Below are 57,671 nucleotides of genomic sequence, written 5' to 3' on the forward strand. Positions count from 1 at the left end.
TAACCATTGAAGATTATTTTTCAAATTCAAAAGTGATTGATGAGCGTGTTGATAAACTGTTTTCAAAACTGAGTGATGAAGAAAAAGTCGCGCAGTTAATCATGCCGGCCATGGGGCGACTGGGACAAACGGAAGAAGTGATCATGAAGTTGGTAGCGGCAAAAAAGATCGGAGGAGTACTCATGCTCAACGGAACAAAAGAGCAATTTACAAAGTGGATTGCAGATATCAATGCAAAAAATGCTGAATTGGGTGTGCTGCCGTTCTTATACAGTGCAGATGCAGAACCGTCGTTGGTGAATAGAAAAATTACAGGTTCAACGGTAGTGAAGAAAGCAGCTGAACTGACAACAGAAGAAGAAGTTCGTACAGTTGCCCAAACCATTTCCAAAGACCTGAATGAAATCGGCATCAACTACAATTTTGCTCCGGTTTCCGATATGGCATCCAATTCAACAGTCGGGTACCGTGGATTTGGAAAAGATCCGAAAAACATTGTACCATTCTCCTGGGCATTTATTGAAGAGTCGAGTAAAGCAAATATTATTTCAACGGCAAAACACTTCCCGGGACATGGATTAGTATCCGGAGATACGCATAAGGCTTTACAAGTGATTGATGGAGAATTGAAAGAACTTGCTACGTTTAAGGAGTTAGCTGCGAAAAATGTTCCTTCCATTATGATCGGACATCTGGCTGTGAAAAATAACCCGAAGTACAATACCAATGGACTTCCTGCAACGGTTTCCCCGGTCATTGTGACGGATTTATTGCGCAAGGAATTGAATTACAAGGGACTGGTAGTAACCGATGCCATGAACATGGGAGGAGTAACGCAGGTTCCCAATGTAAATACAGCAGTGATTGAAGCAGGATGTGATATTTTATTGATGCCCCTGGATGCGGAAAAAGCACATACCGAGATTTTAAAGAAATACCAGGCTGATACTGCATTCAAAGCAAAAGCAGATGAGGCCGCTAAACGGGTAATCCGCATGAAATTGTGTCTGGGATTAATGTAATTCGCGCTATCTGTAAATCAACACCAAATTAAATAATCGTTTCAAATGAATGTGTCAACAACACTTTCAAGGTTCATTTTATTTTTCGTAATCGCTATCATTAGTTGTCGATTTACAAGTGCGCAAGATGAGACCGGAGAAAAAACACCCGGACCGTATTACATCAAAGATTTAAGTGGTACCATTCACCATTATGATAAAATCAAACTGATCATGAGTCGTTATCATTGCTATGAGGGTGAAGTGGTTGTGAAAATATACCCTTACAAAGAAGTTTTATCTGGTTTTACAGGTTTTGATGGCAGGCAATTTTTATTCGGAAACATAAAAAAAGGTGCATTAGTAAAAGGAAGAAAAAAATATATGATAGAAGTGAATGATCATGGAAAAATGATCCTATCATATACAACAAGTAACGCCACTGTTAGCTATTATGGTTCGTCAACAGCTTATTACGTTTGCATAAATAATAAAGTAACCCGTGTTCCGATCTTAGCAAAAAACATTTCGGGTTGGGAAAATATATTTACAGGTTGCCCTGGTTATGAATCGATTATTAAAGATTTCAACTCCAGGAAAATGGAAGAATATTGGGGAGTTCAAGAAATAATAAGTGCACTTTCTTCAGTTTATTATCGGGATTATTTCGAAGAATATTAAACAGCAAGTAAGTTTTGCTATCTTTAATCTCAAAAATTAAAATGGAAATCATTGTAACAAATAATAAGGGGGTACGGACACTGAAACTCAACCGTCCGGCAGTATTTAATTCATTCAACCAGCAAATGGCGTTTGCTCTGCACAAGGAATTAGATGCTGCGGAACAGGATGCGACGGTGCGTGCAATTGTGCTCATCGGTGAAGGAAAAGCGTTTTGTGCAGGTCAGGATTTAGCAGAAGTAACAGATCCCAACGGACCGGATTTACCCTCCATCGTAAAAGATCATTACAACCCGATTATTGAACGCATCAGAAACATCGAAAAGCCGGTAATCGGCGCTGTAAACGGTGTAGCGGCAGGTGCAGGTGCTAATATTGCGCTGGCATGTGATATGACCATTGCAAAGAAAAGTGCTGCATTCATCCAGGCTTTCTCAAAAATAGGTTTGATTCCGGATTCGGCAGGTACTTTCTTCTTACCCCGGATTATTGGTTTCCAAAAAGCTGCTGCTTTGATGATGACCGGAGACAAAGTTTCTGCTGACGAAGCAGTTTCCCTGAACATGATTTACAAGGCTGTTGAGGATGATATTTTTGAAACAGAAGTATATGCATTAGCAGAAAAATTAGCACAAATGCCGACAAAAGGATTGGGATTGACCAAACGGGCACTCAACGCAAGCCTAACGAATAACTTGACGCAACAACTGGCTGTAGAGGGTGAATTACAAACCATTGCCGGACAAACATACGATTTCAACGAAGGAGTAAACGCATTTTTAGAAAAAAGAGCGCCTGTATTTAAAGGAGAATAACGACCTCCATTCTGAAAGATAACTGCCGTAGCGACACACATGTTACTGCGGCTTTTTTGTTGCAGTGAAATTGTTCATTGTAACAAACGAAATGCATGATCGTTATAAAAAAAACTACATGAGAAACATTCCACTCCTCTTCCACCCTGTTTTTATTATCAGCCTGTGTGCATTACTTTTAAATGATTTTTACCTTAAATCTCATTATGGAAACATTCTTACTGGAAAACTATCCGATTTCTCCGGACTGATTGTATTTCCAATCTTTTTTGCAGTTGTTTTTCCTTCATCAAAAAAATGGATTACTTTAGTTACTGCTAGTTTATTCCTACTCTGGAAGACACCTGTAGTAACCCCCATTATTGATTGGTTCAACACATATGCATTTTTTACAATAAACCGGGTGATTGACTACACAGATTACCTCGCACTGCTGATACTACCCATGGCACATCGGATTATCAACACAGAAGAAAGAAACGAAACCAATCGTCATTTTATGACCACCGTACTACGATTCGGACTATTAGGAACAACCGGATTTGCAATTTGTGCCACATCACAGGTACGCCACTTATGTAAAGACCCCATTCCTTCAGGAACGGTCTTCATCGGTAAGAAATATACAATCAAACAGAGCAAAGAGGCTGCCATTCAACAAATCAAATCAATGGGCTATGATGTAAAGCTGGTGACAAGTGAACATCCATGTTGGTATGACACCACTTTTTATTATCAAACGGATCACATCATTGCAGAATTACCTTATGATTACCCTCCGGGATATTATAGTGAAAGAAAAACGGATACAATTGTCAATGTAAAATATAAACTGATTCCTGTCAATGATAAAAAGGTTAAAATAGAAATCATCAACGTGACCTTAACAAAGAATGATTACATCCAAAACTGGCGTGTATTAAAAAATTTATCCGAGCGCTATGAAACTGCTATCCGGGAAAATTTTGTCGAAAAAATGAAGTAACTATCTACATCCTTTTCCCCTGATAAAGCAAATCTTTTACTAACTTTGTAGCATGCAGGATACGTTCAAGCACAAAGGTATGAGAAGGCAGCTGATCAATGAGCTGCGGGAGAAGGGAATTGAAAACGAACAGATTTTAGAAGCATTTGACGCCATTCCACGTCATTTTTTCCTCGATTTGGTATTCGAACAACAAGCGTATAGTAATCAGGCGTTTCAAATTGGTGCCGGTCAAACCATTTCACATCCGTACACAGTTGCATTTCAGACACATTTACTGGAGTTGAAAAAAGGTGAAAAAGTACTTGAAATCGGGACAGGATCCGGATTTCAGACCTGCATTTTATGCAAGTTGGGGGCAAAAGTATTTTCCATCGAACGGCAACGTGAATTGTTTCTGAAAGCAAAAAAAATCATTGAACATTTCAATTTCAATCCTCGGTTGGTATACGGTGACGGTTATGCCGGACTTCCATTACTGGCTCCTTTCGATAAAGTACTTGTTACCTGTGGCGCTCCTGAAGTACCTGCCGCATTGATTGATCAACTCAAAGAAGGTGGCATCATGGTTATTCCTGTCGGAGAAGGAAAAGACCAGGTCATGTTAAAGATCAAAAAACTTCCGGACGGAGAAGTCGACATTCAGCAATATGGTGTATTCAGTTTTGTACCCATGCTCGAAAATAAAGTAAAATAATAATTTTAATCCAATAGAATGCAAGCAATCATCAAAACAAACAAAGGTGAAATGAAGGTGGATTTATACACCGAAGATGCACCAAATACCGTAGCAAACTTTGCGAAACTGGCAAAAGACGGTTTTTACGACGGTTTGAAATGGCACCGCGTACTTCCGAATTTCGTAATTCAGGGAGGATGCCCGAATTCCCGCGACGGGGCAAGCGGAGTTCCCGGAACAGGAGGTCCTGGTTATAAAATCGATTGTGAATTGAAAGGTGGAAACCAATACCACGACAGAGGAGTGCTTTCCATGGCACACGCAGGAAGAAATACAGGAGGTTCACAATTTTTTGTATGCCATTCCCGTGACAATACTGCTCACCTGGACGGAAACCATACGTGTTTCGGAAAAGTGATTGAAGGAGTGGATGTAGTGGATGATATCCGTCAGGGAGATTCCATTGAAAGCATCACAATCATCGATTAAATAGAATCGCATTGACAATACAATCAGAGCCCTTGGAAACGAGGGCTTTCTCGTTAAAGCAATAACAACATGAAAAACGGTAATATTCGCCCGGCAACAAAAGCTGATGCCCAAGTCATCGTAGAGTTGATCCGGCAACTGGCAGATTATGAAAAACTGTCCCATGAAGCAGTCATGACGCCCGAACTCATTGAGAAAAATGTGTTTGAAAATGGATATGCACATGTGTTGCTGGTTGAAGAAAATGAAGCAATCATCGGATTTGCGCTTTACTTTTTTAATTTTTCTACGTTTCTGGGAAAACCCGGATTATACCTGGAAGATCTTTTCATTGAACCGCAGCACCGAGGAAAAGGATATGGAAAACAACTACTGATCGAACTCGCACGGATTGCTGTTGAAAAAGAGTGCGGACGCATGGAATGGATTGTCCTCGACTGGAATACTCCTTCTATTGAATTTTACAAATCTTTGGGTGCTTTTCCGTTGGATGAATGGGCGGTGTACCGACTTACTGAAGATAAAATGAGAATACTTGCGTCTGCTGACAGAAAATAAATCTTACGAAAGCGTAAAATCCTCGCAACAAATACACTAACTTTGAAATAATCAAGGTGTTAATAAATTCACCCCGGTATTATTATGAAAAAAATCAATGTGACGTTTTTACTACTGCTAGTAAGTTACCTGTCTGCTTTTTCACAACTTCCCGTTATCAATGGATGGACTCAATTCACCGTAAGTCCTGACACCCGAATTATTTATGTAAGTGATGTGGATGGAAATGATGCTACTGCTGAATTTTATGCTCCGGGAGACAGTGAGGTTGGAAGTGATCCGTTTCTTCCATCCGGAACCGTTCAACCTTACAGAACCATCGACGCAGCAAAAGCAGCGCTTCGAGATGGGTTTCCTGACTGGATTTTATTGAAAAAAGGAGACGTATTCATCAATCAACATTTCGGCTTGATGAACATCAACGGAAAAAATGCTTCTGAACCAATGCTGATTGGAAGCTATGGCGTTTCTACTGAACGTCCGCGAATACTGACAGGAAGTGATAATCTGATTTCATTTACCGGAGCAGCTTCACACATTGCTATTTCAGGATTGTACGCAGAACCACATACACGTGCAGGCAGCGACGAACCGAGTGCCATTAACATTCTCAATGCGCCCTTTCACTCATTTCTTGTTGAAGATTGTTATTTTAACCTGTTCTGTATTCACATTGTCGTACAGGATTACAGCGGTTCTTCCTCCTACAGTCACTCCGGATTTACAGTCCGAAGAAACACCATTGTCAACGGATACCAAACCGGTGGCGGAGGCGGAGGTGTTTACATGCACCACATTGACAATATTCTTTTTGAAGAAAACCTGATTGATCACAACGGTTGGAGTACAACGATTTCCGGAGCAGATGCAACAGGATTCAGCCACAACACCTATTTTCAATCCAGTTGCAGTAACCTGACATTTAAAGACAACATTGTTTCCCGTGCTTCGGCGGTAGGAATTGGTGCACGTTGTGGCGGAATTATTGAAAACAACCTGGCACTGTCCAATCCCCGCAACCTGTTTATAGGATCATTTGATCCCTCTCAGATTAACTGGCCCACAGAAGGTGTGTCAGGAGAAGTAAAACACAATGTCATCCTCGGTGCGCGGATAGAGCCTTACGATCCCGGAAACGGAATTACGATTGATCGGGTGCGGAATGTTGAAATCAGTGAAAATGTCGTTGCTCACTTTACGGAAACCGGAGCCTACAACACGGCTATTGGTCTGGATCACATTGAAGATGTAGCGATCCGTCAAAACATTATTTACCGTTGGGGAAACAACCAGACATCAGGATTTGATTTTGCAGCGGGACTTCAATTCGGTACCAATAAACAAGGCGTAATGCTCATTGATTCCAATGACATTCAGTTAGAAAATCCGCTGGCATATTGCGTCAATACCAATGGTTCTTTTTCCAATCTTACCTTTCGCGGTAACCGGTATCACAATGTTGTCAATGCACCTGACTGGTTTGCTGCCGGAAATTATACTTCCTGGGTAACAGCCAGTGGAGAAACGGGATCGTTACAGTTGGATGTCACCTACCCGGATCCTGAACGGGATATTTCTACCTATTTGACAAGTATCGGAGAGACCGGCGGATTGGAAGAATTCATTACGTTGCGCAAACAGCTCAGTAAGAATAACTGGGATTCACGCTTTACCGCAATGACTGTAAACGATTATATCCGGGAAGGTTTTGGAGTAGCTTCGCTCAATACCGTATCATTGGCTGCAATTTCTTCTCCGTCAGACATATTGCTATACCCGAATCCTGTTCAGGGAGGTGTTTTGACAATTGAATCAGCAGCTCCTGCATCCTATCTGATTTGTGATCAGGTTGGTCGAACGGTTCAGTCAGGACAATTGGAAAAAGGAAAACAACACATTGACCTGACTGCACTTAAAAATGGTAGTTACCTCATCCGGATCAACGAGAAAAGCACACAGTTGATGATCAATCACTGAGAACTTCTTTCACAATTATTAAGATTTATCCTGTTGCAATGCATTACAATGTCGGTAGTTTTTTCTATTTTTAAGAAACAAAAGAACAACTTACATTTTTACATTTACAATACATGAAAACAAAAGAAGAAATCGTCAACAATTGGTTACCAAGATACACAGGAGAAGAATTAGAGAATTTTGGTCAGTACATTTTACTGTGTAATTTTCACAATTACGTAGCTATTTTCGCAAAACAATTTGATGTTGAAATCAAAGGCATCGGAAAGCCGATGCAATGTGCAACAGCACACGGAATCACCATCATCAATTTTGGAATGGGTAGCGCCTCTGCGGCAACGTGTATGGATTTACTGTCTGCTATTCACCCGAAAGCAGTTTTATTTCTTGGGAAATGCGGCGGCTTGAAGAAAAAGAGTGAGGTCGGGGATTTAATTTTACCGATTGCAGCAATCAGAGGTGAAGGTGCCAGCTCGGATTACTTTCCACCGGAAGTCCCTGCTCTGCCCGCTTTTGCGTTGCAAAAAGCCATTTCAACAACCATTCGCGATCATGGAAGGGATTATTGGACAGGAACCTGTTACACCACCAACAGACGCGTTTGGGAACACGACGAAGATTTTAAGAATTACCTGAAAAAAATCCGTGCGATGGCAATTGACATGGAGACAGCAACGATTTTCAGCGTTGGCTTCTTCAATGAAATTCCTACAGGAGCATTGTTACTCGTATCCGATCAGCCGATGATCCCCGAAGGAGTGAAAACATCGGAAAGTGACAATAAAGTAACGGCTCATTTTGCAGAAGACCACGTTAAAATCGGAATTGACTCTCTGAAACAGCTGATTAACAACGGACATACGGTCAAACACCTGAAATTCTAGGCAGGTTCTGCGAATCGATTCGTGCCGGGGGAATTAATTTCTATTGCGAATTTCATTCAACGCACCGTCCCACAGGTTAATACGTTGTTGCAGTGCCTGTATCACGGCCTGTTGTGCTTCTTCCCAATTGGAATCTGATTCACCGCACAAATTAGAAGTCATGTCCAGTGCCAAATGACTGTGATGATCACCATCCACTTCGATGTGACGTTCCAGGTAATATTTGTAAATGGAGACACTTTCCGGGAATGTTTGTTCAATATCTTTTACGATGGAAATGAACATTTCAGGAATTAAGTCCTCGCGCCCGAATGTAAATACAGCCGACTGCAAATACGGTTTACCACTGTTTACCACTTCAAAAGTCGTGTTAATGAAATCACGGATCGCCGGAGCTACATTTGCGGCTTCAAATGCTTGTTCAAAATCTCCGGTTTGTTTCATCACTTCCAAAAACGCTGTGATTTTTGTTGTATCAGCACCACACTGTTGCATGGCTTCCAGGTACAACTCAAAATGGCTTTTACGGTTGCCTTCGTGATCCAGATCCGATTCTTCACCTGCAACGATTTCGTTGATCAGATAACGGGTGGTTCCATTACCAACGGGAAACCACGGAACGGTGGTACACGTCAGGTTGATTTGCAAAACTTTCAGTAAAGACATGAAATCCCATACGGCAAATACATGGTATTCCATGAAAATCTTGAGGTCATCCAGACTTTTAACGGATGTATACAATTCGTGGTTAATAATCTGTTGTCGTAGTGGTTCGATTGATTGATAAATCTGTTGTACGCGTTGTTCTGTCATAGTTCAACTAAAATCTGATAAGGGTGCAAAAGTACATAATTACTGTGATACTTTCCTATCAATCAGAGCAACATTCCCTTAAATAATATGCGTCAATAACTGGAAGTACTTCCCCCAATGTTTTCAACCGGATGCCAGGTTGTTTTCAACTCCATGCAATCCGTGATTTGATACAATCCCTGTGCGTCCGCTTTGCTCCAATCGGTCTGCATTTCGATCACGCGTTTCAAATTCAGCGCACTGCTTTTTCGCAGAGAAGCATTCAGTTCTTTCGAATCCGATCCCAATACGATTGCGTTCACATCCATGTGTGTTCCCAAAACACTTGCAGGTTCGTCCGGTTTTCCTGTGAGAATATTCACCACACCTCCGGGAACATCCGAAGAGTTGATCACTTCAGCAAACGTAACTGCACACAAGGGTAAGTTTTCAGCAGCGAGTACAACAACCGTATTTCCGCTCGCAATGACAGGAATTACCTGTGAAATTAAGCCAATCAGAGAAGTTGACTGATCCGCAATGATACCGATCACGCCCATTGGTTGATACACCGAAAAATTAAAATGTGATGATGTCACCGGATTCACGCTACCTGTCACCTGTGAAACTTTATCACACCATCCTGCATAATAAACCACACGATCGATACTTGCTTCCACTTCCTGCTGCGCCGCTTTTTGCGTGGATCCCTGCAATACCAGTTCTTCCACAAATTGTGCTTTTCTGCCTTCCAGCATTTCAGCTATGCGGTATAGGATCTGACTTCTGTTGAAAGCTGCGCGCTCCGACCAGGATCCAAATGCTTTCCGGGCAGCAACCACCGCATTTTTTGCATCTTTTTTCGAACACAAACAGACATTACCCAGTGGCTCCCCTTTTTTATTTAAAGGAACGTAATAACGACCTGATTCCGTTCTCGGAAATGCCCCTCCGATATAAATCTTATATGTTTTTATTATTTCCAAACGACTCATAGTTTTTAATTATCAAGTTTTTTAATTATCAATGCCTTGTAATTATCAATGCCTTGTAATTATCAATTATCAAAGGATTAATTATCAAAGGACGAGCCATACTGAAATTTCATTTCTGACATTTGATAATTGATAATTTAGTAATTGATAATTTAGTAATTGATCATTCAGTACTTATTCATTCAACATTTATAATTTTTACTTCTTTTCACATTTTCTTTCGTACGAATACTAATTGTTTTGATGATTTTAAGTAACTCCTCCGCTTCCTGACATAATGGTTGCAGTGTTTCTTTCTCTTCATCAATATATTCAATCAGTAATTCCATCCAATATATACTTTCATCACATTCTTTCTGGCAAATAGCCAGTTTATGTATAAAATCAGCTTTACTTTCTGCATTTTTCGCTTCTCTCATATTTGCTCCGACAGAAGTTGCAGATCGAAATAATTGATTTGTTATAATAAACTCTCTGTGCCTTTCTTTCAAATACTTACAGGTTCTTATCGTGTTTAATGCAAAATCGAAACTTCTTTCTTTTATATCTTTATTGAATTGACTCATAACGGGTTCCTTTTCCATTCAAGTTAATCAATAGTTTCTAATTATCAATGTCTTATGTTTATATTTTTTTAATTATCAATGGTTGAATTATCAGTTATCAATGGTTAAATTATCAAGTATTAAGACTGGTATCTCACTCCCACCACTTGATAATTGATAATTCAGTAATTGATAATTTAGTAATTGATCACTCAGTCTTTACTTCAAATACGCACTTAGCCCATGCAATCCACCTTCTCTTCCGTATCCGCTTTCCTTGAATCCTCCGAACGGTGATGACGGATCAAAACGATTATAGGTGTTCCCCCAAACGACCCCTGCATTTAACTTAGAAGTCAGGTTAAACAAACGGGAGCCTTTATCTGACCAAACTCCTGCTGCCAGTCCATACGGCGAATTATTTGCCTTTTGAATCACTTCATCAACGGTACGGAATGTCTGAATCGTCAGTACGGGACCAAAAATTTCTTCCTGGGCAATGCGACTCGATTGTGCCACGTTTGTAAACAATGTTGGACGGCAATAAAAACCATTCGCAGGAACCCTACATTCCGGTTGATACAGTTCTGCTCCTTCCTCCACTCCCAGTTGAATGTACTGATGAATTGTTTTTAATTGTTTCTCCGAATTAATTGCACCGATATCGGTGTTTTTGTCTAACGGATTCCCAACGATCAACGATTGCATCCGATCTTTGAGTTTACGCACAACTATATCAGCAACATTTTCCTGAACAAACAAACGGGAGCCTGCACAGCAAACATGTCCCTGATTAAAGAAAATACCATTCACAATTCCTTCTACAGCCTGATCAATCGGTGCGTCATCCAGAATAATGTTGGCGGATTTCCCTCCCAGTTCCAATGTACATTTTTTGCCCATTTCCATTGCAATTTCGTGGATGCGTTTTCCAACAGGTGTTGATCCTGTAAAAGCAACTTTATCGACATCTTCGTGACGAACGATTGCTTCTCCGGTATCTCCATACCCGGTAACAATGTTTACAACCCCGTCAGGTAATCCTGCATCCCGGATCAATTCTGCCAGTTTCAATGCCGTCAACGGGGTGGTCTCAGCAGGTTTCAGTACCACTGTATTTCCACACGCTAACGCCGGTGCTATTTTCCATGCAGCCATCAGCAACGGGAAATTCCACGGAATAATTTGCCCGGCAACTCCCAATGACTCTACTTTTCGGTTGGGAAATGCATATTCGAGTTTATCCGCCCAACCCGCATAGTAGAAAAAGTGATTTGCAACCAGCGGAACATCTACATCACGGGATTCACGGATGGTTTTTCCTGCATCCAATGTTTCAATCACAGCAAATTCACGCGCACGATCCTGAATCAATCGGGCAATACGAAACAGGTATTTTCCCCGTTCCTTACCAGACATATTCTTCCAGATCTCATTGTATGCCTTTCTTGCTGCTTTTACTGCTTTGTCCACATCTGTTTCATCTGCCTGCGCGATGGCAGCCAATACTTCTCCTGTTGCAGGATTAATGGTATCAAAATATTTTCCGGAATGCGGTTTTACAAATTTACCTCCGATGAACAGATCATATTTTTTTTGAAGTTGAATGTGAGAGGTTCCTTCTAAAGAAGAAGAATAATTCCATTCAATACCTTCTGTTTTTTTATTCTTTGCCATATCATTCAAGCATTAATCGATTGAAAAATAATCCGTCGATTGATAGATTCCGGTTTCTTGTTTTACAATTTGCATCAATACATCATTCGCCAGGCTGCTGGCTCCGAAGCGAAACCATTCATTGGTAAGCCACTTTCCACCCAATGTTTCGTTGACCATAACCAGGTTATGTAACGCCAATTTTGCATTGGAAATACCTCCGGCAGGTTTCATACCGATCATGATTCCTGTTTTATCGTAATAATCTTTGATGGCCATTAGCATGGTATAAGTTACCTGCATTGTAGCAGCCGGTTGGATTTTTCCTGTTGATGTTTTAATAAAATCAGCACCTGCATAAATGGCAATATCACTTGCCTTGCGCACATTATCCAACGTGACAAGTTCACCTGTTTCCAAAATTACTTTCAGTCGTGATTTTCCACATGCTTCTTTAATCGCAGCAATTTCATCAAACACGAAATTGTACTCGCCCGACAGAAATTTTCCGCGGGAAATAACCATGTCGATTTCATCCGCTCCGTTATCCAATGCCAGCTTCGTATCTGTCAGTTTGATATTCAAATCCGCCTGACCAGAGGGAAATGCAGTTGACACAGATGCAATTTTAACCTCCGGATTTCGCAGAGATTCTCTTGCTACTTTCACCATTGACGGATACACACAAACAGCGGCAACTGTTGGTAATCCGGGATGTGAATCGTGAAGATGTTCTGCTTTGTAACACATCTGGCGTACTTTATTGGGGGTATCCTTTCCCTCCAATGTTGTGAGATCAATCATATTGAGCGCCAACTTCAATCCTTGTAATTTAGACGCCCCTTTGAGACTGCGTGTCTGGAAACGCGCAACCCGCTCTTCCACTCCTACTTTATCCACTTTGGGTGATTGAGAAAAATCGATGGGTTCAGTTTTATTTACGGTACTTCTCATTCCGTTGATTAATTTTTGATAAAGATATATTTTTTTGGCAGAACCGCAATCATCATAGACGCAGAAAGGAAACAGGGGTATGTATTCGATCAGAATGAACGTTGAAAACAGTTAATTGTACAGGTAGGTATAATCATATCGTAATATCGTAATATCGTAATATCGTAATATCGTAATATCGTAATATCGTAATAAAAGTATTCCTGATTTATGGAATTTTAATGATTATTCATCTTATCAGAATGCAACACTTAAAGACGCAACCATGAAAAAGAACAGAGTTACCTATATTCTTGATGTCCCGAAGCCGTGTCATGAAAACTGGAACACAATGACACCAGATGACAAAGGAAGATTTTGTGCGCAATGCTCCAAAACCGTCATTGACTTTACCCGGATGAATGATCATCAAATTGTTCAGTTACTGGAAAACTCTGATTCAAGAGTTTGTGGTCATGTAACGACAGATCAATTAAACAGAACGATCAGTTCAAACGAGCCGATTTTTCAACGAACATTTTACCCGCTCCCTCAATTATTATCCGGATTGTTGCTTTTAGGGTTACCTTCCTGCGATTTTGCGCAACAACAAATACCAGAACCAAAGCAACCACACCTCCTATTGGGAAAAGTCGTCCAACATCCGGAATACATAGAATCAAACAACAAAATAAAAGGGACAATAATTGATTCATTAACTTCCGAAGTGCTTCCAAACATCAAACTTCGGCTTTTTAATGATACTGTGATCATCGCTTCTACATATACGGACATTGATGGTAACTTTAACCTGGAGCTCCCCTCTGGAACACATGAAGATCTCCGGTTAGTTATTCTTTCTCCTTACAATGAATACCCAGAGAAAATAATTCCCGTCAACAAGGCAATTGATGTGCCATGGGATAAAAAAATATACCTCACCCCCAGACCTGTTACACTGGAAGGTGAGGTAATTTATACAAAGCAGCCGAACGGAAAACGGAAAAAATAAACAGGCAAATAAGTATTGTGTTTATTCGCCAAAACCTAAACCGTAATGGATGTAATAAGTAATTAGTGACGTATCCCCGCCTAATTTTAAGATACATCCTGATGAGGACCCGAAACTCCCACAAGGATTTATACCATAGTATTCCTGATAGATAGCACCAGATGCAGGAATTGTATATGTCAGCACATGACTCCCAACGTTAAATATTAACTTTTTTGCTCCCACAACAACCCCTCGCCCATCTGGAATTGTTACGCTTAAATTTTTAGTTTCATTGTAAGTAATATTATATGTAGGGCTTACAACAGTATATCCGGATCCTCCAGAAGTATAGTCAACTGCTAATGTTACTGTTACACACGTCTCCGTAGGAGATGCACCGTCAATATTTTTGACCGGGTAGCTTATTACCGTTTGTCCGTATGATATGGAAGTCATTGTGAGTAAAAAGAACATCCATCCAAAGGCTTTGTTTTTTAAGAATTGTTTCATAATACAACTATTTTAAAAATGAATATGTCCAAAATTATGGATTGTGTAGCATTTGATCAATCCAGATTGTATAAGCGATTGTGTTTTGTGTATAGGTGTTCCTTTATTTTGTATAAAATGAACATACAGTTGCAAGTCCATCGAATCATCTGATTTCGAAATGCTATTCCCAATAAAAAAAGCCTTCCGATTTCTCAGAAGGCTTTCCGTTTTTTTATATTCTGTTCGTATTTAATTCAACTGTCCGTCAGAATGATAGACACCAGCCTTGAACACACGTACTTTCAGTAAAATTCCGTCGCGGTCGTATTCATATACTTTACCGTCGTGCAAACGTCCGTTCTTGAACTCTCCGTCTTGCCAAATTTCCTGATTGGCATTGTATACTTTGTTGTATCCGTTAGGTAAAAATTTAGCTCCTTTCGTATTCGGAGTTCCAACCGTAGGTGCCTGTTCTTTTGAAGCAGAAGGATCTTTTACTTTCACCGCAGGATTCACCATTTCTCGTTTTTCGGAGTTGACCATTTGTCCGCCATCGCCAAATTGCAGTACTTCCTTTGTATCCCCATTCTCGTAGTACCTCACTGCTTTTCCTCTTGGAGAACCGTTTTCGGCCGTATATTCAAATTCTAACTGACCGTTGGGGTAATAGTACTTGATTTTTCCTTCCTCATTTCCCTGCTCATTGTAAAACCCCTGGTAAGCCAGCGATCCGTCTGCATTATAACGGGTGAGTGAATCGATGAACTTCCCTTTTGTAAAGTTCCCTTTCTCAATTACAACTCCTTTCGGACTCAACTTAACGTATTCTCCTTCAGGCCTGTTGTTTTTGTATTCTCCTTTTAATTTAGGAGTAATACCGTCATTATAGTATTTAATCCAGGTTCCTTCTTTCCGGTCATCTTTATAATTACCTTCCTCGACTTTTCCTTCTACAGGAAACCCTTCATTTGGTCTGTCTTTACCGAAAAATATCCACTTGCCTTGCTTCCGTCCCTCACTATCTTTTTGGTTGGTTTTACCATCCTGCTCATTTAAGACTCCTGAGAAAGACAATCCGCTATACAAGATTCCCGATAAAGTTAGTATAAGTATGCTTCGTAGTTCCATAGACATTTGTTTTTAATATAAAAACGCATTGCTTTCTAATCTAAAGATACGGATTAATTTTATCTCCGGATTTCTTTTCTGACCACTTTTCGATAAAAATGTTATTTTTTTCGATTAAAATCAGTCTATTTTTGTAATATCCACATTTTCAAGCATCACTGTAACCAATTCTTCTACAGCGTATTTTTCGTTCCATCCCCAATCCTGACGCGCCTGTGTGTCGTCGATTGAATCCGGCCAGGTATCTGCGATCGCCTGACGAAAATCGGGTTGATAGGAGATAGAGAAACCGGGCAAATGCTTTTTGATTTCCGTCGTCAGTTCTGCAGGAGTAAATGAGCAACCTGCAATATTGTATGCTGACCGCACTTTAATCTTTTCAGCAGGCGCATCCATCAGTTCAAGTGTTGCACGAATGGCGTCATCCATGTACATCATCGGAAGTCTGGTATCCTCCGAAAGAAAACAATCGTACGTACCACGTTTTTTTGCCTGGTAAAAAATATCAACCGCGTAATCCGTCGTTCCTCCTCCCGGCAGCGAAGTGTAGGAAATCAGTCCCGGATAGCGAATACTTCTCACATCCACTCCGAATTTGTTAAAGTAGTATTCACACCAACGCTCTCCCGTCTGCTTAGAAATTCCATACACTGTAGACGGTTCCATCACGGTGTATTGCGGTGTCATGGACTTGGGAGTTGTCGGCCCGAAAACAGCAATGGAGCTTGGCCAAAAAATCTTCTTCAGGCACCCTTCTTTTCCTAAATCCAAAATGGTAAATAAACTTTCCATGTTCAGCTTCCATGCGAAGTCAGGATTTTTTTCGGCTGTCGCAGACAACAATGCCGCCAGTAAGTATACTTCAGACACTCCGTTCTCTATGATATAATTTCTGACCAACGCCCGATCCAATACATCCATCTGAACATACGGACCATCTGCAAGTGCTTCCGAAGGATGTTCTTTGATATCCGCAGCAACGACAGTGTCGCTTCCTTTCTTTTGACGCAGCGCAAGAACCAATTCCGTTCCTATTTGTCCTCCTGCTCCGATTACAAGTGTTTTAGACATATTTTCGATTTATTAGCTACTTATTACAAGGGGCGAATTTACAATTTTTAAAACAGGAAATCCTACCTTCCGACAGATAAAATTTTATTCCCTCGTTTTCAGTTCAACCCATGATAATTGAGTAATTTTGTACCATCATGTTCAGAGGGTATAGCAGGAATTTTTGGTTGTTGTCGGTGGGGGTACTATTTTTTATGACGAGTTTCAACTTACTCATTCCCGAACTGAACACCATGATGGAACGACTTGGCGCAGGAGATAAAAAAGGACTTGTGTTTATCTTTTTTTCTATCACAGCAGCTATTTCACGACCTATTTCAGGAAAATTATCGGATACCATCGGTAGAAAAAAGGTGATGTACATCGGAATTCTAATCGGAGCAATCACTTGTATTTTATACCCTTATATAGAAAGTATTCTATTGTTTCTTCTCTTGAGACTTGCACACGGTTTCAGTGCAGGGGTTCATCCGACCGGAGCAACAGCAATGGTAACCGATCTGCTGCCTCCCAACAAACGGGGACAAGGGATGGGTATATGGGGAGTATTTGTCTCTGTCGGTTTCGGTTTCGGACAAATGATTTCTGCTGTGGTTATCAATCATCTCGGATATAACGCCTTATTTATTGTCGCATCAAGTTTTGCAGTCGTTTCAGGAATTTTACTGATCAAAGTACGGGAAACCCTACCCGCTCAGCAACTCGTTCGCTTTTCTCCTGGATTACTGAAATTACAGTGGAATGACATTATAGAACCTTCTGTCCGTCCGTCAGCCGTTGTGATGTTTCTTTCTGCAACCTGTTCGGGATATGTATTTGTGATCACTCCCGACATTTCAGGCTACCTCGGGCTGGACAACAAAGGAATTTTCTTTGGTTTTTATACGATGAGTACGTTGGTTGTACGCCTGTTTACGGCTTCTCTTTCGGACATCATCGGGCGAAGAAAAACATTGATTATCGCCATGTCACTTCTTTGTTGTGCTATGATCATGGTCGCTCTTTCGAATTCTGTTTTCATGTTTCTCAGCGCAGCGCTGGTCTACGGCGTTGCCTCAGGGATTTCCAGTCCGACGCTAATGGCGTGGATGGCTGATCTTTCCAATCCTCAACGCAGAGGTGTCGGATCGGGAACACTGTTTATTGCTTTGGAATGCGGATTTATGTTCGGAGCAGGATTGTCCATTCTGACATACGACAGCAGTACTTCTTCTGTATTTGGTTCATTCCTCACAGCCTCGCTGTGTGCAGGGCTTTCAATTGCATACCTCATCTGGCACCTTTCCACCTTCCGGTCTCCGGATCTTCAGCAAAGCCCAGATGTCGTACCTGTCATTTCAAGAAATACAAAACAGGAACGCGAATAATTTTAGCGATTACGATTGGCAGATTCGCCAATCACATACAATCTACGTTCAAAAATGTTTGACACATTATAAGAACCCCAGTTCCAGTTTCGCTTCTTCACTCATCATATCTTTATCCCATGGCGGATCAAACACAATAACGACTTTTGCAGAGTTCACCCCTTCAATGGCACTTACCTTCTCCTCTACTTCTTTCGGAAGTGTTTCCGCAACCGGACAATTCGGGGATGTCAGTGTCATGTCAATTGTTACATCCTGTTCTCCGTCAATGCGTACTTCATAGATCAATCCCAATTCGTAGACATCTACCGGAATTTCGGGATCGTAAATGGTCTTCAGTACCTCCACTATTTTATTTTCCAACTCTACCATAACCTCGTTACTTCAGCACTTCCAGTGCAGCTATTTTTAATCGTTTTACCATGCTCAACAAGCCATTGGCCCGCGTTGGAGATAAATGTTCCTGCAGGCCGATCGCCGGGATGAAATGTAAATCTGTTTTTGCTATATTTTCCGGTGTCTCGCCATCCAGTACACGAATCAATAACGCAATGATTCCTTTTGTAATAATCGCATCTGAATCAGCTGTAAAATGCATTTTACCGTTATTAAATTCAGAAGCAACCCACACACGCGACTGACATCCTTCAATCAGACGGTCATCCGTTTTTTTGCTCTCCTCAATCAATGGCAGGTCTTTCCCCAATTCAATGATGTATTCGTATTTGTCCATCCAATCATCGTAAATGGCAAAATCATCGATTATTTCCTGTTGTTTTTCTTCTATTGTCATAAATTAATTATCAAGTGACTGATTATGAATAATCAAAGTAAAAAACTAATTGATCATTCATAATTGATAACTCATAACTCTTACTTCCGTAATTACCTCAACATCCCAATACTTCTGTTCAGTGCTTTCAAAAAAACTTCAACTTCTGCTTTCGTATTGTAAAATGCGAAGCTTGTCCGTACCGTTCCAGGAATGCCAAATCGGTCCATCAATGGTTGCGTACAATGATGTCCTGTACGAACTGCAATGCCTTGTTTGTCTAATAATGTTCCGATATCAAACGGATGGATTCCGTCAACAATGAAGGAGACCACACTTGTCTTTTCACGTGCTGTTCCAATGATCCGTACTCCTTCGGTTTCTAATAATCGTTCCTGCGTAAAATTCAACAGATCCGTCTCATGCCCGTGGATTGCTTCCTGATCCAATGAAGACAAGTAATGCAATGCCGTTCCCGTTGCAATTCCCCCGATGATATGCGGTGTTCCTGCCTCAAACTTAAACGGCAATTCATTATAAGTCGTCTTTTCAAAAGTCACTTTCGCAATCATATCTCCTCCTCCCTGGTAAGGTGGCATTTCATTCAGAATCGCTTCTTTCCCGTACAGCACACCTGTCCCTGTCGGTCCGAACACTTTGTGGCTAGAAAAGACATAAAAGTCGCAATCCAGTTCTTGTACATTGATCGGCATGTGTTGAATCGACTGCGCTCCGTCAATCAGAACCTTTGCTCCCGCAGTATGTGCTTTGTCAATGATCCATTTTACAGGATTGATGGTTCCCAATGTATTACTGATATGTGTTACCGCCACCAGTTTTGTTGCTTCGGAAAGCAATTGTTCAAATGCTTCCAGGTCCAGTTCTCCGTTATCCAATACCGGAATTACCTTCAATTTCAGTTTTTTTCGTTCGCACAGCATCTGCCAGGGAACGATATTGGAATGGTGCTCCATCCCACTAATAATGACCTCATCTCCGGCAGTCAATAATTCACCGAAACAAGACGCAACCAGGTTAATCCCATCCGTAGTTCCTTTTGTGAAAATGACTTCGTGTTCGTGTTGTGCATGAATAAATCGCTGGACAATTCTGCGGGCTTCTTCGTACGCATCTGTTGCCTGCTGACTCAAAAAGTGAACTCCTCTGTGAATGTTTGCATTTTCAGAAGTATAATACCGATTGATTGTATCAATTACAATTTGAGGTTTTTGTGACGTCGCGCCATTGTCAAAATAAATAAGTGGTTTTCCATATACTTCACGGTGAAGTGCGGGAAATTGCTTGCGGATCTCCTCAACGTTGAATGTTATTTTTTCCTGTGTTGTCATAATTCCCTGCAAAGGTACAAAATCCCTTTGTTTCGATTCGTTCTAAATAAGAGAAATTTACACTTCAAACACTCCAATGATGCTTTTCCATCTTTTTTCCGTTCGTTTCAACATAAATTAACCAACTCAAAAACAATATATTATTTTATTTTAACAATTTTTTATAGTACTATGCATTGCAAAATACCTTTCTTTATATATATCTTTGCATAAAACATTAATAGGTATGAACGTTGAGAATACACAAGCACAGATGCGGAAAGGAATTCTGGAGTATTGTATCCTGGCGATTCTGAACAAGCGGGAAGCTTACCCCTCTGAAATTTTGGATGAGATGAAAGTTGCAAAACTAATTGTCGTGGAAGGCACACTTTATCCATTGCTCACACGATTAAAAAATGTGGAGCTTCTGAATTACCGTTGGGAAGAATCTCCGTCAGGGCCACCGAGAAAATACTATTCTATTACCGAATCAGGAAAGGAATTTCTTGAAAAATTAAACCAAACCTGGAGTGAATTGAACTCCGCAGTTGAAAAAATAACGAAATAAAGAGACTATGAAAAAAACGATTTCTATACACATAAAAGGGTTTCCGTTCATCATTGAGGAAATTGCTTATACTCGTCTGGAAAATTACCTCAAGCGCTTAAAAAGCGCATTAGAAAAAGAAGAAGGGGCCGACGAAATTATTGAGGACATCGAAATTCGTATCGCTGAATTGCTCAATGAGAAAAAAACAACAGCCAAGCAGGTCATCGAGGATCAGGATGTACTCGACGTGCTGAATACATTGGGCGACCCTTCCGATTATACCGAACAGGAAGAAACTTCAGGTCATTCTGATTACCACAGTGAATACCAATCACACACACACAATGAGCGTCGGCTGTACCGGGATACAGAAACAGGATACATCGGAGGTGTGTGCTCCGGATTGTCCGGGTACTTCAATATTGATCCGACAATTATCCGACTGATCTGGGCCGCCGCATTTTTTATCGGCGGAGTCGGATTGTTTCTGTACATTCTTCTCTGGATCATCATTCCAAAAGCAAATACATCAATCGAACGGTTGAAAATGAAAGGGCGGCCAATCAATGTGGACACCGTAAAAGAAGAGGTAGAGCGTGCAGCGAACAGTGTGTCTGAAAAGTCAAAACAGTTTGCCAACCAACTTAAAAATGACAACCGGATCAAAGATGGTGTTTCGGCCTTTAAAAAAGTAATACGAATTGTTGTCGGGTGTTTCCTGTTATTCATCGGTTTCATTGCTCTGATATCATTGATTACATTCGTCTTCGGTACTGCGCAATTCTTCCCGGCGACTACTGATGACGGATTCTTATCCATTCCTTCCATGGCAGCGCTCATTTTCAACGACTCATTTGACAATCGACTGGCGTGGATCAGCTTCTATCTTTGCTCCGTATCCTTTGTTGTTTTCTTCCTGCTGGGTGGTTTCGCAACCTTATTCAACCTGAAAAACAAGTGGTACAGGTATACCAATCTTTTATTGGTACTGACTGGTATCATCGGTTTTTCAATAGGGATTATCGTATTCTCAAGAACAGGTAGAGACTATACTATTTCGGGAGAAATTGAAAAGGAAATTGCGACGGTAAGCAGTAATCAACTGGTGATCATGCCACGGGCAAAAACACAATTGAAAAATACCGATTACATGGTAAAAGAAAACAGTTTATGGCACATCTACATTGGAAACAACACCATTACAGAATCAGGAATTGATTTGAAATACCATCCGTCAAAAGATAGTTTGTATCATGTATTGATCGAAAAACAAGCGCATGCACATACACTTGAAAAGGCGGTCGAGAGGGCTCAGAACATTAGCTATAAATACGATCTGAACAACGATACAATTACACTGCCTGTTTCCTACAGCTATCCGAAATCTGATAAAATCAGGAACCAGGATGTAACGATACATATTTACATTCCGAAAGGAAAAACCGTTTCAATTGCCGATGCGGTGATCGGACTGGAAAAGCCGGCGCTGGACGAAGATGACTTTGACGAAGTCTATGAACAGCGCGGAAAAATCAGAAGTGATGGTACCTACCGCCATCGCGATTAGATTAACTTTAGATTTGCCAATGAAGAAAAATCCCTCGTCAAATGACCGGGGATTTTTTATTTTTCCGGGCAGGAGAAATTCCCTACCTTTGTGACTCCTTAATTTCAAAGCAATATGAGAACATTCATTCTGTTATTGATCTGCATTGGTTGTTCGTTTGGTTCATTCGGACAAAAGATAGAGCGTCATTTAAAAGAAGCAGCTTACCCGTATTACCTGTATTTACCTCACGACAGCATTCTAAACAGTCATCCGCCTGTGATGGTTTTCCTACACGGAAAAAGCCTATCGGGATCGAATCTGGAAAATCTGAAAAAATACGGTGTGATGAGTGAAATCATTAAAGGAAGACACTTTCCTGCAATTGTCATCGCTCCACAGACAAACAACGGATGGAAACCGGAATCGATCAAGGAAGTACTGGACCAGGTGCGGGCAAAATATCCTTCCGACAGTACCCGGCTGTATGTAATCGGCATGAGTATGGGCGGATACGGAACCATTAATTTCACAGGAACTTACCCGGATATTGTTGCCGGGGCAGTGGCGATGTGCGGTGGAGGCGATGTACGCCTGGCAGAAGGATTATCAAAAGTTCCGTTGTGGATTCGCCACGGAAACAAAGATTATGTTGTACCGGTAAGCGAATCGCAGAAAGTCGTGAATGCCATCAAAAAATACACAACTGATAACCTGACGTTCACCATCGACAAAGGACTGGACCACGGAGATATGGAACGCTTTTTCCGCGGAACGGAAGTTTACGACTGGCTATTCGGAAAAAAGAAGTAATAACCGGAAGGAAGAAATTACACGTTCATCTTCAGCTGAAACTTCGCTTTTGCTTTAATTCCAAGGTATGCATCCGCAGGAATACTGACCATCTGATTCGAGGACGTCATTGGATCCGGTGTGTCAAAAACAGCTTCTACAATGATTTTCTTGATGGTATTCAGTTTATCTACCACATTTGCATTCAATGGAATTTCTACTGAACTTTTATTGTGTTTCAGCCCCTGAGCATTCGGTTGACCGTACAACGAAGAGGCAATCGGCTGCGTTCCGTTGACCATTTCTACAACAGCACCGTTCTCATCTAAGAACAAAATCTTTAACTGACCTGCAAAAGGAAATGCATTGTCTAAGTCCAATTGCAATACTCCGCTTTCAACATGCGATTTATCTTTATTTTGCTCCAGTTTCAGGTCAAACGTATCGCGGATTGTCAGGGCATCCATTTTGATGGATAGTGGCATTTGAGCCTCCACTGCCAGTCGAAGGCGGCTTTGCGGATAAACCTCATTCCATCCTCCGGATGTATTTCCCCACGGATTAATGTCAATTTTATAGCCTATTTCATTCACCGCTCCCAGATTTTCAATAAATTGCTCGACATTGCTGTTTCCCGAATTAAACAAGAACTCACGCACAGATGGCTGCAACGTAGAGAAACTTCCCGTTGGCTGATTAATGGTAAACGCTGTTCCTACCCCCGGTCCGGAAAGACTAACAGTAGTTCCCTGGCTGTTTGTATTTTTCAGAAAATGAATGATTCCCGATCCGTCAATCTTTATTCCATTTTCCAGGATTAACTTTACAGACGTATTCTGGATGTCAATCGCACCACCTACAACACTGTTCAGCGCTGCCAGGTTAAATGTTGTCGTATCCTGTAACGTCCGGTTACCAAAATACCCGCGGGCATAGTACAATTTTACATCTCTGAATGTTGCCTTTATATTAAAAATATGATTGTTGGTGACGGTAACCGGTATTCCATTCGGATCTGATTTAATCTTCACCCGTGACTGCAACAGATTGTATGAAGTTCCGTTTTGACCGGTAAGGTCGATCTGGTAATCAACCAACTGGATGGTTTCACTAATTCTCCCCGGATTGCTTTGAGAGCCGGCCTGGATAAAAAATGTTTTTGAGAGCATTACTCCGTTCTTGGTCACCCCCGGTAATTCGATGGTGATGTAAATCCCCGTTCCGACAGGATTTGTTAACTCAAAATCAATGGCTCCGCCGTTCAATTGAATCAATTTTAACTGCAAATCCTGAAGATTTAGTGTATGCTCTTCAATTGTATTATAAAACTGTAATCCGGGATTCACATTCAACGACTGCACCGCCAGGGAAGTTGTCCGGTCAATGGTCGTATCGGGAATGGCAACAATATCCGTCAGACTGAAATTGTAGAGGTTCCGTTTTAAATTCAGGTAATAATAACCATTATTCACCTCAATGGTTGAGTCGTTTACAAACTTACGTATATCCAGCGTATCATTTACCAGCGGCACCACCCATGCCGAATTCCAGGATGTATCCTTCCGACAGGAGCTGAAGAGCAGCAGAAAGAACGTAATGGTTACAAAATACAGAAGAAAACCCCGTTTCTTATATGCTACCGCAAGGAAGTAGCCTGATCCGCCGTTAGTACTCATTTCGTTTCTTTCATAATAAATTAGATACCCTTAAAACGTATACAACCTCCGATTGGTTGGCTACACACGCTCAATAATTGCAGCATACCCCTGTCCTACCCCGATACACATTGTTACCAATGCATACCGTTTGTTGCTGCGTTGCAGTTGTTTCGCAGCAGCCAACAAAATACGGGAACCACTCATTCCCAGCGGATGCCCCAATGCGATTGCCCCGCCATTCGGATTGATTCGCGGATCGTTGTCGGCCAACCCCATTTTACGGGTGCACGCCAGTACTTGCGCTGCAAATGCTTCGTTCAACTCCAATACATCCATCTGATCCAATGTTAATCCTGTTCGTTTCAACACTTTCTCAGTAGCATAAACAGGTCCGATCCCCATAATTCGCGGTTCTACACCGGCTACAGCACCTGCAATGATCCGTGCCATCGGTTGTAAATATTGTTCTTTCACCGCTTTTTCAGAAGCCAGCAACAAGGCCGCTGCTCCGTCATTCAACCCGGAAGCATTTCCTGCCGTTACACTACCCGTTTTCAAAAACGCGGGGCGCAGACCTGCCAATCCCTCCAATGTTGTGGATGAACGGATAAACTCATCCTGGTTGAAAATCACCGGATCTTTTTTGCGCTGCGGAATCGCCACATCAACAATTTCTTCTGCTAAAATCCCTTTATCGCGGGCTGCTGCAGCTTTTTGTTGTGACCACAGGGCAAACTGATCCTGATCCTCACGACTGATTGCATATAATTCTGCTAAATTTTCCGCGGTATTTCCCATGGAATCCGTTCCGTACAATATATCCAGTTTGGGATTAATAAAACGCCATCCGAATGAGCTGTCATGCATTTCAGAATCCCTTCCAAACGGAGTTGATGCTTTTGAAATCACCCATGGACCTCTTGTCATGTTTTCTACCCCTCCGGCAATATAAATATCTCCCGATCCGTCTTTGATCGCACGTGAAGCATTTATCACGGCTGCCAATCCTGAAGCACACAACCGGTTGACTGTTTCACCCGCCACCTGATACGGAAGGTCGGCCAGTAATCCTGACATACGTGCGACATTCCTGTTATCTTCACCGGCCTGGTTGGCACATCCGAGGATCACATCTTCGATCAATAACGGATCAAGATGCGGGTGTTTTTCCAATAATCCTTTAATGGCAATAGCAGCCAGATCATCTGTTCTGACAGGTGCGAGCGACCCTCCAAAATTACCGATTGCGGTACGAACGCCGTCTATTAAATATACTTCCTGGGGCATTTTTCTGTTATTTTCTGATTAAACTTCCGCTAAAGTAACATTTTTCATTTTGTTGATAACTTAAAAACCGTTTTAGTTTGTTTATATATATATTTAGGACGCTAAATGAAAACAATATGAAGAATCGGAAATTACTACTTTGCGGGCTGCTGACTCTGTCAACGTTATCAGTTACCGCACAAGTTGAGGAATTGACACCTCAGGAAAAACGTTACAGGGACTCCATTACGGCTTTAAATCTCGAAAATGCTGCCATTGCAAACAGCCAGACAGCATACAATGAAGGAATCCAGTTTTTTTCAGAAGGAAATTATGCAAAAGCACTGGAAAGTTTCAAAAAATCGGTTGGTTTTGATCCGAATTTCACAGCAGCATATTACAATCAGGGAATTGCAGAAAACGAGTTGGGAAAATTTTCCGATGCCACCGTCACATTGACCAAATTGATTGAAAAAAATCCGGCGTATTCAAAAGCTTATTTTCAGCGCGGAAAAGCATATCAGGGACAAAATGAATACCTGAAAGCAGAACAGGATTATGACAAATCCATTGCACTGGACCCCGCCAATCCGAAGGCGTATTACAATTACGGTACATTGCGGTTTCTGCAACAAGATTACAAAACGGCAATTACCTATTTTACAAAAGCAATTGAGTTGGATAAAAACTTTGCTTTTGCATACAATGACAGAGGTAGCTGTTACAGAATGCTGGGAGATTACCCGAAAGCACTGACGGATTACCAGGAAGCAGAACGAAAAAATCCAAACCTGGCATTTGTCCTGAACAACATTGGTACCACTAAGAAAAAAATGAAGGATTTTGCAGGGTCAATGGCTGCTTTTAACAGAGCTATTTCCATTGATGCCAATTTTCACCTGGCCTACAACAACAGAGGAGTTGCACAACTGGAAAATAATAAACTGGAGGATGCAAAAAAAGACTTTGAAAAAGTCCTTTCCATTAACCCGAAGTATGCACCCGCAGCCTCTAATCTGAGCGCGCTGTATTTCAAACAAAAAGATTATGAAAAAGCACTCGAATATGCAAAAAAAGCCATTGAACTGGATAAAAATTACGCCGGGGCTTATGTAAACAGCGCGAACGCAAAAGAAATGCTGCGCGATCTGGAAGGCGCATGCAATGACTGGCACAAAGCAGGTGAACTGGGTGCTGAAAACGGACAAACGTATTACTCGGCAAACTGCCAATAACACAACGACTATGAAAACATTATTAGTAATCATTACCCTATTGACTGGCTTTGTCGTGTCTGCTCAAAGTGTAGACTTCAAAGCCGCAAACTTCAAAGATGATAAAGACGGACTGAAAAAAGCAACCGATGCCATCAAAGCGGGAGAAACATCCTTTCAGCTTGCCAATGATGCGGTATTTGCCACGCAAAGTCCCGGATTGAACTACAAAAAAGCATTGCAACAATTTGAAATTGCTCAAAAATTCAATCCCAATAATGCATTGAATAATTTCCGAATCGGGGTGTGTCACATGTACACAACCGATCCGGGAAATGGAATTCCGTTCATCAAAAAAGCCTATGAACTGGACAAGACCTGTGATCCGTTTATGGAATATTATTATGGATTGGCATTGCAACTGGAAGGAAAATACGACGAAGCATTAAAGGCATACACCACATTCGAAACCGGCTATAAAAAAGCAGATGAGTTCGGAAAATTCGTTTCCCTGCACATCAATGAATGTAAAAATGCCAAAACAGCAATTGCAGCTCCCGTACGAGCATGGGTGGATAATGTAAAGGAACTGAACAGTGCGTTTGACGATTATGCACCCTCCATTTCCACAGACGGAGGAGAAATCATCTATACATCCAACCGCCCGAACGGAAAACAGGCAAATGAAGTAGGTGAATACGATAAAGACATTTACACCTCCTCTTCTTCCGGACTCAAATGGGCGGTTCCTGTTGCAATCAAAGGAGGAGTAAATACAACCGCTGACGATGTTTCCAACAACATCAGTTTTGATGGGACGAAAATGTTGTTACACAGAGACGATAACGGGCAAATTGACATTTATGAAAGTACATTGAAGGGTGCCAGTTGGTCGGATCCGGTAAAATTACATTTCCAGATTTCATCCAACAGAGCGAATGAAATCTACGGGGCGTACTCGAATGACGGATGGAGTATTTATTTTTCCCGCGATAATTCAACAAGAAGCACGGGATATGATATCATGTATTCCTCCATGCAGAGTAAAATGGAAAAAGACTTTAAAGCTGCGACGATGCTTGCAGAGGTAAATACCGGATTTAACGACGGTCCGATTTACCTGCACATCGACGGGGAAACGATGTACATTGCATCCCAGGGAAGAGCTTCAATGGGGGGATACGACATCTTTGTTTCTAAAAAAATCCAGGGAAAGTGGACCGCTCCGAAAAACATGGGATACCCGATCAATACTCCTTATGATGATTTCTTTTTTGCTTCTACGGCGAACGGAAAATTTGCTTATATCGCTTCCAATCGTGACGGCGGACAGGGAGGATATGATATTTATAAGGTAACATTTTGGGGAGACGACAAATTACCGCACCTGGAAACAGAGGATTATTTGCTGGCGTCTGCCATTATGCCGATTAAAGACAATCAGGTGGAAGCGAAAGTGGATGTGAACAGAAAATCATTTACCGTTTTCAAAGGAAAAACAATTGATGCGATCACAAAAAAGGCGGTGGAAGCACAAATCGATATCATTGACAATGCAACAGGCTCCGTTATTGAAACCTTCACGACCAACAGTGCGACAGGGAAATTCATCATTACTCTTGCTTCCGGTAAAAACTACGGAATCCTGGTACGGGCAGAGGGATACTTGTTCCATTCCGAAAACTTTGACATTCCGAAGGGAGCTGCAGACAACCTGGTAGACAAGACGATTGAATTGAAAAACATCAAAATCGGAAGTACAATCGCTTTGCGAAATATTTTCTTTGATACCGGAAAATCGACTTTGCGACCGGAATCTAATTCGGAATTGGATCGATTGGTTAAATTGCTGAAGGATGTTCCGAATCTTAAAATCGAGATTTCAGGGCATACTGATAATACCGGTTCAGCAACGCTCAACAATGAACTCTCAAAAGCGCGGGCAGAGGCCGTTGTGACATATCTGAAAACAAAGGGAATTGCCGCGAATCGCCTCACTTCCGAGGGATATGGCTCCTCCAAACCTGTGGCAAGTAACGACAATGCCACAGGAAGACAGGAAAACAGAAGAACCGAATTTAAAATTACCGGGAATTAATTCCTGAACAAAACAGGGAAAGGAGTTGACAGATTGGTTCAACTCCTTTTTTATGTCTTAAAGAATTCTAAATTTTGAACCGGATGTCAAAAAAACACGTACTTTTATACAACAATAAAAACAATTCAAGATGAAAATGATCCTATTCGCATTGTTAGTCGGCATCACATCGGTCTCAATAGATGATTCGAAATCAATTTATCAATTCAAAGTAACGGATATTGACGGAAAAGAATTTGACCTGTCGACACTCAAAGGAAAAAAAGTAATGATTGTCAATACGGCATCTAAATGCGGACTGACACCGCAATATGAGCAACTGGAAAAGGTATACCAGCAATACAAGGACAAGAATTTTACGATCATCGGCTTCCCCGCCAATGATTTCATGAGCCAGGAACCGGGAAGCAATGAAGAAATCGCTGCTTTTTGCCAGAAAAACTACGGCGTAAGTTTCCCCATGATGGCAAAAATTTCCGTCAAGGGAAAAGAGCAGCATCCGCTGTATACCTTCCTGACTGAAAAGCGCTACAATGGACTGGAAGACAATAAAGTTGCCTGGAACTTTCAAAAATACCTGATCAATGAACACGGACAACTGGAAAAAGTTATTTCTCCGAAAACCAGCCCGGATGCCCCGGAAATCATTGAATGGATCGAACAATAAAATCGGATTTAATTGTTTTTTAAGCAATTAATGGTTACATTTATAGCATGAATGATTTTGATTTTTACCCGCCAAAGCCTGAACTGATCGAGCGCGAAAGCAAAACGAATTGGGCTGCAACGGTATTTTCCATTGTGTTGTTCGTCCTTGTTTTCATGTTCATGTTCTCCAATGAAATCAATTTCATCCTGGCATTAGTTATCGTATTATTAATTCACGAAATGGGACATTTCCTGCTGATGAAATTATACGGCTACAAGAATGTCCGCATGCTCTTTGTTCCGTTAATGGGGGCTTTTGTACACGGAAAGAAAGACTGTTATTCGCAAAAAGAAAGCCTGTTGGTTGTCGGAGCCGGACCTTTCCCGGGATTAATTATCGGGTTTAACCTCATGTTGTTCTCTCAACACATGAACTCTCCGCTCATGTTTCAAACAGGGATGTTGTTCCTGATGCTAAACATTATCAACCTTGTTCCGCTCGACCCCCTGGACGGAGGTCAGTTATTCAAGTTACTTGTCAGCAGAAACCAGGAAAAGTTCCTGATGATTTTTTCCTTTGCCTCTTCCCTGCTGATCATTGGAGTCGGGTTCTTTCTCAATAGCTTTTTACTCATGCTTTTTGGGTTCTTCATGGGATTTCGTGTGCGGGCGCTCCAGAAAAACTTTCACCTTCACAAAGAATTAAAAGAAGAGGAAATTCCGTTCACAACCACCTACAAAGAACTTTCAAACAAAGATTTCTGGAAGATCAAACAGATTATCCTTGAAAAAACACCGACATTGAACAAATACATTCAATATGCCGAACAGGAAGAAGTCGACATGCTGATGGCTTCACAGGTAAATTCAGTTCTTATCACACCGGTAAAACAAGATGCCAATCTGTTCCTGAAAATAAGCACCATCGTCTTATGGATGCTGGCATTAACCAGTCCGTTTATTCTTTATTATTTACTGGATCTAAACTGGGTTCAATATGCAGTTAAAAATTGGTGAGAAGGTTGTCTTTTTAAAGGAAGCCGGTGGTGGAATAGTCAGAAAAATAGAAGGAAAAACAATATATGTAGCGGACGAGACCGGCTTCGACCGTCCTTTCCGGTTGAATGACTTAGGAAAGATTCATGGAACGGATTACCACGTGCCGGAAGACGAATCGGCACTCTTACAACTCGCTGACGGATCTAAAAAAAACAGGCCGGATACCCCAAAAGCCTATACTCCATATAAAGATTACTGGGAAATAGACCTCCACTACGAGGATTTAATGGATGTATATGGTGAGCGGTTAATCAGCCGGGAAGATCAGACCCTGCAAAAGCAATTAGCCGTGTTTAGAGATGTTTACCACAAAGCACGGCAAAAGAAAATGCGCAAATTAATCGTTATCCACGGTTTCGGAAGAGGAGTGTTGCGCCAGGAATTACAAGTATTCCTCAAAGGTCAGGATGGCGTAGATTTTTTCGACGCGCCTTATACCGAATACGGACATGGGGCCATTCAGGTAGAAATCAAGTATCGGTACTGAGTGTAAAACGAATGCGGAACAACGCCCACAATCAAATTCTTTTCTTAAATTTGCGTGCCTTTTCAGGCGTTTAACAAAAACATTAATATCAAACAATAAGCATGGCTTTAAAATGTGGTATCGTAGGTTTGCCAAATGTGGGTAAATCAACATTATTTAACTGTTTATCCAACGCGAAGGCGCAATCTGCCAACTTCCCGTTTTGTACAATTGAACCAAACGTGGGAACAATTTCAGTCCCTGATCAACGCCTGGAAAAACTGGAAGCACTCGTAAAACCGGAAAAGGTCGTTCCGACAACAATGGAGATTGTAGACATCGCCGGATTGGTGAAAGGAGCTTCAAAAGGAGAAGGTTTGGGAAATCAATTCCTGGCAAACATCCGGGAGACCGATGCGATTATCCATGTCTTGCGTTGTTTTGATGACGGAAACATTATTCACGTAGACGGTTCCGTAGATCCTGTTCGCGATAAAGAAATTATTGATATTGAACTTCAGCTGAAAGACCTGGAAACAATTGAAAAGAAAATTGCTTCCCTGGCACGCGTATTGAAATCGGGAGATAAAGACGCCGTAAAAGAAAATGCGTTGGCAGCAACGATTAAAGCCGGGTTGGAACAAGGAAAATCAGTGCGTGAACTCGGATTTGATGAAGAAGAAAAAGAAATTGTAAAACGGTTTCAATTGATCACATCCAAACCGGTTCTCTATTTGTGTAACGTAGACGAAGCATCCGTAAAAACAGGTAACAAGTATGTTGATATTGTAAAAGAGGCTGTAAAAAATGAAAATGCTGAAGTACTGGTAATCGGTGCGAAAATTGAATCCGATATCAACGAACTGGAAACATACGAAGAGCGAAAAATGTTCCTCGATGAATTGGAACTGGACGAACCGGGAGTAAATCGCCTGATCCGTTCTGCGTATTCATTACTGAATCTCCAGACCTATTTTACCGCAGGTGTGAAAGAAGTACGCGCATGGACCGTACACAAAGGAGTAACTGCTCCACAAGCCGCCGGCGTGATTCACTCCGATTTCGAAAAAGGATTTATTCGCGCAGAAGTCATGAAATACGATGATTTTGTATCTTTAGGTTCTGAAGCGGCAGTAAAAGAAGCTGGTAAGTTTAAAGTGGAAGGAAAAGAATACATTGTACAGGATGGTGATTTGATGCACTTCCGATTTAATGTGTAAAATAGTGTTTGAAGTCTAAAAGTCTAACTTCTGGAAATCCAGAATTTAAAATAAAAATATGTCCGAAATAGTCGCAAATAATCCGAATTTAAAATCTTGGGTGGACGTTCCTGCCAACAGTGATTTCCCGATCCAGAACCTGCCGCTTGGTGTGTTTAAAACAGACTCCCTCTCGCCGAGAGCAGGATCGAGAATCGGTGATTTTGTCATCGACCTGAAAACCTTGTTTGTGCTCGGTTATTTTGAAAACCTGCCATTTTCGTCAGAAGATTTTGATACCGACAACCTGAATTCATTAATGAAAAAAGGAAAAAAAGCGACCAGAAACCTCCGCAACCGGCTTTCAAAATTGTTTTCGACAGAACACGATGATTTACAAAAAAACACCCACCACGTTGATCAGATCCTGGTGCCTGTTGCTTCTGTCGTCATGCTAATGCCTGTTCAGATCGGTGATTATACAGATTTTTATTCCTCCCGTGAGCATGCGACAAACGTCGGAACGATGTTCCGTGATCCGAACAATGCCTTGTTGCCAAACTGGTTGTGGATCCCTGTTGGTTACCACGGAAGAGCAAGCTCTGTGATTATTTCAGGAGAACCTATTTACCGTCCGAAAGGGCAAATCAAACCGAATCCGGAAGAGAATCCGATATACGCACCATGCAGAAACCTGGATTTTGAATTGGAAACAGCATTTATCACGTATGACGGGAAACCACTTGGAGATTCTATTTCCACCGAAGAAGCAGAAGAATACATTTTCGGAATGGTCTTGTTCAACGACTGGTCGGCTCGTGACATTCAAACATGGGAATATGTTCCGCTCGGGCCATTCCTTGCAAAGAATTTTGCTTCATCTATCTCACCGTGGATTGTAACACTGGATGCACTTCAACCTTATAAAGTTGCCGGACCGGTACAAGATCCGAAAGTGTTAAGTTACCTGGAATACAACGGAGAGAAATCATACGACATCAATCTGCAGGTATTGATTCAACCGGAAAACGGAGAGGAAAACCTGATCTGTCGCTCCAATTTTAAATACATGTATTGGAATATGGCGCAGCAACTGGCACACCACACAGTGAACGGGTGTAACGTACGTTGTGGTGATTTAATGGGATCAGGAACAATCTCCGGACCAACGCCCGATTCCTATGGTTCAATGCTGGAACTGGCGTGGAAAGGAACAAAACCATTGCCGATGTCAGACGGAACAGAGCGGAAATTCATCCAGGACAACGACACGGTAATCATGCGTGGTTATTCCGAAAAAAACGGCATTCGCATCGGATTTGGAGAGGTGAGCACGAAAGTATTACCTGCGAAATAATTTCGAAAACAAAATACCGGCAATCCCCGTTTCTATTGAGACGGGGATTTTTTATTTATGGTTTGTTCAAAGAGTCAGGTGATGAAATAGTGTTGAACGAATTGCACAACTACTTGCATATATCAGATTGAATTACTGAAAGATCATTGGACGATGCTGTTCGTTGTTCCATTAACCACAGATGCACGAATTACGTATTGACAATTCATCGGAGTCATTTTTTTGTCTATCCTTCTTTTTCAATCCGTACATCCGTGGGAAAAAATAACACACCATTTACAGAACAGAACCTGGAAAAAATAACTTCCAAAATAAATTGTAACTTCCTGCAACTGTTTGTACATTTGAAACAACCTTTATTGTCCAATAACAGAAGAACCAACTTGTCAATGACGGCCCATATTCAAACAGCACGCACAAAAAAAATACTGCCGTTATTACTGGCCATGGCCATTTTCATGCAAATGCTGGATTCAACCATCCTCAATACCTCCATTTCAGCCATTGCACACGATCTGAAAGAATCTCCGCTAAACATGCAGAATGCCATTATCAGTTACGTTCTTACACTGGCATTGTTCATTCCGGTGAGCGGATTCCTGGCGGATAAACTGGGGACAAAAAAAGTATTCATTGCAGCATTGATTTTATTTGCATTGGGCTCTCTGTTCTGTTCCATCTCACAAAACCTTACACAGTTAGTTGTCTCCCGTGTGATTCAGGGAATCGGGGGAAGTTTGATGACACCTGTCGGGAAATTAGCGTTGATCAAAACATTTCCGAAAAACGAACTGTTGCAGGCAATGAATTACGCCATCATCCCCTCTCTGATTGGTCCCGTGTTAGGTCCTTTAGTCGGAGGTTACCTGGTTGATTATCTTTCCTGGCATTGGATTTTCTTAATCAATATTCCGGTCGGAATTATCGGTGTGATCATGAGTCTGAAATACATGCCGGACTACAAATCCGATTTTTTACAATTTGACCTGAAAGGATTTTTATTATTCGGTGGAGCATCGTTATTGCTTTCCGTCTCACTGGAAATTCTGGGAAATGCAAAAAACCTGACTCCTGTGTTATTGATTGTACTCCTGGGACTCCTGATGTTGTACATGTATTACAGGCACGCAAAAACAGATGAAAACCCTATTTTCCCGTTAAACCTTTTCCAGGTACGTACGTTCCGGGTAGGAATTGTGGGAAACCTGGCGACACGGCTCGGAATCAGTTCCATCCCGCTGCTGCTCCCAATGATGATTCAAATTGCTTTTGGGGAATCTGCTGTCGTTTCCGGGTGGATCGTAGCGCCAATGGCACTCAGCGCCATGCTTGGAAAATATACCGTTATTCCCGTTTTAAATAAATTGGGATACCGTACAACGCTGATGACCAACACCTTTATTATTGGTGTTTTAATTTGTTGTTTGGCAATCCCCGACATTCACACATCCATTTACTGGTACATTCCTATTATCCTGATCATGGGGTTTTTCAATTCCATTCAATTTACTTCCATGAATACGATTTCCATTTCGGACTTGCGTGCCTATCACACAAGTAGTGGCAATTCACTGGTTTCCGTTAATCAGCAACTGGCCATCGGGTTTGGAATTGCATTCGGACTCATCGTTTTGAAACTGTACCAGGGTGATCTTCACCTCATTCAAAATGAAATTCACAATGCTTTCCGCTATACCTTCCTGACTGTCGGTAGTTTAACCATTCTCTCTGGGCTGGTATTCCGCCGCCTGCATTTTAAAGATGGTGACAACATGAAAACAAACAAGTAAGAGCCCCGCTTTTTGTCAATCAGGAAAATCTTCAACAATAAGCTGTAGAAAAATTAGCCGGAACAGCGCTTCTCATGAATAAAATACTAGTGATTTTTTGTTATTTTTGTCTAAAGGAACGACCAATAGCAGACACATTTATGGCAGAAATAAATCCGGATTTTCCCCACATCGATTTAGAAAAAGAACGAAAAGAAATATTGAGTGCATTCAGGGGACTGATGCGTTTGGTTAAAAACCGCTCCAAGGAAGATACGACCATGATCCGAAAGGCGTTTGATGTGGCCGTTGAAGCGCACAAAGACATGCGTCGCAAATCAGGGGAACCTTACATTTACCACCCGATTGCCGTGGCGCGGATTTGTGTGGAAGAAATGGGATTGGGACCCACTGCGATTATTTGTGCCTTGCTGCACGATACGGTGGAAGATACGCACATCACACTCCAGGATGTCGAAGATTTATTCGGTCCGAAGGTACGGTTGATTATTGACGGACTGACCAAGATACCGGAAGTATTTGATGAAAATGCCTCTATTCAGGCGGAGAATTTCAGAAAGATGATTCTCACCATTTCCGATGACCTGCGTGTTGTGCTAATCAAACTGGCCGATCGTTTGCACAACATGCGTACACTGGGTAGTATGCGGGAAGACAAGCAATTGAAGATCGCTTCTGAAACGAAATTTTTATATGCTCCGCTGGCGCACCGTCTGGGGTTGTATTCCATTAAATCGGAATTGGAGGACCTGGCATTCAAGTACACCGAAAAAGAAATTTATCATCAGATAGAGACCTCTCTGAAGTCGACGCAGGATGTCCGAAACCGTTTCATCCGCAGATTTGTGTATCCGATCAAAGAAGCAATGACCAACGAAGGGTATACATTTGAGATCAAAGCACGGACAAAATCGATTTCTTCGATCTGGAGGAAGATGAAAACAAAAGGAATTCCTTTTGAAGAAGTCTATGACGTATTCGCAATCCGGATCATTGTCGAGACTCCGCAGGAAATGGAAAAATCCGATTGCTGGCGTATCTATTCCATTGTAACGGATTTTTACCAGCCAAGTCCGGACCGACTGCGCGACTGGATTTCTACTCCGCGTGCCAACGGGTACGAATCCCTGCACACAACCGTAATGTCCCCCCAGGGGAAATGGGTAGAAGTACAAATCCGTTCCAAACGAATGGATGAAATTGCGGAAAAAGGACTTGCTGCACATTACAAATACAAAGAATCAAAAAAAGACGATTCGAAATTCGATCGTTGGATCGCGGAGATCCGATCATTGCTGGAAAACCCGGATTTGAACGCAATGGATTTTGTCAATGAATTTAAACTGAATTTATTTAATGACGAAATTTATGTCTTTACACCACGGGGAGAATTACGGGTCTTACCAACCGGTTCCACCATTCTTGATTTTGCATACGATATTCACACAAAAATCGGAGATACCTGTATCGGAGCGAAGGTTAATAACAAACTGATGCCCCTCTCCTACCAGCTTCAGAGTGGCGATCAGTTGGAAATCATTACTTCGTCCAAGCAAAAACCAAGCGAAGAATGGCTGCGAATGGTCGTAACCGCACGGGCAAAGCAAAAGATCAAATCCACACTGAATGAAGAGCGCAAGCAAATCGCCGATGACGGGAAAGAAATTTTGATGCGGAAGTTCAAACAACACAACATCCGGTTTGTTTCTGAAAACATTACTTTCCTTGAAAAAAGCTTCCACCTTCCAGGCGCAACCGAATTGTATTTCAGGATTGCCAAAGGAAAAATTGACCTGGGGAAATTACGGGAATTCGACAATGACAATGGCTTACTTGCTCACAAGAAAAAAGAAGTAACGACCAAACGGGTGCGTAAAAAGGAAAACATCCAGGCATCCATCGATAAAAAATCAGATACCCTGATTATCGGCGAAGATTTCAAGAATATTCAGTATACACTGGCCAAATGCTGCTCCCCGATTCCGGGTGATAAAGTCTTTGGGTTCATTACCATCAATGACGGAATCAAGATTCATCGCAACAACTGCCCGAATGCCGAGCACCTGATGTCGAAAATGGCATACCGCTGTATAGCTGCACGCTGGAGAGACCAGTACCTGGAAGAACGGGAAGTAACAGTGAAAATTTTTGGTTTCGACCGCATGGGAATTGTCAACAAACTGACCGAAATTATTTCTCATCAGCACAACGTCAATATGAAGTCCATTTCATTTGAAACAGAAGACGGATTGTTTGAAGGACGTGTCAAAGTAATGGTATACGACACGGAACACCTCGATCAGTTGATGCGTAAATTTGAACAGGTTGAAGGAGTTCAGCGCGTAGTAAGATGGGATGACGAAAACAATGAACCGGAAGACTACGACGAAGATTGATTCATTAAGTCACCTGTTTGTTAACGCATTTTTAGTATAATTGCGACTTGTTAACTACAAAACAAACACAAAAATCAACACATAAAACGAACGTATGAATCAAAAACCATCAAATGCATTTATCGCCGCATCCTGGATTGCTTTGGGATCGGGACTCACCGGGTTCATTGTAGGACTGTCCAGGGCTGAAATGATTTTAAGTGAAAAAGGTTATTATTTTACGATCCTGCTGTATGGACTATTTGCTGTCATTTCTGTTCAGAAAAGTGTCCGTGACCGATTAGAGAATATTCCCGTTACAGATATCTACTACGGGTTGAGCTGGTTCTCTACCATTACCTCAATTGTATTGTTGGCAGTGGGATTGTGGAACTCCAATCTTCTTCCGAGTGAAAAAGGATTTTACGCATTCGCATTTTTGCTGGCATTATTCGGCGCAATTGCCGTCCAAAAAAATACCCGCGATGCACAGGCATTTAATAAAAGTAATCACCAGGAATAAAAAAGGACAGGCTTGTTATCAAAAATAGCAAGCCTTTTTTACAGGACAAACTTTACTTCTTTCAAATCAAAATACTCAACACCCCTTCCGGTATGTACTTCCAGCCTTCCGATAGCATCCGTTCCGAGAATAACACCTTTCTCAAGCACCTCATTCCGAAGAAAATCTACTTCTTGGTTGATTCCCCACAGTTTTTCCTCATATTCCGCTTTTAAGGTCTCCCGGTTAGCACCAATCAGGCGCCCGAATTGTTGATTAAGTTCATTGATCAGTGTAAATGCTATTTCCTTTACGTTGACCGCCCCTCCTGTTTCCAGCTTCACACTCGTCGCTTTTACCCCCTGAAAATCAACCTGGTTTACATTCAACCCTATTCCGATCGTTGAACTTTTCACCCCTTTATCCGACAGCGTGTTCTCAATTAAAATTCCCGCCAGTTTTCCATTCTCAGTCAACAGATCGTTGGGCCATTTGATAACCGAATAAATCCCTGTTTTCTTCAATGCCTGCCAGAGAGAGAGTGCTACCCAATGATGAATGGAAGATTGCTGGTCTGTCGGGAAATCAGAGTATTCTACAAACAGTGAAAAAATGAGGTTCATCCCCGGTTGAGTCTGCCAAATCGTCCCGCGTTGTCCCCGCCCATTTGTCTGCTCGTCTGCCATTATTACAGTTCCATGTGAGATTTCTCCTTGTTTTGCAAGGTTGGCAATATAATTGTTGGTTGAGTCTACAACGTCCAGATGGATGATTTTATGTCCGATTTGATTCATAATTTCATTTCTGTGAACGAATATAGGAAGTAAATTTAAAAATAGCATTAGATTTGTAAAGAGTAAAGGTATTAATGCAGAAAGAAACGAAAATTAGTTCCCAAAAATTGTGTGATGCAATTGTTGAAGGAATGCAGGAAAACAAAGCGAAAGACATCACGATTCTCGATTTAAGAAAAATATCGGGAGCAGTGTGTGATTTTTTCGTAATTTGTAGTGGAGAATCCAATACACAAGTAGACGGTATATGTTCGGCGATACAACGCCATACCAGAAAAGAAATCCAGGAACGTCCATGGCATGTAGAAGGCAAAAACGGTAGTGAGTGGGTATTGCTGGACTACGTAAATGTTGTTGCCCATGTGTTCGGTCGTGAACTCAGAGAGTACTACGACCTGGAAGATTTATGGGCGGATGCAAAGATTACCCGTGTACCGGATATTTATTAATAACAAAAGAACATGGCACAAGACAAAAATCAAAAAAACGGGAGTAAAAAGAATCCTTTCTCTATTTACTGGATATACGCCATTTTAGGTATCGGGTTAATTGCCTATCAGTATTATTACAGTGCAAGCAGCAAGATTCCGTTAAAAACAGTCGCTCAGTTCGAATCACTGGCTGAAGGCGGGTACGTGGAAAACGTAACAATTGTCATCAATAAACTGCGGGCGGACATCCGCTTAAATGAGGACGGGATTGGCTTTTTAAAGTCGACAGACGAAAAACAGTTTCAAAACATTAAAAAAGCCGTAAAAAATCAAAATGTACGTGGCAAAAGTTCCGGAGCATATGATTTTGAATTGAATATTTCCGACAACGGAAACTTCGAAAAGAAAATTGAAGAAATCAATGCTAAATTGAAAGAAGGAGGCAAACACCAGATTCCTTACACATCTGAAACGGAATACGATTACCTTTCCAGTATCCTGGGATTCCTGCTTCCGATCGTGCTGATCTTTGCACTTTGGATGTTTATCATGCGTAGAATGTCCGGAGGTGGCGGAGGTCCCGGCGGACAGATCTTTAACATCGGAAAATCACGTGCACAGGTCTACGACAATGGGAAATCTACCAACGTTACATTCAAAGATGTAGCGGGATTGCAGGGCGCAAAAGAAGAAATTGAGGAAATTGTAGAGTTTCTTAAAAACCCGAAAAAATATACGGAGCTGGGAGCAAAAATTCCAAAAGGAGCATTGCTGGTAGGCCCTCCGGGAACAGGAAAAACGTTATTGGCAAAAGCCGTAGCCGGAGAAGCAAAAGTTCCGTTCTTCTCCCTTTCCGGGTCTGACTTCGTTGAAATGTTCGTTGGTGTGGGGGCTTCCCGTGTACGTGATTTATTCAAGCAGGCCAAAGAAAAATCTCCTTCCATCATTTTCATCGACGAAATTGACGCAATTGGACGTGCACGCGGTAAAAACGGTGGATTCAGTTCCAATGATGAACGTGAAAACACCCTGAACCAGTTGTTAACGGAAATGGATGGATTTGGTACCAATTCAGGTGTGATCATCCTGGCAGCAACCAACCGTGCAGACATTCTGGACAAAGCGTTGATGCGTGCAGGGCGTTTCGATCGTCAGATTTATGTGGACATGCCAGACATCAACGAGCGAAAAGAAATTTTCCAGGTACACCTGAAACCGTTGAAATTATCGAAAGACATCGACATCGATTTCCTTGCAAAGCAAACTCCGGGATTCTCAGGTGCGGATATCGCTAACATCTGTAACGAGGCTGCGTTGATCGCTGCAAGAAAGGATAAAAAAGAAGTTGAAAAACAAGACTTCCTGGATGCCGTAGACCGGATCATCGGTGGATTGGAGAAGAAAAACAAGATCATTACCAAAGATGAAAAACGTGCCATCGCATTCCACGAAGCCGGTCACGCAACCATTTCCTGGTTATTGGAATATGCACATCCGCTGGTAAAAGTAACCATCGTTCCTCGTGGACAATCACTGGGAGCGGCATGGTATTTACCGGAAGAACGAAGCATTACAACGACGGAGCAAATCCTTGACGATATGTGTTCTGCCCTGGGAGGACGCGCTGCCGAGCAGTTGATTTTCGGAAGAATTTCCACCGGTGCACTGAGCGACCTGGAGAAAGTTACCAAACAAGCGTACGCAATGGTATCGATTTATGGTTTGAATGAGCGAATCGGAAATATTTCTTACTACGATTCACAAGGAAGAGAATCGTTCCAAAAACCATACTCAGACGACACTGCGCGCGTGATTGACGAAGAAGTGAGTAAATTGATTGAATCGCAGTATCAACGGGCATTGCAGATTCTTTCAGACAACAAAGAACAATTGACGCAATTGGCTGAAAAATTGCTTTCTTCGGAAGTTATTTTCAAGGAAGATCTGGAAGAAATTTTCGGGAAACGTCCGTGGGACAGAGAACATGTTCAGGAAGACCTGAGAAAGGTTGAAATTCCGGAAGAATTGAAGCAGGAACTGGAAGAAGAAAAAAACGAGATTCCATTCAATACTCCTGATCAACCTGAAACACCGGAAGAAAACAATCCTTCGGATGAAGAAAAAAGAGAATAAGTACTTTTTATAAAGACAAAAATCCCGGAGATGTTCTATTTTCGGGATTTTTTCTTTCTGTATATTTGCACAAAATAAAAAACTGTCAGTTGCCTGTCACACGAAACATGAAGATTTTTCACAATTTTGAACAGATCAATAACATTCCGAATCCTGTATTGACAATCGGCACCTTCGACGGTGTTCACCTGGGACACCAGAAAATCATTTCCTACCTCAACCGGGAAGCGGAAAAAATTAACGGGGAATCGGTCTTGTTTACCTTTTATCCACACCCTAAAATGATTCTGAATCCGGACAACCATGGCATTAAACTGATTCAGACACAGGAAGAGAAATTAGAAAAATTGGAGCAAACTGGGCTTCAGAATATCATTATACACCCATTCACACCGGAGTTTTCACAGTTGACAGCAGAGGAATTCGTCCGCGATTTTCTTGTTCAAAAGCTACATGTAAAACACCTGGTGATCGGTTACGATCATCAATTCGGAAAAAACAGAGAAGGAAGCATCGATTTTTTGAAGGCAGTCGCGCCAGCATTCGGTTTCGGAATTACAGAAATTTCAGCGGAGGAAATTGATGAAGTAAACATCAGTTCCACCAAGATTCGTACTGCCATTCTATCGGGAGATATTGAAACAGCCAACTCTTTTTTGGGAAGCCCGTTCAGTATTCGCGGAGAAGTTGTAAAAGGTAAGCAAAACGGAAGGTCATTTGGTTTCCCAACCGCCAACCTCGATCTGAAATACAATCACAAACTACTCCCGCCGGACGGCATCTATGTCGTACAGGTAAAAACCGGCGCGATCTGCCATAACGGTATTTTAAGCATCGGAACAAATCCTACGATCGCAGACAACAATGAGCGGACGGTTGAAGTGTACCTGCTCGATTTTTCAGGTGATTTGTATGGCACCGTTTTGGATGTGGAACTGCTGCATTTTATTCGTCCGTCAGTGAAATTTGATTCCATTGACCAGTTGATACACCAAATGAAAGAAGATGAAATTTATACCCGCCATTATTTCAGTACTGTTCATTAATCTTGCCTCCGCGCAGGAAAAACAGGTTAAATATTACTCACTGAGTGAATTGAAAAACGCTGTGGTCGATTCCGTTATCGCTGTCGATCTGAAGAAAATGAACCTGTCAGAACTTCCCCCGGAGTTGATGCGTTTTAAGCACATTCAATACCTCGATCTTTCCAAAAATAAATTTTCAAATGTAACAGGACTGGAAAATTTCCCGCATTTGCGTTACCTCAACCTCGAAAAAAACAGGCTCGATTATTTCCCCGTTTCCATCTGTCAACTCACAGAAATTGAAACACTCATTCTCAACCGCAATTATTTTGAATCCATTCCTGCCTGTATTGAATACTGTCAGCAATTAAAAACCATCGATCTGTGGTATACCTCTGTAACAACACTCCCGCAGGAAATCACGCGGATACCAACACTGGAGGCCATTGATCTGACCGGTATTCAAATCAACAAAGAACGACAGGAACAATTAAAACAAATGCTGCCCAGGGTAAAATTGACACTGAGTCCGCCGTGTAACTGTACGCATTGATATAAAAAAAACCGGCATTGGTAAATCAATGCCGGTTTTTTTGTGTATTCTGCTGAACTTATTTTTTAATAAACGAATCCGAGTAGCGTTTTCCGTTTTTCAAATCGACCTGTAAAATATACATTCCACTCTGGATCGAAGAAATATTCAACGTAGAAGAAGGCTGCCCGAGGGTCATTATTTCACGTCCCTGAACATCTACAATCCTCATCGATTCAACATCTTCTGCATTCAGATTTTTAATGGACAGCTGATCGCTTGCAGGGTTGGGATACAGTTCTACTTTTTGACCGTCAACCTCCAATAATCCAAGCGGATGTGCACCTTCAATTACCAGTACACTCTGATTTACATCAGGAGCCAGTACATTATCAATTGTTCCGGAAGGCCAATGTACCAATACGGAATCAATGGTTGTATTTGTTCCCACCCCGAAATGCACATTCAATGAATGCATGTGGCGGAATCCTTCTCCTGAACGTACGTCCCGGATTTGTTTCATTCCTCCGGAATACAATTCAACACGTGCACCAATTCCGTTGATGTTGCTTGCCGTTCCCTTTAAATGGATTTTCAACCAGTTGTTCGTATTCCCGTCATTCATGTAGATTCTGCTTCCGTTCTGAACATCCAGGAATCCATCGTTATTCATATCTCCTACCGAGCCGACCGGAAAACTGTACGACATCGGTGTAAATGTCAAATCACCGTTGTTAAAGGAAATGGACTGGTTCCCTCCCATTACATCTGCATATCCGTCATTGTCAAAATCAAATGTCACGTATTCGATACTTGATTGTGTATTGGTTTCCCAACCGGAACCACTCGTAATATCTGTAAAAGTTCCATCGCCATTGTTGCGCATCAATTTATGTGAACCGTCAGTAAACGAGCTTGCTCCGATCAACGCATCCATGTATCCGTCATTGTCGTAGTCATTCCATGCGGAAGACCAGGTCTGTACGGGATCATACATATTTGCGGCTGTTGACACGTTTGTAAACACACCGTTACCATCGTTTCTGTGTAATTCATTGAATTTTGCTGTCGAAGAACCTCCCCGGCATTTCGCTATAAACAAATCCGCATCTCCGTCGTTGTCATAGTCTACCCACACGGAGCCGTAATTTCCACCTTCGTCATGGTCACCCAATCCTCCCTGGTGAAATGTCAATACACCCGTACCGTCATTGAGGTAATACACATTCGGATCCACGTCATGGCAAACAAACGCATCCAGGTGTCCGTCGTTGTTGATGTCAACAAAATTGGTTCGCTGTGAGAACACATACTGGCTCCCCGTTACTTCTGTAAAGCCTGTTCCAGTTGCATTCGCATATAAGAACGTGACTCCGCTCCCTGCTCCGAGAACCAGGTCATTAAACCCGTTTTTATCAATGTCCCCGATTGCCATACTCCAGGAAGGCAAATACGTAATGTTTACAGGATAGGTTGTATTTGTGTATGCGCCCGAAACCTGTTGGTAATGAATTTGCACCTGGTTCGGACTTACCGTTACAATGTCGTCCAGGTAATCACCGTTCATATCCGCAATAGCGATTTTATAATCCCCGGTAATGGAAGGAAAATAATTTTCGGTGAATGTTACCGGGTAAACGGGTGGTTCAACAAAAGGAGTTTCCGTTATGGTAAAATCAAATCCCGTTGAATTCCATTTGTTGTCGAACGCGATGTAATATGTAACACCCTGAGTGACCGAAAAATCAATCAGTGAGAGGTATCCCGCACCGGAATCGTCATCTCCTGCATGGCAAACAAGTGCACCGCATGAACCGGTGTAAATGTGCACCCGTGTATCTTTTCCTGTATTTTGCGACAGGTCGGTAGATACCCTGACGGTATAATTATCGGTTGGTGTATACACATACCACTTTCCGGCGGACGCACCCGTTCCGTTAGGGGCGCAAACCGGCATCGGAACTTCTGTACCGTCAACAACATCAACGGTATACAACCCTGCAGTAACCGGAAGGGCTGTATTGCATGTACTCTGAGCAACCACGTCTGTTAATACAAGAGGAAGGGCCGCTGTAACAAGGAATAGTTTTCTTTTCATAAGTTTAATTTTTAAGTAGATAATTATTCACAAAACTCAATGGAGTTGATCCAATCTTCCAGTAATTGTACACCTTCCTGATGAACAAGTGTTCGCCCCAACAATGGCATTCTGACCGATTCATTCGTCGCGTTCAGCCGGAAATGCATCACAGACCTGTTGATATTACTCGGAGAAATGATGTAATTCATAGCAGGGTCGATCATCTCTCCGGGCTCTACGCATAGTCCCATGTTTGTTTTTGAGACCGTTTCTGAGAAACCAAGCCGGATCGGACGATAATCACAATGTTTCCCGGCACTGTGACAATGCGCACAATTAATATCTAAATAAGAACGTAAACGCAATTCAAGAGGTTGCGTGGCGTCCGAATAATTAACAACCGTATTGATGTTTGGCGGCAGGCTTCCGGAGAGATACCCCATTTCAATCATTTTCTGCAATTGATTTTTGACACCATCCGGGTAATTGTAGTTTTTGTTCATATTCTGCGGCTTCACTCCGATCGGGATCGGCACATCGTTTAGTTTGTGACAAACTTTACACTCTGTTTCGGAAGGAATCCGGTAATTTGTCGACAATTCCTGTCCGTTTCTGTTCCACGTAATATCGACGTAACCGCCGTTCATATCCAGGTAAGCTTCTGTCTGTTCTTCGTTCCAGATATATTCAGCAAAAATCCATCCACTTGCTTTTTTGATCATCACACGGGTTTCAAGAATTTTTGTCACATCCCCGGGCATCACGTGATCGTAATAAAAGTTTTTAATCAGTGCTGTTCCTACCGGAAAATTGAGAATGTCGCTATCTGCTACATAATCAGCACTTTTGCCATCCGGCATCCAGATAAAGCGTTTTTTGAGTGCATAATCCGTGAACAGCGAACTGATCGGCTCGTATTCCATAACACCATCAGCAGGTTGCTGATTTTTGATATCCCCCTGAAAAAAACGATACGAGGAAAGTTTCTGGTAAGGGACAATAGATAAAACGAGTGATACTTTGTTGGATGGCGTTCCGGGATCCGGAATTTCAATAGGTTCCACTTTTTTACAGGCTGTATAGAAGATCACGGATGTAGCAACCGTAATGAAAAAAAGGCCGGTTCTGACCATAATTAATTAGATTGAGAACAAACCAAAGCTAAACTATTTTTTCTATAATCGCAATTAATTGAAAATAAAACTAAAGCAATATTATATTTCCCTGAATTTGTTTAGTCGCCTGGATTTTGTTAATTTTATAGAAAAATTGGACGTTTCATCCAAAAAGAATGTACACTTGTATCATGAAGAATTTTAGAACCGGTCTTTTTATCCTTTTTTTGCTGAGTAGCTTCATGGCTCCAATTGCATCTGCTCAAGAATCCAAAGATTCAGTGAAGCTGATTCAGTTTTCCGGGATTGTTATTTCAGAGTCTGATTTAAATCCTCTGCCATATACAACCATCTTTGACAAAACCGCAGGAAGAGGTGTAATGGCTGATTATTACGGTTATTTTTCACTGGTTACCCAACCAAACGATACGTTATATTTCTCCTTTTACGGGTATAAAACATCTACTTTCATTGTTCCCGACACGTTAACAGATAACCTGTACTCCATTCTTCATACCATGTACAAAGACACGATCAATTTACCTGAATTCACGGTATATCCATGGCCTTCAAAAGAAGAATTTGCGCGTGCATTCGTTGAGATGAACCCGACGGATGATGCCATTAAACGGGCACAGCGGGAATTATCAGGAGAAAGCCTTGCATTTGTCGCCGCACGGGTAAAAACAGATGCTTCACTGGCACATAGTTATGCCGAAAATCAAATGTATACACAAATATACACACGGGGTCAGATGCCGGGGAACAATATCCTGAATCCATATGCCTGGTCGAAGTTGATCAGCGACTGGAAACAAGGAAAACTAAAACGGCAGTAATTCATTGCACACATGACCAAACAAAAAGCCTGGATAGAAGCCATTCGTCCCAGAACACTCCCCTTAAGTCTTGCAGGGATTCTTTTCGGATCGGCAATTGCATTTAAATCGGGAGCTATTGACTGGGTTATTTTTTCACTTTCCATTTCAACAACCCTCTTATTTCAGATATTGTCAAATCTCGCTAATGACTACGGCGATGGAGTTAAAGGAACTGACAACCATGAACGGGTTGGTCCGACACGGGCGGTTCAATCCGGAATGATCACACATCAGCAAATGAAATCGGCAGTAATCCTGACTGCTGTTTTAAGCTTTTTATCCGCGGCAGTATTGATTTATTTCGGTACACAGGCAATGGCCGCTCCTGTTTTATGGACGTATGCCGGACTTGCGGTGCTGTGTGTTCTGGCCGCCATCACATATACTGTTGGTAAAAAAGCATACGGCTATCATGGATTAGGCGATCTGATGGTTTTCATTTTCTTTGGATTGGTAAGTGTGTTAGGTGTTTATTCCCTGTATACCAAAACTTTTGACTGGAACAATTTGTATCCGGCAGCTACAATCGGATTATTGAGTGTCGCAGTTTTGAATCTCAACAATATGCGCGATTATGCATCTGATAAAAAAGCCGGGAAAAATACGCTTGTTGTAAAAATGGGCATCGACTATGCAAAACTCTATCACACGGTGATTGTATTGCTTGCATTGGCATTTCTGGTCTTATTCCTGTTAAAACAAACAGATGTGATTGCATTCATCAGTTTATTACCTGGTATTTCCCTATTTCTGCACCTGATGAAAGTTGCTAAAATAAGAACGACCAAAGAATTCGATCCGGAATTAAAAGTGGTCGCCTTGTCAACATTTGCAATTGCGGTTCTTTACTTTGCCTCTATTTGGTTTTAACGATGTGGAATGAAAGCCCGTTTTGAATATACCCCGTTGACCTTTAAACGACCCGCAGGTACCAGCCGGGGGGAACTGACAACAAAACATTCCTGGTTAATACTGATCGAAGCAAACGGAATTACCGGAACGGGAGAATGCAGTATCATCCCGGGACTTTCTCCCGATTTTGAATCACCCGGACAATACGAAACCCTGTTATCTGACGCTGTAACGGCCATCAACAACGGAACACTTACTCCGGAAAATGCAGCGGTCATATTGTACCGCCAACCTTCTGTTTTATTTGGTGTTGAATGTGCTTTCCGGGATGTGCAAAACGGTGGGAATAAAGTTTATTTCGACAACGCATTCAGCCGCGGACAGGTTTCTATTCCGATCAACGGGCTAATTTGGATGGGAAATGAATCCTTCATGCAGGAACAAATAGAACAAAAACTGGCGGGAGGATTTTCGACCATTAAGATGAAAATCGGCGCCATTGATTTTGAAACAGAATTCAACTTATTGAAAAATATACGCAGCCGTTACGACAGCACTATGATTACACTTCGTGTAGATGCAAATGGAGCTTTTTCTCCGAAGAAAGCTGTCCGTGTATTGAAACGGCTTGCGGAGCTGGACATCCATTCAATCGAACAACCCATACAGGCAGGACAATGGGATGCGATGCAGGAATTGTGTCGAATTACTCCCACTCCTATCGCGCTGGATGAAGAGTTGATCGGCATTCATACGCGGGATGAAAAAATCCGGCTCTTGTCCAAAATAGCTCCTCAATTCATTATTCTCAAACCAAGTCTTCACGGGGGAATTTCCGGTACAAAAGAGTGGATTGAACTGGCAGAGCAACATGCAATCACCTGGTGGATGACCAGCGCCCTGGAATCGAACATCGGTTTGAAAGCGATCTGCGAACTCACAGCAGAATATTCCAATCCGCTTCCTCAGGGACTGGGTACAGGAAGTCTGTATGTATCTAATTTTGAAAGTAACCTGACCGTAGAAAACGGGATGATCTTTTTAAAGAATCCATTGCGTTAGGAATTCGTTTTCTTCAGTTTCAACAGCATGCTGAACCACCACGGACTGTTGTCCCACTTCCAGTTATAATACACGCGATCTGTTGCACCAAATCCCAGGTTAAACTGACGAACGGAGGGAACAAATGAGCCTTCAAAGCTGAATCTCTTTCCATTGCTTAATGCTTGTCCAATCGAATGGTACATCAATGCGTGCATCAGTCCGTTTTGTTTTCCAAACTCATCAACACCACTTTTAATATGTAGCACTTCCCCCTTCCATTCGATTAAGATAATGGCTGCATGCAGTTTTTCTCCCCGAATTCCAAGACAGGTACACTGTCTTTTGTCGTAATTCAACAATAAGTGTTCAAATCGCACGAAATCAATCGGGGTTAAGCTTTTAACTTTTGCTTTGAGTTCAGAAATAACAATCGGGAGTGCCTCTTCGATGGAAACCGGTTTAATCAGCAGTCCTGTTTTTTCAAATTTTTTAATTCCCCGTTTCGTTTGTGAACCGGTCTGTAGTTCTTCTTCTGTTTCAATTACTTGATATACCTGCTCGGAAGCATTCCTGAACAAGCATTCATTTGTATTCAGATTTCCGCGTTTAAATCGTGCTCTCAGCAGTGTTTCCACCTCATTAAAATCGCATGGTTGCTCCCCCATCCAGTCCAGGGAACGGATAAAATTCGGTGTAAAGATACCTTTTACTCCCGCACGAACAGAATACGGAATCGCCATTGCTCCCCGGTAATCATCCCAAACAACTGCGCACCAGTTTTCCGAAAGGGCATCCAGGTAATACCGTTGATTGTATACCGTCGCAGCTGTTTTCGCTACCAGCGCATCCCATTTATTATCATCAAGCGCATTCTTGTCAATCAGTTGAAGCTGTCCGGACATGTTCACAATTATCTGTTTTATTTGTCAATGAACAACCTGAAGCGGAACATTCTTCACTACATAGGATTGTGTTTTCCCGGATGCAAATTGAATCACTACTTTAAAATCGTAGGTTGCTCCAATAGAACTGTCAAACTTACGCGCTGTATTCTGATATCCCATGTGTTCAAATCCTCCGTACTCATGCTGGTCAAAAGTCGTTGTTTTCCACGTTCCGTTTGCTCCTGTTGCTTCGATTGATGTCATCTTTATCTGTTCGTTGATCATTTTTTCTGACGGCGTAACATTGATAACCACATACGACTCGTCTCCGCTCAACGGCATTTCATTCCGGTAGCAGACTAACTCCACGGTTAAATCTGTATTGTTGTATTGCTTTTCATTAGATTTTTTGGCTGTTCCACACGACAAGATGCCGGCAAGGGAAATTAAACAGAAGAATAAGCGCATCAGTTACAAATAATTTGTTCAACGTATTTCAGAATGCTAAATGTAACAAATACAATCAATATTCCTGCTGTGTCAACCGGAAAACTTACCGCTTGACTTTCCATTTGCTACATCCGTCGATTCCGGCTACCTTTACGGCAAAATTGAATCAATGGAAATCGAACGGAAATTTTTAGTCGATCAGGAATTGTGGAAACAGGTAGACAAAGGAACAGGCAAACACATTCAACAAGGATATTTCACTTCCAACGAACACTTTAGTGTCCGGGTGCGTACTAAGGGTGAGCGAGCGTTTTTAACAGTAAAAGGTACACGTGAAGGAATTTCGAGGGATGAATTTGAATATGAAATTCCCTACGCCGATGCCGATTTCATGTTGCGGCATTATACACAGCCATTTTTGGAGAAAACGCGCTACGAAGTCGTCATCGCAGGAAAAACATGGGAAATTGATGAGTTTCATGGAAAATTAAGCCCCCTGATTCTCGCTGAAATCGAGTTGGAAAGTGAAACGGAACCGATTGAACTTCCTTCCTGGGTAACGCAAGAAGTGAGTACGGATCCGGATTATTTCAATTCAAACATCATCAAGCGCCTGTTCGATTGAGTGAACGGAAATCATTTCCGGAAGGTTGCTCAAAAATACGCAGATCAAAGTAATGCACCATCGACAGGATGTGGTCAAAAATGTCCGACTGGATGGATTCGTATTCATCCCATACCTTTGTTTTGGTAAAGCAGTATACTTCCAGGGGAATTCCCGATTCTGTCGGTTCGAGCTGACGAACCATCAGGGACATCTCTTTATTGATCTCCACCTTGTGCCGTAAATAATGTTCGATATATTTCCGAAAGATTCCCAGGTTGGTTTGTCGTCTTCCGTTGATCGCGTTCGCGCCGACAAAGCCATTTTCTTCATTGTATCGTTGAATTTCCGCCTGCCGTTTAGTTATAAATTCTTTCAGGACGTTGATTCCTTTCAGTTTTTCGAGTAATTCTTCATCAGCAAATTTGACAGTTTCAATATTAATCTTCACCGAGCGTTTGATCCTTCTTCCGTCCGACTCTGTCATTCCCCTCCAGTTTTTGAATGCATCTGAAACCATTGAATAGGTTGGAATCGTTGTGATCGTCCGGTCAAAGTTTCGTACTTTGACCGTAGCGAGGCTGATTTCTTCCACTGTTCCGTCTGCACCGTATTTTTCCATGGTTACCCAATCACCGATCCGGACCATGTCATTTGTTCCCAGTTGAAGGCTCCCCACAAACCCTAAAATCGTGTCTTTGAAGATCAACAATACAATCGCTGATGCAGCCCCCAGTGATGCCAGAAACGTACCAGGCTGAATACCGGTCAAAATACTGATCATTACCACAATCAAAACAATGCTGACAATGATCTTGACAACCTGTACATACGATTGAATCGGTTTGTCTCTGAAACGTTCATTTTCCAGCAGAATGTCTTTAACAGTTGTCAGGAATCGGTTGATTACAACAATAACCGCCAACACAATCAATACCTCGACAATCCGGGTAAAGAAGTCGTGCGTATTGGGATAACTGTAAAAAACAATGGAAATAAAATGTTCCATGAACATCAGCGGAATCAGGTAAGCCAGTGCACGAAAGAATTTATTTTTGATCAGAAAATCATCCCATTTTGTTTTTGTCCGGTCAAAAAACATGTGGGCAACACGAATCAGGACAAAGCGGGACAAATGCCATACTATCAGGCAGGCAATCAGAAGAGCCAATAACATTCCTATACTCCACAGCAGGCTGTGAGACGCGTAGGTTTCAGCATCAAAAACTGTTCGTCCGTTTATTGTGTGTTCATAAAAACTCCGAATCCATCGTATAATTTCCTCCTTCATCTTTTCTGAATTTTACCACAAAGGTAAGGGTTTCGATAGAAAACAAGGGAATCCGGACAAGTATTGTATTTTTTTAAGTTTTTTCATAAATGACTTGAAACAAAAACACCTATCTTTATCTGTATGAAACACATTCAATTTATATACTTGCTCCTGACCGGCGTAGCGGTTACTTCCTGCGGGGATCCGGCGACGAAAGGGAAACAACCCGTGTCTACAATTGCAATCGCAAGTTTATCTGCCAACGATATTTTGGATGCAACAAAAGTAAACCTGTTCCTGAAGAGTAATCCCTCCTCATCATCCAGGGAAGGGAATGATTTTTTCATGAAAGGAATTGATGCTTACAAGAATAAGAAACTACTGGACAGCGCACGTTATTACTTTGAGCACTCTCTGCAACAGCAGCCGACTTCCAATGCATACTACGAATTGGGAAATGTGTACAAAGAATTAAAATCATACGACAAAGCACTCGCTTCCTACAAATTAGCCGAACGCATGGAATATGCTCCGTTTTCCAATATTCTCTATCAAATGGCCGGAACCTTCGCGTTAAAAGGTGACCTTGAAATGGCTGCCCGGCACATTGAATACGCATTGCAAGCCGGATTTACCGATTTGAATAAAATGAATACGGATAAAGACCTCGACAGTCTGAAAAAAAACCGGGAATACCTCTTTAACGACGCGATCAAAAACGGGACACGCGGTATGTCGAACCCGGAAACACTTTTCTGGCTGCAATTCAAAAAACAGTTCCCGCTTCCTGCTTATCCCGTCACATTGAAAGGAGATATTGACCAGGAAAAACTCGCCGGTTTTATTTCCTATGATTTTGAACGCTTTATTCCTGAAATGCGCAATGCACGTTTTTCAAGGGATGTCGGACAATCTTATTATTACGCATATACCATTGGCGAAAATGAAAACTGCACCGCCTTATTATACGCAGAAGTCAGTCATTATGTGGGTGATTTTATGCCGAAGAAGTTTATTCTTGCCTCGTTTGATTCCAAAGGAAAGCTGATTGATAAAAAACGTATTGAACAGTTCGGTCTGGTAGAAGATGAACTGGTTGATCTGCAACTGGGAAAACCATTTGAGTTCACAGCTAAATTGTATGAAATGGAATATGAAAAACCGCTGGAAGAAGACGGTTACTGGGATAATAAAATTAAGAATAAAAAACTGCTTGCTGTTTATCGCTACAAAATCGACAACAAAGGAAAGATTTCATTCAACCAGGAAAGTAAAACCGATCTTGCGGTGAAATAAAGGTTATTTTTTCATTAAACGTTCCGGATAATTGAGATAAATTAACCATTCTGCAAGCAGTAAGTTGACCATCCAACTGGAATAACTGACAACAATATACGCTTCAGCAGGATACAGCGGGATATTGAAATAACCAATTAAAAATGTAAAAAAACGAAGTGAAATAGCAGATAATGTCAATGCGTAACTGCGGATCATCCATCTTCCATGCGACACATACTTCCTTTGCTTTACCTTTCTATACGCCATGACCGTTGTAAAGATCCACAAAAGACTGAGCAATGTAAAACTGATTTGCGTCGGGTAAGACCCGTTGGCATATAATCCCATCAGAAATCCGGAAGGAGCTGCAATAAAAACCAATGTACCGATATACATCATTCCTGTTATTCGGTGAAATTTCGGTTTACGGTGGATTGAAAACCGATTGAACTGCAACAATCCCGTGACAATAACAAGCGGACTGGAAAATACATGGATGTAAAAACTATACCGCCACCAATCCAGGTGATAAATCAGTCGCTTGGAATTTAAAAAGTCAACAGTGGGTTTAAATTGAAGAAAAGGGATGGTCAACTGAACCATGCATATTGAACCATACAAGATCGCCGCAAACGCAAGGATTGCGACAATACTACGCATATTAATACCCTTCATATTGCGGGTAAATAATGCGTCCTTCTCCCTCTAAGTAGGGATATCCATCCTCCGGATCTGTCTTCCGCCCGTCCATGATCCTGAACCGGCTCTTCAAATTCGGAAATGCAAAATTAGGTTGCCAGTATACCGTCACGTATTCTCCCTTGATCGTCCAGCTTCCTTGTGCATACTGCAGCGTTCCTTCCTGGTTGCTAAATGCGTTCGGTGTAGGATAAAATTCGTAATTAACCGACCCGTCTTCTTTGAAATAATAATACCCGAGTGAATCCTCACTCACTTCATAGAAAAATAAAAAATTTTCCGCTGTCACCGGTTTTTCATAGTCAAACTCATTGTAGTCAAGCCACCGCTTCTTTTTTAACTGAAAAGTTTTAGAAGGAATGGATGAACTGTATGCTTTCCAGGTTCCTTTCACCTCAAAATTACGTTTGTTGATGTTCAACTGAAACACCCCATCGTGCACATGATCTCCCAATTCTGAAAGTGTGAGTTTCACCGAATCTGCCGTTTGAGTGACTTTCCCCGAAATATTCCTGATCAACCCGTTCAGGACACTATACCCGACTGCATTGTATTGGGAAACATACGTCAGATTGATATTGAGTTCCCGGTCGGAATAAGCTCCCGAATAAATTCCGCACAATGTATCCCAATAATAGGGTTCAAACTCCTGATCTTCGGAAGAATCTGTTGTTCCGGAAGTTTCTCCGGCAACGATTGCAGTATTTTTTTTCTCTCCCTTACATGCGGCAAAAACCAGTGCTGAAAAAAGTAGTACCGTCCATCTTTTCATGTTACAATGATACATAATTATTTTGTTGGGTACCCTTGTGGTTGTATAAAATCATTTCCGCCACGATTCTATCTGCCAATACAAGCATTCCGGTGATTCATTTTGTGTATTTTTGAAAGAAAAAACAGTTTGTCAAAAAGAAGAATTTATTGGATGGGGTTGATGACCTTACTTTTATTTCCCATCCCGGCATTTTTAGCGCTTCATTATATCAGCGGACAATCTTTCCGTGAATTCATGGACTGGGATTCCTTTCACTTCAGCAACATTGCAATTGGCATCTGCATAGGTGTGGGATACGCTTTCCTGACCAATCAATTGATGAAATTCCCCGTTTTCAAGTCTGTTCCACTGCGGGTCGATGAATTGGTTAAATCGCTTGACCTGACATTACTCGATGCTGTTTTTTTATCTCTTTGCGCAGGGATCGGAGAAGAATTATTATTCAGGGCCGGTGTTCAGTTTTATATTGGCGTTAGTATTACCGCTGTTTTATTTGTTGTGATGCACGGTTACCTGAATCCATTCAACTGGAAACAGTCACTTTACGGTGTCGTTGTTCTTCCACTTTCCTTTTTGCTCGGATTGGGGTACGAATGGTATGGATTGTGGTTCTCAATTGCCGTCCACACAGCCTATGATTTTACATTATTTGTCGCATTCGGATCGGATGACGACACACATGCCTGAGTTCAGAAAAAAGCTGTAAATAAACGGGGCTCTACCTGATTTCAAAATCAAACATTTTTTGGTCTCCGATGTATCCTTCCAATCGGTCTCCGATAGCTACGGGCCCCACTCCGGCAGGTGTTCCCGTAAAAATCAAATCACCTGTTTTCAAGGTCATAAACCGGGAAACGTAGGCAATTACCTGATCGATGTGAAAAATCCAATCGTTTGTTGTTCCTTTTTGAACAGTTGTCCCATTGATATCCAGATGAAACTTCAGGTCATTCAGATTCACGTTTTTTTTATCGATAAATACGGAAGAAAGCGGTGCACTGTTATCAAATGCTTTAGCCATTTCCCATGGTAAACCTTTCTCTTTACATTTCGACTGGAGGTCTCTTGCTGTAAAATCAATTCCCAGAGAAATCTGTTCGTAGTATTTATGGGCAAATTTTTCCTGGATATTTTTCCCCACTTTCGCAATTTTCACAACGACCTCGCATTCGTAATGTAGATCGGTGGTAAACTCCGGCAGGTAAAACGGTTCATTGTCTTTCAGTAAAGCAGTGTCCGGTTTCAAAAAAAACACCGGTTCAGCAGGAATTTCATTCTTTAACTCCTTCGCATGATCGGCATAATTACGGCCTATACAAATTATTTTCATTTGAATTTATTTTTTAATGCTTCCAGCTTTGCTTGTAAATCTCCTGCTTCTTCTTTGGGCTGCTGTTGTTTTTGAGTCGCTTGTTCTTCTTTGATCTTTTCCATTTCTTTTTTCAAGACCTGCTTTGTATAGAGCGGGAAGTTTGCATCCAGCATCCAACCGTAGTATCCCGGTTCAATCCGGTTAACTTCCCGGATTGTTTTTCCTTTGTGTTTTCCGAAATTATAAACCGCTTCTCCTTTTTCATTGACGGCGATGCGTCCGGCAAAATCCAGCAAATCAAAATTCCCTGCTTTTGTAAAATCCGCCAGGAATTCAACCGTCCCTTCAATGTTGTCGTATTTTTCCAATTGTGCCTGTAATACTTCCCAGGTCGCCGTTACATCTGCCATTGCCTGGTGTGCATTGTTAAGTTCTTTTTGACAATAGAATGCATACGCTGCAACCAAAGTGCGCTGTTCCATTTTATGAAAAATATTCTGAACATCTACATGCTTTCGGGAGGAAATGTCAAACAAATGCCCGGAGCGCAAGAACTCTTCGGCCAGCATCGGGATATCGAATTTGTTAGAATTGTAACCTGCCAGATCCGAATCTCCAAGAAAAGCTGCAATTTCAGGGGCCAGTTCTGTAAATGTTTTTTCCTGTTCCACATCTTTGTCATAAATTCCATGAATTAATGATGTTTCATTCGGAATCGGCATTTCAGGATTCACCCGTTTTGCATATTGGTGCGTTGATCCGTCCGTGTCGATTCTCAGGATCGCAATTTCAACAATTCTGTCATTGGTAACATCCAAGCCTGTTGCTTCCAGGTCAAAAACGG

Annotated in this window: 57 protein-coding genes (2 of these 57 running past the window's edge); 34 read left to right on the forward strand and 23 right to left on the reverse strand. The window is 41.7% G+C overall.

The annotated features are described in order from the left end of the window. From H9Y05_RS11815 to H9Y05_RS11855, 9 genes are all read left to right on the forward strand, one after another. On the forward strand, nucleotides 1-1,022 hold the 3' portion of the coding sequence (locus H9Y05_RS11815; RefSeq protein WP_216714405.1) for a glycoside hydrolase family 3 N-terminal domain-containing protein. Its footprint begins 139 nt before the window's first position; 1,022 of the gene's 1,161 nt are visible here — the last part of the coding sequence; its start codon lies beyond the left edge, outside the window; its stop codon occupies nucleotides 1,020-1,022. Between the two features lie 45 nt (nucleotides 1,023-1,067). Beyond that, nucleotides 1,068-1,682, forward strand: a complete 615-nt coding sequence (locus tag H9Y05_RS11820; protein ID WP_216714406.1) for a hypothetical protein — start codon at nucleotides 1,068-1,070, stop codon at nucleotides 1,680-1,682. Nucleotides 1,683-1,723: 41 nt separating this feature from the next. Next, a complete protein-coding gene (locus tag H9Y05_RS11825; protein WP_216714407.1) occupies nucleotides 1,724-2,497 on the forward strand; it encodes an enoyl-CoA hydratase-related protein in 774 nt (257 codons plus the stop codon). A 118-nt stretch (nucleotides 2,498-2,615) separates the two neighbouring features. After that, a complete protein-coding gene (locus H9Y05_RS11830) occupies nucleotides 2,616-3,482 on the forward strand; it encodes a hypothetical protein (RefSeq protein ID WP_216714408.1) in 867 nt (288 codons plus the stop codon). Nucleotides 3,483-3,534: 52 nt separating this feature from the next. Continuing rightward, nucleotides 3,535-4,179: a protein-L-isoaspartate(D-aspartate) O-methyltransferase gene (locus H9Y05_RS11835; protein ID WP_163491950.1), complete on the forward strand. Its 645-nt coding sequence runs from the start codon at nucleotides 3,535-3,537 to the stop codon at nucleotides 4,177-4,179. 18 nt (nucleotides 4,180-4,197) lie between these two features. Then, nucleotides 4,198-4,650, forward strand: coding sequence for a peptidylprolyl isomerase (locus H9Y05_RS11840; RefSeq protein WP_163491952.1), 453 nt, complete (start codon nucleotides 4,198-4,200; stop codon nucleotides 4,648-4,650). A gap of 69 nt (nucleotides 4,651-4,719) precedes the next feature. Then, nucleotides 4,720-5,208 carry a GNAT family N-acetyltransferase gene (locus H9Y05_RS11845; RefSeq protein WP_163491954.1) on the forward strand — a complete coding sequence of 163 codons (489 nt, stop codon included), beginning with the start codon at nucleotides 4,720-4,722 and terminating at the stop codon, nucleotides 5,206-5,208. A gap of 84 nt (nucleotides 5,209-5,292) precedes the next feature. Then, a complete protein-coding gene (locus H9Y05_RS11850; RefSeq protein WP_216714409.1) occupies nucleotides 5,293-7,185 on the forward strand; it encodes a T9SS type A sorting domain-containing protein in 1,893 nt (630 codons plus the stop codon). Between the two features lie 113 nt (nucleotides 7,186-7,298). Then, the gene (locus H9Y05_RS11855) at nucleotides 7,299-8,069 is read left to right on the forward strand and encodes an AMP nucleosidase (protein WP_163491957.1); all 771 of its coding nucleotides are present in this window, start codon (nucleotides 7,299-7,301) and stop codon (nucleotides 8,067-8,069) included. A gap of 33 nt (nucleotides 8,070-8,102) precedes the next feature. Here the strand turns inward: H9Y05_RS11855 and H9Y05_RS11860 are convergent, their stop codons facing one another. The 5 genes from H9Y05_RS11860 to deoC form a co-directional block, all read right to left on the reverse strand. Next, nucleotides 8,103-8,882 (reverse strand): DUF3050 domain-containing protein, encoded by a 780-nt coding sequence (locus H9Y05_RS11860; protein ID WP_216714410.1) that lies wholly within the window; start codon nucleotides 8,880-8,882, stop codon nucleotides 8,103-8,105. Nucleotides 8,883-8,974: 92 nt separating this feature from the next. Next, the gene (locus H9Y05_RS11865; protein ID WP_216714411.1) at nucleotides 8,975-9,856 is read right to left on the reverse strand and encodes an aldehyde dehydrogenase family protein; all 882 of its coding nucleotides are present in this window, start codon (nucleotides 9,854-9,856) and stop codon (nucleotides 8,975-8,977) included. A 182-nt stretch (nucleotides 9,857-10,038) separates the two neighbouring features. Beyond that, nucleotides 10,039-10,440: a four helix bundle protein gene (locus H9Y05_RS11870; RefSeq protein ID WP_235992191.1), complete on the reverse strand. Its 402-nt coding sequence runs from the start codon at nucleotides 10,438-10,440 to the stop codon at nucleotides 10,039-10,041. Between the two features lie 180 nt (nucleotides 10,441-10,620). Next, on the reverse strand, nucleotides 10,621-12,078 hold the full coding sequence (locus tag H9Y05_RS11875; RefSeq protein ID WP_216714412.1) for an aldehyde dehydrogenase family protein: 1,458 nt from the start codon (nucleotides 12,076-12,078) through the stop codon (nucleotides 10,621-10,623). A gap of 12 nt (nucleotides 12,079-12,090) precedes the next feature. Beyond that, nucleotides 12,091-13,011 carry a deoxyribose-phosphate aldolase gene (gene deoC / locus H9Y05_RS11880; protein WP_163491962.1) on the reverse strand — a complete coding sequence of 307 codons (921 nt, stop codon included), beginning with the start codon at nucleotides 13,009-13,011 and terminating at the stop codon, nucleotides 12,091-12,093. 265 nt (nucleotides 13,012-13,276) lie between these two features. Between deoC and H9Y05_RS11885 the strand changes: the two genes are divergently transcribed. Then, nucleotides 13,277-14,002, forward strand: coding sequence for a carboxypeptidase-like regulatory domain-containing protein (locus tag H9Y05_RS11885; RefSeq protein ID WP_216714413.1), 726 nt, complete (start codon nucleotides 13,277-13,279; stop codon nucleotides 14,000-14,002). 21 nt (nucleotides 14,003-14,023) lie between these two features. On the opposite strand, the gene H9Y05_RS11890 is transcribed toward H9Y05_RS11885, so the two are convergent. From H9Y05_RS11890 to H9Y05_RS11900, 3 genes are all read right to left on the reverse strand, one after another. Then, nucleotides 14,024-14,494 carry a hypothetical protein gene (locus H9Y05_RS11890; RefSeq protein WP_163491965.1) on the reverse strand — a complete coding sequence of 157 codons (471 nt, stop codon included), beginning with the start codon at nucleotides 14,492-14,494 and terminating at the stop codon, nucleotides 14,024-14,026. A gap of 231 nt (nucleotides 14,495-14,725) precedes the next feature. Next, nucleotides 14,726-15,604 (reverse strand): toxin-antitoxin system YwqK family antitoxin, encoded by an 879-nt coding sequence (locus H9Y05_RS11895; protein WP_163491966.1) that lies wholly within the window; start codon nucleotides 15,602-15,604, stop codon nucleotides 14,726-14,728. Between the two features lie 120 nt (nucleotides 15,605-15,724). Then, nucleotides 15,725-16,675: an NAD-dependent epimerase/dehydratase family protein gene (locus tag H9Y05_RS11900; protein ID WP_216714414.1), complete on the reverse strand. Its 951-nt coding sequence runs from the start codon at nucleotides 16,673-16,675 to the stop codon at nucleotides 15,725-15,727. Between the two features lie 137 nt (nucleotides 16,676-16,812). Here H9Y05_RS11900 and H9Y05_RS11905 point away from each other — a divergent pair, with 137 nt between their 5' ends. Then, entirely contained in the window at nucleotides 16,813-18,042 is a 1,230-nt protein-coding gene (locus H9Y05_RS11905; RefSeq protein ID WP_262890177.1) for an MFS transporter, read from the forward strand. Between the two features lie 66 nt (nucleotides 18,043-18,108). Here the strand turns inward: H9Y05_RS11905 and H9Y05_RS11910 are convergent, their stop codons facing one another. The 3 genes from H9Y05_RS11910 to H9Y05_RS11920 all read right to left on the reverse strand — a co-directional run bounded on the left by H9Y05_RS11910 (nucleotide 18,109) and on the right by H9Y05_RS11920 (nucleotide 20,163). Beyond that, nucleotides 18,109-18,414: an SUF system Fe-S cluster assembly protein gene (locus tag H9Y05_RS11910; protein ID WP_163491970.1), complete on the reverse strand. Its 306-nt coding sequence runs from the start codon at nucleotides 18,412-18,414 to the stop codon at nucleotides 18,109-18,111. A gap of 7 nt (nucleotides 18,415-18,421) precedes the next feature. Next, on the reverse strand, nucleotides 18,422-18,835 hold the full coding sequence (locus tag H9Y05_RS11915; RefSeq protein WP_216714416.1) for a SufE family protein: 414 nt from the start codon (nucleotides 18,833-18,835) through the stop codon (nucleotides 18,422-18,424). A gap of 92 nt (nucleotides 18,836-18,927) precedes the next feature. After that, nucleotides 18,928-20,163 (reverse strand): aminotransferase class V-fold PLP-dependent enzyme, encoded by a 1,236-nt coding sequence (locus tag H9Y05_RS11920; protein ID WP_216714417.1) that lies wholly within the window; start codon nucleotides 20,161-20,163, stop codon nucleotides 18,928-18,930. Between the two features lie 226 nt (nucleotides 20,164-20,389). On the opposite strand from H9Y05_RS11920, the gene H9Y05_RS11925 reads away from it, so the two are divergent. The 3 genes from H9Y05_RS11925 (at nucleotide 20,390) to H9Y05_RS11935 (ending at nucleotide 23,054) form a co-directional block, all read left to right on the forward strand. Continuing rightward, a complete protein-coding gene (locus H9Y05_RS11925) occupies nucleotides 20,390-20,713 on the forward strand; it encodes a PadR family transcriptional regulator (RefSeq protein ID WP_163491973.1) in 324 nt (107 codons plus the stop codon). 7 nt (nucleotides 20,714-20,720) lie between these two features. Beyond that, nucleotides 20,721-22,262: a PspC domain-containing protein gene (locus H9Y05_RS11930; RefSeq protein WP_216714418.1), complete on the forward strand. Its 1,542-nt coding sequence runs from the start codon at nucleotides 20,721-20,723 to the stop codon at nucleotides 22,260-22,262. A 114-nt stretch (nucleotides 22,263-22,376) separates the two neighbouring features. After that, entirely contained in the window at nucleotides 22,377-23,054 is a 678-nt protein-coding gene (locus tag H9Y05_RS11935; RefSeq protein ID WP_216714419.1) for a carboxylesterase family protein, read from the forward strand. A 17-nt stretch (nucleotides 23,055-23,071) separates the two neighbouring features. Here H9Y05_RS11935 and H9Y05_RS11940 read toward each other — a convergent pair whose 3' ends face one another. Then, complete coding sequence (locus tag H9Y05_RS11940; RefSeq protein WP_216714420.1) at nucleotides 23,072-24,709, reverse strand: hypothetical protein; 1,638 nt, start codon at nucleotides 24,707-24,709, stop codon at nucleotides 23,072-23,074. Between the two features lie 60 nt (nucleotides 24,710-24,769). After that, nucleotides 24,770-25,978, reverse strand: coding sequence for a 3-oxoadipyl-CoA thiolase (gene pcaF, locus H9Y05_RS11945; protein WP_216714421.1), 1,209 nt, complete (start codon nucleotides 25,976-25,978; stop codon nucleotides 24,770-24,772). Nucleotides 25,979-26,094: 116 nt separating this feature from the next. On the opposite strand from pcaF, the gene H9Y05_RS11950 reads away from it, so the two are divergent. From H9Y05_RS11950 to yiaA, 10 genes are all read left to right on the forward strand, one after another. Then, a complete protein-coding gene (locus tag H9Y05_RS11950; RefSeq protein WP_163491981.1) occupies nucleotides 26,095-27,192 on the forward strand; it encodes a tetratricopeptide repeat protein in 1,098 nt (365 codons plus the stop codon). A gap of 10 nt (nucleotides 27,193-27,202) precedes the next feature. Beyond that, on the forward strand, nucleotides 27,203-29,269 hold the full coding sequence (locus H9Y05_RS11955) for an OmpA family protein (protein ID WP_216714422.1): 2,067 nt from the start codon (nucleotides 27,203-27,205) through the stop codon (nucleotides 29,267-29,269). Nucleotides 29,270-29,405: 136 nt separating this feature from the next. Further along, complete coding sequence (locus H9Y05_RS11960; protein WP_235992195.1) at nucleotides 29,406-29,936, forward strand: glutathione peroxidase; 531 nt, start codon at nucleotides 29,406-29,408, stop codon at nucleotides 29,934-29,936. Between the two features lie 47 nt (nucleotides 29,937-29,983). Next, complete coding sequence (locus tag H9Y05_RS11965; protein WP_216714423.1) at nucleotides 29,984-30,934, forward strand: site-2 protease family protein; 951 nt, start codon at nucleotides 29,984-29,986, stop codon at nucleotides 30,932-30,934. Further along, the gene (locus tag H9Y05_RS11970) at nucleotides 30,915-31,463 is read left to right on the forward strand and encodes a Smr/MutS family protein (protein ID WP_216714424.1); all 549 of its coding nucleotides are present in this window, start codon (nucleotides 30,915-30,917) and stop codon (nucleotides 31,461-31,463) included. Before H9Y05_RS11965 ends, H9Y05_RS11970 begins: the two co-directional genes overlap by 20 nt. A gap of 101 nt (nucleotides 31,464-31,564) precedes the next feature. Further along, complete coding sequence (gene ychF, locus H9Y05_RS11975) at nucleotides 31,565-32,662, forward strand: redox-regulated ATPase YchF (RefSeq protein WP_216714425.1); 1,098 nt, start codon at nucleotides 31,565-31,567, stop codon at nucleotides 32,660-32,662. 58 nt (nucleotides 32,663-32,720) lie between these two features. Next, nucleotides 32,721-33,998, forward strand: a complete 1,278-nt coding sequence (gene fahA, locus H9Y05_RS11980; RefSeq protein WP_216714426.1) for a fumarylacetoacetase — start codon at nucleotides 32,721-32,723, stop codon at nucleotides 33,996-33,998. Nucleotides 33,999-34,252: 254 nt separating this feature from the next. Next, nucleotides 34,253-35,788 carry an MFS transporter gene (locus H9Y05_RS11985; protein WP_394366345.1) on the forward strand — a complete coding sequence of 512 codons (1,536 nt, stop codon included), beginning with the start codon at nucleotides 34,253-34,255 and terminating at the stop codon, nucleotides 35,786-35,788. A gap of 140 nt (nucleotides 35,789-35,928) precedes the next feature. Further along, nucleotides 35,929-38,184: a RelA/SpoT family protein gene (locus tag H9Y05_RS11990; RefSeq protein ID WP_163491990.1), complete on the forward strand. Its 2,256-nt coding sequence runs from the start codon at nucleotides 35,929-35,931 to the stop codon at nucleotides 38,182-38,184. Nucleotides 38,185-38,278: 94 nt separating this feature from the next. Further along, complete coding sequence (yiaA, locus tag H9Y05_RS11995) at nucleotides 38,279-38,686, forward strand: inner membrane protein YiaA (RefSeq protein WP_163491991.1); 408 nt, start codon at nucleotides 38,279-38,281, stop codon at nucleotides 38,684-38,686. Nucleotides 38,687-38,724: 38 nt separating this feature from the next. On the opposite strand, the gene H9Y05_RS12000 is transcribed toward yiaA, so the two are convergent. Next, the gene (locus H9Y05_RS12000) at nucleotides 38,725-39,459 is read right to left on the reverse strand and encodes a biotin--[acetyl-CoA-carboxylase] ligase (RefSeq protein ID WP_216714427.1); all 735 of its coding nucleotides are present in this window, start codon (nucleotides 39,457-39,459) and stop codon (nucleotides 38,725-38,727) included. 74 nt (nucleotides 39,460-39,533) lie between these two features. Here H9Y05_RS12000 and rsfS point away from each other — a divergent pair, with 74 nt between their 5' ends. The 4 genes from rsfS (at nucleotide 39,534) to H9Y05_RS12020 (ending at nucleotide 43,601) form a co-directional block, all read left to right on the forward strand. Continuing rightward, nucleotides 39,534-39,908: a ribosome silencing factor gene (gene rsfS / locus H9Y05_RS12005; RefSeq protein WP_163491997.1), complete on the forward strand. Its 375-nt coding sequence runs from the start codon at nucleotides 39,534-39,536 to the stop codon at nucleotides 39,906-39,908. A 12-nt stretch (nucleotides 39,909-39,920) separates the two neighbouring features. Beyond that, complete coding sequence (ftsH, locus tag H9Y05_RS12010) at nucleotides 39,921-42,023, forward strand: ATP-dependent zinc metalloprotease FtsH (RefSeq protein WP_163491998.1); 2,103 nt, start codon at nucleotides 39,921-39,923, stop codon at nucleotides 42,021-42,023. A 107-nt stretch (nucleotides 42,024-42,130) separates the two neighbouring features. Continuing rightward, nucleotides 42,131-43,069: a bifunctional riboflavin kinase/FAD synthetase gene (locus H9Y05_RS12015; RefSeq protein WP_216714428.1), complete on the forward strand. Its 939-nt coding sequence runs from the start codon at nucleotides 42,131-42,133 to the stop codon at nucleotides 43,067-43,069. Further along, the gene (locus H9Y05_RS12020) at nucleotides 43,029-43,601 is read left to right on the forward strand and encodes a leucine-rich repeat domain-containing protein (RefSeq protein WP_216714429.1); all 573 of its coding nucleotides are present in this window, start codon (nucleotides 43,029-43,031) and stop codon (nucleotides 43,599-43,601) included. The genes H9Y05_RS12015 and H9Y05_RS12020 overlap by 41 nt, the downstream gene beginning before the upstream one ends. 58 nt (nucleotides 43,602-43,659) lie before the next feature. On the opposite strand, the gene H9Y05_RS12025 is transcribed toward H9Y05_RS12020, so the two are convergent. Next, nucleotides 43,660-45,678, reverse strand: a complete 2,019-nt coding sequence (locus H9Y05_RS12025; RefSeq protein ID WP_163492003.1) for an FG-GAP-like repeat-containing protein — start codon at nucleotides 45,676-45,678, stop codon at nucleotides 43,660-43,662. A gap of 23 nt (nucleotides 45,679-45,701) precedes the next feature. Then, complete coding sequence (locus H9Y05_RS12030) at nucleotides 45,702-46,793, reverse strand: hypothetical protein (protein ID WP_163492004.1); 1,092 nt, start codon at nucleotides 46,791-46,793, stop codon at nucleotides 45,702-45,704. Between the two features lie 173 nt (nucleotides 46,794-46,966). On the opposite strand from H9Y05_RS12030, the gene H9Y05_RS12035 reads away from it, so the two are divergent. Genes H9Y05_RS12035 through H9Y05_RS12045 form a run of 3 tightly spaced genes read left to right on the forward strand, consistent with a single transcriptional unit; the run spans nucleotide 46,967 to nucleotide 49,570 of the window. Then, on the forward strand, nucleotides 46,967-47,614 hold the full coding sequence (locus tag H9Y05_RS12035) for a carboxypeptidase-like regulatory domain-containing protein (RefSeq protein ID WP_216714430.1): 648 nt from the start codon (nucleotides 46,967-46,969) through the stop codon (nucleotides 47,612-47,614). Between the two features lie 12 nt (nucleotides 47,615-47,626). Then, complete coding sequence (gene menA / locus H9Y05_RS12040; protein ID WP_163492007.1) at nucleotides 47,627-48,526, forward strand: 1,4-dihydroxy-2-naphthoate octaprenyltransferase; 900 nt, start codon at nucleotides 47,627-47,629, stop codon at nucleotides 48,524-48,526. Between the two features lie 9 nt (nucleotides 48,527-48,535). Continuing rightward, nucleotides 48,536-49,570 carry an o-succinylbenzoate synthase gene (locus H9Y05_RS12045; protein ID WP_216714431.1) on the forward strand — a complete coding sequence of 345 codons (1,035 nt, stop codon included), beginning with the start codon at nucleotides 48,536-48,538 and terminating at the stop codon, nucleotides 49,568-49,570. Here the strand turns inward: H9Y05_RS12045 and H9Y05_RS12050 are convergent. Together H9Y05_RS12050 and H9Y05_RS12055 are read right to left on the reverse strand one after the other, a co-directional pair. Continuing rightward, entirely contained in the window at nucleotides 49,567-50,454 is an 888-nt protein-coding gene (locus H9Y05_RS12050; protein WP_216714432.1) for a hypothetical protein, read from the reverse strand. The two genes, H9Y05_RS12045 and H9Y05_RS12050, sit on opposite strands and share 4 nt — an antisense overlap. 24 nt (nucleotides 50,455-50,478) lie before the next feature. Continuing rightward, on the reverse strand, nucleotides 50,479-50,904 hold the full coding sequence (locus H9Y05_RS12055; RefSeq protein WP_216714433.1) for a hypothetical protein: 426 nt from the start codon (nucleotides 50,902-50,904) through the stop codon (nucleotides 50,479-50,481). A gap of 151 nt (nucleotides 50,905-51,055) precedes the next feature. Here H9Y05_RS12055 and H9Y05_RS12060 point away from each other — a divergent pair, with 151 nt between their 5' ends. Next, nucleotides 51,056-51,511 carry a CYTH domain-containing protein gene (locus H9Y05_RS12060; RefSeq protein WP_216714434.1) on the forward strand — a complete coding sequence of 152 codons (456 nt, stop codon included), beginning with the start codon at nucleotides 51,056-51,058 and terminating at the stop codon, nucleotides 51,509-51,511. Here the strand turns inward: H9Y05_RS12060 and H9Y05_RS12065 are convergent. Next, nucleotides 51,492-52,781 carry a mechanosensitive ion channel family protein gene (locus H9Y05_RS12065; RefSeq protein ID WP_163492017.1) on the reverse strand — a complete coding sequence of 430 codons (1,290 nt, stop codon included), beginning with the start codon at nucleotides 52,779-52,781 and terminating at the stop codon, nucleotides 51,492-51,494. The genes H9Y05_RS12060 and H9Y05_RS12065 overlap by 20 nt on opposite strands. A 123-nt stretch (nucleotides 52,782-52,904) precedes the next feature. Here H9Y05_RS12065 and H9Y05_RS12070 point away from each other — a divergent pair, with 123 nt between their 5' ends. Then, the gene (locus tag H9Y05_RS12070; protein WP_216714435.1) at nucleotides 52,905-54,059 is read left to right on the forward strand and encodes a TPR end-of-group domain-containing protein; all 1,155 of its coding nucleotides are present in this window, start codon (nucleotides 52,905-52,907) and stop codon (nucleotides 54,057-54,059) included. 3 nt (nucleotides 54,060-54,062) lie between these two features. Here H9Y05_RS12070 and H9Y05_RS12075 read toward each other — a convergent pair whose 3' ends face one another. Then, on the reverse strand, nucleotides 54,063-54,701 hold the full coding sequence (locus H9Y05_RS12075; RefSeq protein ID WP_216714436.1) for a DUF2306 domain-containing protein: 639 nt from the start codon (nucleotides 54,699-54,701) through the stop codon (nucleotides 54,063-54,065). A gap of 1 nt (nucleotide 54,702) precedes the next feature. After that, nucleotides 54,703-55,512, reverse strand: a complete 810-nt coding sequence (locus tag H9Y05_RS12080; RefSeq protein WP_216714437.1) for a hypothetical protein — start codon at nucleotides 55,510-55,512, stop codon at nucleotides 54,703-54,705. Between the two features lie 129 nt (nucleotides 55,513-55,641). Here H9Y05_RS12080 and H9Y05_RS12085 point away from each other — a divergent pair, with 129 nt between their 5' ends. Then, entirely contained in the window at nucleotides 55,642-56,202 is a 561-nt protein-coding gene (locus tag H9Y05_RS12085) for a CPBP family intramembrane glutamic endopeptidase (protein WP_216714438.1), read from the forward strand. A gap of 31 nt (nucleotides 56,203-56,233) precedes the next feature. On the opposite strand, the gene H9Y05_RS12090 is transcribed toward H9Y05_RS12085, so the two are convergent. Continuing rightward, nucleotides 56,234-56,845, reverse strand: a complete 612-nt coding sequence (locus H9Y05_RS12090) for a fumarylacetoacetate hydrolase family protein (RefSeq protein ID WP_216714439.1) — start codon at nucleotides 56,843-56,845, stop codon at nucleotides 56,234-56,236. Beyond that, nucleotides 56,842-57,671, reverse strand: the 3' portion of a protein-coding gene (locus H9Y05_RS12095) for a 3'-5' exonuclease (protein WP_216714440.1). 28 nt of this gene lie beyond the right edge of the window; only the last 830 of its 858 coding nucleotides appear in the window; its start codon lies off the right edge, out of view; it ends in the stop codon at nucleotides 56,842-56,844. The genes H9Y05_RS12090 and H9Y05_RS12095 overlap by 4 nt, the downstream gene beginning before the upstream one ends.

It is taken from the genome of Taishania pollutisoli (assembly GCF_014518315.1).
Lineage (GTDB): Bacteria > Bacteroidota > Bacteroidia > Flavobacteriales_D > Crocinitomicaceae > Taishania > Taishania pollutisoli.

Coding starts and splice junctions, on each gene's coding strand:
- H9Y05_RS11820 (WP_216714406.1), top strand. CDS start 1,068: ATGAATGTGTCAACAACACTTTCAAGGTTCATTTTATTTTTCGTAATC.
- H9Y05_RS11825 (WP_216714407.1), top strand. CDS start 1,724: ATGGAAATCATTGTAACAAATAATAAGGGGGTACGGACACTGAAACTC.
- H9Y05_RS11830 (WP_216714408.1), top strand. CDS start 2,616: ATGAGAAACATTCCACTCCTCTTCCACCCTGTTTTTATTATCAGCCTG.
- H9Y05_RS11835 (WP_163491950.1), top strand. CDS start 3,535: ATGCAGGATACGTTCAAGCACAAAGGTATGAGAAGGCAGCTGATCAAT.
- H9Y05_RS11840 (WP_163491952.1), top strand. CDS start 4,198: ATGCAAGCAATCATCAAAACAAACAAAGGTGAAATGAAGGTGGATTTA.
- H9Y05_RS11845 (WP_163491954.1), top strand. CDS start 4,720: ATGAAAAACGGTAATATTCGCCCGGCAACAAAAGCTGATGCCCAAGTC.
- H9Y05_RS11850 (WP_216714409.1), top strand. CDS start 5,293: ATGAAAAAAATCAATGTGACGTTTTTACTACTGCTAGTAAGTTACCTG.
- H9Y05_RS11855 (WP_163491957.1), top strand. CDS start 7,299: ATGAAAACAAAAGAAGAAATCGTCAACAATTGGTTACCAAGATACACA.
- H9Y05_RS11860 (WP_216714410.1), bottom strand. CDS start 8,882: ATGACAGAACAACGCGTACAACAGATTTATCAATCAATCGAACCACTA.
- H9Y05_RS11865 (WP_216714411.1), bottom strand. CDS start 9,856: ATGAGTCGTTTGGAAATAATAAAAACATATAAGATTTATATCGGAGGG.
- H9Y05_RS11870 (WP_235992191.1), bottom strand. CDS start 10,440: ATGGAAAAGGAACCCGTTATGAGTCAATTCAATAAAGATATAAAAGAA.
- H9Y05_RS11875 (WP_216714412.1), bottom strand. CDS start 12,078: ATGGCAAAGAATAAAAAAACAGAAGGTATTGAATGGAATTATTCTTCT.
- deoC (WP_163491962.1), bottom strand. CDS start 13,011: ATGAGAAGTACCGTAAATAAAACTGAACCCATCGATTTTTCTCAATCA.
- H9Y05_RS11885 (WP_216714413.1), top strand. CDS start 13,277: ATGAAAAAGAACAGAGTTACCTATATTCTTGATGTCCCGAAGCCGTGT.
- H9Y05_RS11890 (WP_163491965.1), bottom strand. CDS start 14,494: ATGAAACAATTCTTAAAAAACAAAGCCTTTGGATGGATGTTCTTTTTA.
- H9Y05_RS11895 (WP_163491966.1), bottom strand. CDS start 15,604: ATGGAACTACGAAGCATACTTATACTAACTTTATCGGGAATCTTGTAT.
- H9Y05_RS11900 (WP_216714414.1), bottom strand. CDS start 16,675: ATGTCTAAAACACTTGTAATCGGAGCAGGAGGACAAATAGGAACGGAA.
- H9Y05_RS11905 (WP_262890177.1), top strand. CDS start 16,813: ATGTTCAGAGGGTATAGCAGGAATTTTTGGTTGTTGTCGGTGGGGGTA.
- H9Y05_RS11910 (WP_163491970.1), bottom strand. CDS start 18,414: ATGGTAGAGTTGGAAAATAAAATAGTGGAGGTACTGAAGACCATTTAC.
- H9Y05_RS11915 (WP_216714416.1), bottom strand. CDS start 18,835: ATGACAATAGAAGAAAAACAACAGGAAATAATCGATGATTTTGCCATT.
- H9Y05_RS11920 (WP_216714417.1), bottom strand. CDS start 20,163: ATGACAACACAGGAAAAAATAACATTCAACGTTGAGGAGATCCGCAAG.
- H9Y05_RS11925 (WP_163491973.1), top strand. CDS start 20,390: ATGAACGTTGAGAATACACAAGCACAGATGCGGAAAGGAATTCTGGAG.
- H9Y05_RS11930 (WP_216714418.1), top strand. CDS start 20,721: ATGAAAAAAACGATTTCTATACACATAAAAGGGTTTCCGTTCATCATT.
- H9Y05_RS11935 (WP_216714419.1), top strand. CDS start 22,377: ATGAGAACATTCATTCTGTTATTGATCTGCATTGGTTGTTCGTTTGGT.
- H9Y05_RS11940 (WP_216714420.1), bottom strand. CDS start 24,709: ATGAGTACTAACGGCGGATCAGGCTACTTCCTTGCGGTAGCATATAAG.
- pcaF (WP_216714421.1), bottom strand. CDS start 25,978: ATGCCCCAGGAAGTATATTTAATAGACGGCGTTCGTACCGCAATCGGT.
- H9Y05_RS11950 (WP_163491981.1), top strand. CDS start 26,095: ATGAAGAATCGGAAATTACTACTTTGCGGGCTGCTGACTCTGTCAACG.
- H9Y05_RS11955 (WP_216714422.1), top strand. CDS start 27,203: ATGAAAACATTATTAGTAATCATTACCCTATTGACTGGCTTTGTCGTG.
- H9Y05_RS11960 (WP_235992195.1), top strand. CDS start 29,406: ATGATCCTATTCGCATTGTTAGTCGGCATCACATCGGTCTCAATAGAT.
- H9Y05_RS11965 (WP_216714423.1), top strand. CDS start 29,984: ATGAATGATTTTGATTTTTACCCGCCAAAGCCTGAACTGATCGAGCGC.
- H9Y05_RS11970 (WP_216714424.1), top strand. CDS start 30,915: ATGCAGTTAAAAATTGGTGAGAAGGTTGTCTTTTTAAAGGAAGCCGGT.
- ychF (WP_216714425.1), top strand. CDS start 31,565: ATGGCTTTAAAATGTGGTATCGTAGGTTTGCCAAATGTGGGTAAATCA.
- fahA (WP_216714426.1), top strand. CDS start 32,721: ATGTCCGAAATAGTCGCAAATAATCCGAATTTAAAATCTTGGGTGGAC.
- H9Y05_RS11990 (WP_163491990.1), top strand. CDS start 35,929: ATGGCAGAAATAAATCCGGATTTTCCCCACATCGATTTAGAAAAAGAA.
- yiaA (WP_163491991.1), top strand. CDS start 38,279: ATGAATCAAAAACCATCAAATGCATTTATCGCCGCATCCTGGATTGCT.
- H9Y05_RS12000 (WP_216714427.1), bottom strand. CDS start 39,459: ATGAATCAAATCGGACATAAAATCATCCATCTGGACGTTGTAGACTCA.
- rsfS (WP_163491997.1), top strand. CDS start 39,534: ATGCAGAAAGAAACGAAAATTAGTTCCCAAAAATTGTGTGATGCAATT.
- ftsH (WP_163491998.1), top strand. CDS start 39,921: ATGGCACAAGACAAAAATCAAAAAAACGGGAGTAAAAAGAATCCTTTC.
- H9Y05_RS12015 (WP_216714428.1), top strand. CDS start 42,131: ATGAAGATTTTTCACAATTTTGAACAGATCAATAACATTCCGAATCCT.
- H9Y05_RS12020 (WP_216714429.1), top strand. CDS start 43,029: ATGAAATTTATACCCGCCATTATTTCAGTACTGTTCATTAATCTTGCC.
- H9Y05_RS12025 (WP_163492003.1), bottom strand. CDS start 45,678: ATGAAAAGAAAACTATTCCTTGTTACAGCGGCCCTTCCTCTTGTATTA.
- H9Y05_RS12030 (WP_163492004.1), bottom strand. CDS start 46,793: ATGGTCAGAACCGGCCTTTTTTTCATTACGGTTGCTACATCCGTGATC.
- H9Y05_RS12035 (WP_216714430.1), top strand. CDS start 46,967: ATGAAGAATTTTAGAACCGGTCTTTTTATCCTTTTTTTGCTGAGTAGC.
- menA (WP_163492007.1), top strand. CDS start 47,627: ATGACCAAACAAAAAGCCTGGATAGAAGCCATTCGTCCCAGAACACTC.
- H9Y05_RS12045 (WP_216714431.1), top strand. CDS start 48,536: ATGAAAGCCCGTTTTGAATATACCCCGTTGACCTTTAAACGACCCGCA.
- H9Y05_RS12050 (WP_216714432.1), bottom strand. CDS start 50,454: ATGTCCGGACAGCTTCAACTGATTGACAAGAATGCGCTTGATGATAAT.
- H9Y05_RS12055 (WP_216714433.1), bottom strand. CDS start 50,904: ATGCGCTTATTCTTCTGTTTAATTTCCCTTGCCGGCATCTTGTCGTGT.
- H9Y05_RS12060 (WP_216714434.1), top strand. CDS start 51,056: ATGGAAATCGAACGGAAATTTTTAGTCGATCAGGAATTGTGGAAACAG.
- H9Y05_RS12065 (WP_163492017.1), bottom strand. CDS start 52,781: ATGAAGGAGGAAATTATACGATGGATTCGGAGTTTTTATGAACACACA.
- H9Y05_RS12070 (WP_216714435.1), top strand. CDS start 52,905: ATGAAACACATTCAATTTATATACTTGCTCCTGACCGGCGTAGCGGTT.
- H9Y05_RS12075 (WP_216714436.1), bottom strand. CDS start 54,701: ATGCGTAGTATTGTCGCAATCCTTGCGTTTGCGGCGATCTTGTATGGT.
- H9Y05_RS12080 (WP_216714437.1), bottom strand. CDS start 55,512: ATGAAAAGATGGACGGTACTACTTTTTTCAGCACTGGTTTTTGCCGCA.
- H9Y05_RS12090 (WP_216714439.1), bottom strand. CDS start 56,845: ATGAAAATAATTTGTATAGGCCGTAATTATGCCGATCATGCGAAGGAG.